Raw genomic sequence first — 49,434 nt, forward strand, 5'->3', positions numbered from 1 at the left:
ATATGGAGGAGTATTCCAATTCAAAAGAAGTTTTGGTGAGAACTTGTTTGGGAGTAAACCAGCAAAATGGATATTATCTAGAAGTTTATCCCAATCCAGCCACCAATCAAATTACTTTTGAGCTGCCCAACATCAATAAACAAAGCCAGCTCCAAATTAAAGATATCTATGGCAAGGTCATCGCTACACTAATAATAAAACCAAATCAAAGCAAGCTCATATGGGAATGTAGTGGTATTGCCAGCGGTGTTTATTTTTATGAGGGAGAGATTTCGGGGGAGGTCTATCGTGGGAAGTTTTTGGTAAAATAAAAAATTAACCTTGTCGGGGCGCGACTCCAAGTCGCACCCCGACTGGATAACCATTAGAAACGATGGAATACAATTCCATCTCAGCAGTTTGTACTTTAGTTATAAATTCTATCTCTATGCGGTCTCTGCGTGTTTTCCCTTAGCCGGCCTTTGCGTGAAATCTTAAAAGTTGAGAGCTTAAGAGCTTCAATGTTTGAGTAATAGCCAAGGCCAATAACCAACAGCTCATCTTTAAAGCAACCGATAAAAAGAAATCTCATTCTCGCTCAAAAGTACTTGCACAGGATAAACTTCTACTCCTTTTGCTTTGGCATTTTTGAGGAGTCTATCATATTCGGGATCTATCTTTTTTGCAGTTCCAAAGCTATCTACATCGCTTCTTTGTATCAGGTAGATCATGGCGGCTCGTTTCCCTGCCTCCACCAGTTGCATGAGTGTTTTGAGATGTTTTTGTCCACGAGTAGTGGCTGCGTCCGGAAATAATGCTCTGTTTCCTTCCCTCATGCTTACGTTTTTTACTTCCATCCACACTTCTTGCTCTCCATCTTTACCAAAAATATCAAATCGAGAATCCCCAAATTTCACTTCTCGTTTTAAATGGCTTAAGTTAGTAAGTCCAGGAATCAGCTGCTTAGAAACCAATTCGAAGGCAATAGTATTGGCATTATTGGTATTTATTCCCACCCAGTTGTTATTAATCCAAATCATTTCCCAAGTGAATGGCGTTTTGCGTTTGGGATTATCGGCAGGGGAGAGAAGCACAGGAGCTCCTTCTTCTATGCAACTCGTCATGCTTCCTGTATTGGTACAATGGGCTGTTATGATGGAACCATCCTCTAGTTCCACATCAGCTAAAAAGCGTTTGTATCGTTTAATGAGCTTCCCTTTTACTAAGTTATTGAATTGCATAGGTGTTTTGTTAAATAGGTATTGGCACTAAGGCACGATGTTTCTTAAAGTCAAAAGTAAAAAAAAACTGGCCTCCCGAAAACATCAGAAGACCAGTAATATTTAATTAGACCGAAGCCTCTTTATTATTTTCTAATCACAAATCGCTTGTTGATCACGCTTTGCTCTTGAGGAATCATGATGAAATAAACACCATCAGATAAATGACTCAAGTCGATATCAATTTGTTCATTAATATTAGAGGCAGCAATGGTATAAACCACTTCACCTATGCTATTATGAATAGTAATATCAGCAGATTTTGATAACTGACCGTTGATTTCTAATTTGAATAGTCCGTTATTAGGATTAGGCATTAAAGCAATATCATTAGCTGATAATTCACCTAAACCTGTACAATCTTGGAAATGAACCATCATTTCATCAGAACCTTCACAACCTGTAGGATTTGTTACCACCACGCTAACCGAAACATCACCAGAAGCATCTGCCATGGTTTCATCAATATCTATGGTTTGGTCTGTAGCTCCAGTGGACCAAGCGTAGGCACTTCCTTGATTTTGAGCATCAAGAGTAAGAATGATGTGATTACAAACTATAGTGTCTAATCCTAAATCAACACTTGGCGATTCCATAACCGTGATAGCAATAGAACCTTCACCATTTCCATGACATTCATTGGCATCAATAATAGAGATAAATCCTAATTCCATGCTTTCATCTGAAACAGTGAACTCAATCATATCAGTACTGTTTACCACTTCAAACTCTTGTTCATTTCCTTCTGCACCCACTTTTAAATTCCAAGGTGAAGCTCCAGTCAGTTCCACATTAACTTCTACTAAACCATTGGCACAAACCTCAGCAGCATCTCCAGAAAGAATAGCGTTAGGAAGTTCATTTACAGTGACCATTGCAGAACCTTCAGCAGTTCCCACACAAGAGTTAGCATCAGTAATATGCATCAAGGTATAGTTCATGCTAGCTTCAGGGCTAAGTGTTAGTTCATAAGGACTTTCTGTGGCTTCGAAGAATAGCTCTAAACCATCCTCATCGTTTACCTCTACATTCCAAGGACCATTACCTGTCAGGTCAATGCTAAGAGCTGTTTCAGAACCCGCACACATACTAGCATCAGCATTAAATGCTGCACTAGCTTGCTCGTTTACAGTGATGGCTAAAGCTTCCGAAGCAGGACCTTCGCCACAAACATTATACTCGCTGACAACTAGGTTTAATTCTCCAGCAAATCCTTCGTTGAATGAAAGGTAAGCGGTATTGCCAACAGCATTTATTATAGCAGCATCCTCAGGGCTAATAGTCCATGTGTATGTGCCCTCACCAGCTATGGTATAAACCATATCTTGTGCTTGATAACATACTATTGCTTCACCGGCAGGCATTTCAGCTTGCGCAGGTGTGCTAACTATTTCAAGACTCATGGTATTGCTTACAGAACCAGTACTGCTTGTAGCGGTTAAAGTAAGTTCTGCAGCACCATTATTAATATCGTCAGTACCTAAAGTATAGATAGGATCAACAATGTCATTTGCGGAGAAGGTACCATCACCAGAAGTGGTCCAAGCTAATGTTTCATAATCAGCAGCTCCACCTTCTAATTGATAAGTAGTTTCTGTATTACAAATTTGAGCATCATCACCAGCATTAGCAGCAGGAAGCATCATTGGAGGAAGAACAATAAAATCTACCCAAGCACAATCACTTCCGCCTGTAGCAGATCCATCTTTTACATATTTCCATTTTAAGGTATGAACTCCAGGGCTGATTGAATAAACGGCTTCAGTCCAAGCTACTTCACCATCCCAGCTGCCTTGCTCTGTATTATCAATATAGAATTTTAGTTTGTCATAACCACTTTCTGAGCTTACTTTATAATAGAAGCTGATGACATCTTCCATCATTACTTCGTATTCAAGAACCAGTTCGCTGGATTGGTTATGTCCAATAGGGGACGATTTTGCACTGTATTCACCTTCATAAGATTCGTCATCTACAATTTGCCAATCAGCATTACCTGCAAAAGACCAATCATATTGAGTGAAGTCTCCAGATTCCCAATCTTCAACGATGAGGCCAATAGAAATGCCAAACTCTTTGCTAGCGGAATAAGGACCAGCATTTACTTCTGTTGTTATCACAGCAACGCTACCTATTGATGCATCAACGGCAGATTCTATATCGAATTCTGCGATAATCATATCAGCACTATCGATGGTAGTAAAAGTAATGTCAGCAGTATTTACAGTTAAATAATCAGAAGCACTAATGAGGTTGGCAATTCCTTCTGGAGTAGCACAACGACCATTGTTAGCAATTTGAATACTTAGGGTAGCTTCTTCTCCTGGATCTAATCTGCCATTATCATTACCTGATGTTTCAGTTAATTCCATATTTAGAATCTCTAAAACTGGGGCGTATCCTTTAATGGAGAATGAACTTTCCCAAACATCTGTACCATTTGTGGCGCTGAACTCAAAAACAAAGCTATGGTTATCAGGAATTTCTTCAGCTACAGTAAAAGCGAAAGCAGCGTCATGGCTTAATTCTTCATCCACATTAATATCACCAAAAGACTCTTGGTTGTCAATGAGTGTGATTAAATCATCATCACAAGTTATGGTCACTTCAACACCAGAAGCCATTTCAGTACCTAGGTTTTTAACGCTAAAGTTAAGAGCGATTTCTTCGCCAAAATCAACTTTACCATTATTATTTCCTGCAGCATCATCCACTTCAAACCCTGTTTTAACCACATATGGTCCATCAGGAGCAATCACTTGGATATATCCTTCATGACGGTAATAGTTTTGCTTGGTCACCACCACTTTAATCATAGTTCCCGGAACTTGAGCTTCGATGGTTACAGGAGCAGAAACACCTGTAGCTTCATCAACACCTATTAATTCTCCATCTACTGAGAAAGCAATCATTGCACCTTCTTCAGCCTGGATATCGATAAAATCTGGACCACTTACTAATACTTCACTATAATTAATTTCCATTTCCATAGGGACCTCAGTATAAACAATATTGAAGGCATCTCCATGGTGATGGAATAAGCGATATGTGATTTGTTTACTATCGGTGTTATAAGGCCAATTTGTATAAGAGAGGAAGTATTTACCAGCAGCGTTACCAAAGGCAGGACGAAATTCTCTTTCTTCTACTTCTGTTCCACCATAATCGGGCATAAAGTCGGGCCACATATTGTCAAAAACCCCCCAAACATAAGCATCATTTACAAAAGAGTAGGATACTTGAGAAGCAGCTGTTAAGCTTAAAGCACCACCACTTGTATACCTATGGAATTTCTCTGCAAAACATTCACCAGCCATATCAAAACGACCAGTTAGGCAATTGATAGAGAAAATATGTCCAATTTCGTCAACATTATTTAATTGGTTGATATAGCTAGATGTGAATGCGGGTTCTCCCCAACCAGATTCCATACCATGGTCACGGTGTTGTAGGATAAAAGCACCATCATTGATAGCATTTACTACATCAGTAGCTGTTCCACCACTCCATCCACCCATTTCGCCTGGAGTTGCAGGTAAATAACCTAAACCATCAGGGCCAAAATATGAGGTAACTTGGTTGGTATTAGTAGCTGTAGACCAAGGGTCGTTATTAGGATTTCCACCATAAACGGCATTGATACGAACTGGATCTTTTCCTAGAACTTCTCTCATATAACCTCCAACAGTCTCCGAACAAATCTGAAACCACCTTTCGGTTTGCCATCCTAAAGCTGTAATTGGTTTATTATAAAAATCAGCATCAGTAGGAGGTGTTCTTTCATACTCTAAAAACTTAGTTACCATAGTTTCCATTTCAGCATAATCACGGCCTGTCATACGTGCGAAAACGAAATCAGGAAGATCGTTTCCAGTATAATCGGCAAAATAATTATCAGTAATAAAATTACCTGAATAAGGATGGGGATATGTTTTTGAAGTGATGGTATTGTCATCATTACCATAGTCGGCCATTAATAAAACACCAGAAGGAACCGGATCCCAAGTTTCGTATATGGTATTAAAATAATCTTTTAAACCTTCTAAGTTGTTTCCGCCCATTTCATCAAGGGTAACCACTTTAGTAGTGATGCCTTGTTCTGTACGGAAAAGTTTGATAGAATCGGCCCAAGGCAAAAACTCATCATTATTAGGCACCAAAATGAGGTATTCACATCCTTCTTCTTTAGTTGATTTATTCATTTTTGAATAATCTACTTTAGGAAGAGCTTCAGCATTATAAACGATATCATCTAAAATCTGATCCCAGTATTTGCTTCGGAAACGATCTTCACCATATTGGCCATTACCACCTATGATTTCCACTTCCACTTCTAGGTTTTTATAAACCACAAGTTCTTTAGTGATAGGGTTATATTGAAAAGGATTCACGCTTACTATGGCGAATGTCATACCGCGAATTTCAGTAGTTTCTGTTTGAGCTATCTGAGCTGGATAGAAAGCATTTTTCTGATAAGAGCTTCCTTTTACAGCTGGCTTGGCTTCCTCAGTATCAAAAGGAATGGCAGCGGCAGGAGCAATTTCTATGTTTTCATAAACTACTTTGTTTTGATAGGTCACATGAACTTTGGATTGTGCTCCATTTGGAATTAACAAATAGCGAGCAGCACTTCCTAAATCGGGCATACCTTCTTCTGCAGGAAACATGGAAAGACCATATTCCAGTTGTTTCATATTTTCGCCTTGAATTTCAACATCGAATAAATTAAAACTGTGAACGCTGTGACTTAGCTTGATAGCGCCTTTACTACTTGATTGGATTTGAAATCCATTAGTTTGTGCATTTTCATCAAAGACATAGGATTGGGCACTAGAAAGCATAGCAAACCCCAATAAGATGACCATGATAAAAGACATTTTTGGTAAGAGTGATCTCATGATTTTGTGATTGGTTAGAATTAATAAGGCGCTAATATACAAAAGTAACAGAGAATAATTATACGCTTGGATCTATTTAGGTGTATTTTGGAAGGATTATAGAGAAGTGTTATTAGGCAGAACCTCAGTGTCTTTTTAGTGATTGTGAAGGATGGTAATTTATACAGCCTCTATATGGTAAAAACCTTTTAAAATAGAAATATATTTTATCAAAGCTTGACTAGTTCTCAGCAGTGGTTATTTGGAATTTGAATAGTGAATTTCGTTCCTTTATCAACTTCTGACTCCAAACTCATTTCGCCATTTAATATAATTGCATATCCCTTTGAAATGGAAAGGCCAAGTCCAGAACCTTCGTAACCATTAGAATGAGAAAAATCGGCTTGCACAAATTGTTCAAATATAGAAGCTTGTTTTTTTTGTGGGATGCCAATTCCAGTATCTTGAATTATAAATTCAGCCATGGTATCAGTTATGGTATAGCTTATTTCTACAGAGCCTTTGTGAGTAAATTTAATAGCATTTTTAATAAGGTTTGTTAGGATGGAATTCAGTTTATATTCATCAGTAAAAAATGGACCGGTAAATGTTATTTGTTCATTGAGTATTAATTCTAATCCTTTTTTTTGGGCTTCTTGGCTGAAAAAGTTTTGAAGTTCATGCATGATGAGCATGATATTGACATCTTGATATTGCGGTGTTTCCACTCCTGATTCTAATTTTGAAACATCAATAATATTATTAATGGTATCTAACATTCTATATCCACTTTTTTGGATAATACCAATAAATCGTTCTTGCTCTTCATGTGTGTTTTCTTCAGATTTTAGAAGCTCAGCAAAACCAATAATTCCATTCATTGGAGTTCTGATTTCATGACTCATATTGGCCAAAAAGGCAGACTTAAACTTGTCGCTTTCTTCAGCTTTAATTTTTTCCTTCTCTAACTCACTCATTATTTTGGAATTCAACTCTAATTGTTCTCGGAGGTCTTGGGTTTTATTTCGAACTCTAATTTGCAATACCCTATTAATGACAATAAGGAATAAGATGAGTAGTATAATAAGTCCACTTGATATTAAAAGTGTTTTAAGGTATTTATGCCAATCATTTGGTCCTCTATTATACTTAGTAATCCATTTATCATGTATTTTTTGGTATTCTCCATTGGCTAATATTACTTCTAATCCATTATTTAATAATTCAGCTAACTCTGGAGAATCTTTGGATATTTTAAAACCCATATTTCGCTCTAGAATACGATGCTCAGTAGCTTCAACATATTCTTTGTTTAGTTTCTGAGCATAATACATACTTCCAACTCTTTGAGAAATGATACAAGTCACCTCTTTGCGATCTAGAGAAAGAATTAATTCTTGATAATTATCAATAAATAAAAATTTAGCAGATGGATTTATTGAAAGTACATAATGGATCAAAACATCGTTTTTCCACATGGCCACAAGAGGTTGGTTTTTTGTTCTTAGAAACTCCAGTGAAAAATGATTGATATTGTTGGTATTATATAAAAAACAATGTGAAGTATTTATTGCAGAACGAGTATAAATAAATTGACTTTCGGGACTCCCAGGGTAATGATCACCACCAATAGCTTGAATACTACCATTATTAAGTTTTGAATTAATGGTTACCCAATCTCCTCCTGTAGTAAAAATGTCCGATTCATAGAGATCATCAATAGCATTTAGGATATCTATATTAAAACCTACCAGTTGACCTTCCTCACTTAAATAATTATAGGGAGGATAATTATCACTAAACATGATATGGTATTGAGCAGATAAGTTGAAGGAAGTGGCTAGAAATGCTAATAAAATAAAATAACGCATTGAATATTTATTTTCCTAAAGTTCTACGATAAGTTTTATAATCTCGGTTATTGCAAATATATACTTTTAAAAAGGAATACCTATTATTTCTTAAATTATACTATTTCCAAATTTAGAATGTAGGGCCCTTTAACATGTTTTATTTAATCACTTTAAAAAGAGTTAATTGATCGATTCAACTTTAAATTTAAATTTTATGATTTTTTTAAGAAATGTGATTTCACCGAAAAGAACCCATAAATACCGGGTTTTCAAATTTTATTTAATAACACTTGCTATCCCTTTTCGATTAAATGTAACTTTAAGTAACCAATTCGCGTAAACGCAGTTATTAAAAATCAAAAAAGGCACAAAGATGAAGAACTCTATTGTGTATTTGCTTTTTTGTCTTTCCTCGATATTAACATACGGACAACCACCAACAACATTCAATTTAACAAATGTTAATGGTGAGAATTATGTCACCAGCGTAAAAAGCCAATTAGGTGGAACATGTTGGGCATTCGGAAGCATGGCTGCCATGGAAAGTAACCTTTTGATGACCGGAAACTGGGAGGCACAAGGTGAAGTTGGAGAGCCCGATTTAGCAGAGTATCATTTAGATTGGTGGAATGGTTATAATGAATATTTTAATCAAGATCTTGAAGAGGCCTATAATAATGGTCAAGGCTTAGAAACTCATATGGGTGGTGATTATAGAATGACCACTGCCTACATTTCTCGTCTAGAAGGAAGTGTTAGAGAGATAGATGCCGAAAGCTATGATGATCCTTCTGAAAGAAACCATCCCAATCATCATAAATATTATCCAAAAAGTGTAGAATGGTATAATGCAGGTGACGATTTATCCAATATAGAACTCATAAAGTATAAAATCATGGAACATGGGGTAATGGCTGTGTGCATGAGTTATTCCAACGATTTTATGAGTGGAATAAATCATTATCAGCCAACTTGGGATAACCGTGAACCAAACCATTCTGTTTCTATTATTGGATGGAATGATAATAGAGAAACTCAGGCTCCCGGTCCTGGTGCATGGTTGGTAAAAAATAGCTGGGGTAATGACTGGGGAATGGCAGGTTATTTCTGGATTTCATATTACGACAAACATGCTTGTAAAAACCCTGAAATGGGAGCTATATCATTTATTGATGTAGATATTTTAGATTATGATACGGCCTATTATCATGATTATCATGGTTGGAGAGATACATTGACAGAAGTATCAGAAGCTTTTAATGCTTTTATTGCTAATGAAGATGAGGATATTGTGGCTGTGAGTTTCTTCACTGCTGGAGAAAATGTTGAGTATCATGTAAAAATATACGGTCAGTTTACCGATGGTACCGATGGAGAGTTATTGGATGAGCGTATTAGCCATGTTGGAATGATTGAGCATTCGGGTTTCCATACTATTGATTTACCTGATTATGTAACATTTCTTACTGGCGAAAAGTTCTATGTTTATTTGGAGTTAAGTCATGGCGGTCATCCATATGATAGAACCTCTTTTGTACCTGTACTTTTAGGAGATGTCAAAGCTGCAACTAAGGGTATGGTGCCTAGTACAACAAAGGAAAAACAAAGTTTTTATAAAGAAAATGGATCTTGGCTCGATTTTTACCATTATGATGAACCGGGAGATTACCAAAGTACGGGGAGTTTTTGCATCAAAGCCTTAGCCCAACATAATCATATTATGGGACTTCAGGCTGTTGATCAGAAAACAGGAGGTTTCCTTAATTTTGCTCCAAATCCATTTACTTCTTCTGCTAGTATTTCTTACGAAATTCCAGAAGCATCTATTGTGGAGATTGAAGTGTACTCGATAAAAGGACAGATGGTTGAAGTTCTTAAATCAGAGAAGCATATGAGTGGTTCACATCAAATCTCATGGAATAATAATACTTTAACTACTGGAGTATATTTTCTAAACATGAAAATAGATGGTCAGTTCTATGACCAAATGAAAATTGTAAAAGTGGATTAGGGGTCGAATATTTTTCGTATATTTATTAGTTCAAAACCTACGGCTTATGTTTTTCAAAATATTAGATATTTCTAGAATCGTTTTAGTTAGCCTCGCTTTTTATTTCGGATATCAAATTGGCTTTGCCGAAGAAGTTTATAATGCCAAAGCTCAGTTACATTTTATGATTCCTATTATTATTGGTGCAGTAGCAGGAATATCAGGATTGGAAGGGATATTTCTAAGTAAGAAATCTGCAATTGAAAAAGGATTTGCAGTAGATAGTAACTATCAAAAACAATCAGCTATTGCATTGCTTTCCTATGCAACAATTGCTATTTGGGTTTATTTTGCACAATGGGGGATTATGGCTGAACTTACTATTTTATTTACTTTTCTATTCTTTCTCTTTTTTGCGGCTATCAACCATGCCTATGATGCCATTAGCAGGAAAAATTACAAATGGCAAAACATCAACCGACCATTTATTACCTTTTTCCTAATTCTAGGATTGATATACCCTATTTATAAGGTGCTTTCACACTAGTATTAAATTTCTTAAGATTATTATTCTAAATTTGCTGTTAATTATAAAACAAAACTCAAATTTTTAATATGTATAAAAAGCTATTCCTTGTTTTTATAGTCGGCTTGGTATCTTCCTATGCCTGTCATAGATATGCGAAAAATGACCTCAGTCTAAGTTCTCCATCCGAGAGAATTAAAATAGAATTCAGTCTAAATGATTTAGGAACACCATTTTATCAGGTTGTTTTTGATAATAAAGATATCATTAAGAAGTCTAGTATGGGATTCGATTTATTGGATGCACCCGCATTAGATAAAGGTTTTGAAATCATCGGTTCAGAAGAAATGATGATGAACGAAAACTGGGAAATGCCTTGGGGAGAGCAAAGAATGGTGAATAACCATTTTGAAGAACTCAAAGTGATGTTACAAGAAAAAACAGCACCCAAAAGATTAATGAATATCTATTTTAGAGCCTATGATGATGGTGTTGCTTTTAGATATGAATTCCCAGAGCAGAATGGTGTAGAGGAGTTAATGATTGTTGACGAGAAAACAGAGTTTCAGTTGACAGGTGATCATAAAACATGGTGGATTCCTGGTGATTGGGATATATACGAACACCTTTATAATACTACAAAAGTATCGGAAATAGATGCCTTAGAAAAAGCCAAACATGTGAATCTGGCTCAAACCTCTATCCCCTATAATGCTGTGAATACCCCAGTAACTATGCGTACAGAGGATGGTATTCATTTGAGTTTTCATGAAGCCAATTTAACGGATTATGCTGGCATGACTTTAAAGGTTGATACAGGTAGTTTGGTCTTAACGTCTGGACTCGTAGGCTCCAAAAACCATAAATACAAAGTTAAGCGAAGCCTTCCTTTTGTAACGCCATGGAGAACCATTCAAATAGCAGATGAAGCCAAAGATTTAATCTCCTCTAAACTTATTTTAAACCTAAATGAAGCCAATAAACTTGGTGATGTGTCTTGGTTTAAGCCTATGAAATATGTGGGTATTTGGTGGGAAATGCATTTGGGAATTGCTACTTGGGATTATGGAATGACTCAAAATATGAATACTTGGGAAGATACAGGTAAAGCACATGGTAAACACGGAGCTACCACAGAAAATGCCAAAAGATATATCGATTTTGCTGCAAAGAATGGAATGAGTGGTATTTTGGTGGAAGGCTGGAATACAGGCTGGGAACATTGGATTGGCTTTGAAGATCGGGAAGGTGTTTTCGATTTCGTCACTTGCTATCCTGATTATGATATTGAAGAAGTAGTTCGATATGGAAGAGAAAGAGGAGTGGAGTTGATCATGCATCACGAAACTTCTGCCGCGGTTACTACTTATGACCAACAAATGGATACCGCTTTTGCCTTAATGGAAAGCCTAGGAATTCATTCTGTAAAGACGGGGTATGTGGGAAAAATTATTCCTAAAGGCGAATTTCACCATGGGCAATGGATGGTGAATCACTATAGAAGAGTTTTGGAAACTGCCGCCAAATATAAAGTCGCTATTAATGCCCATGAACCTATTAAAGCTACCGGAATTCGTAGAACTTTACCAAATGCAATTGCTCGTGAAGGGCTTCGTGGACAAGAATTTAATGCTTGGGCCAATGATGGCGGAAATCCTCCTGAACATTTAACTATTGTTCCTTTTACAAGAATGCTAGCTGGTCCTATTGATTTTACACCAGGTGTGTTTGATATCAAATTAAGTAAAAAAACACCAAATCCAAACTGGGGAGCTGAATTGAAGAATCAAATCAACACTACTTTGGCCCATCAGCTGGCTTTGTATGTGGTTTTGTATAGCCCTATTCAAATGGCTTGCGATCTTCCTGAGCATTATGAAGGAAACCCAGCTTTGCAGTTTATTAGAGATGTGGGAGTAGACTGGGAACAAAGCATCGTCCTTGATGGTGAAGTAGGTGAGTTTGTAATAATAGCTCGCCAAGAAAGAGAAACCATGAACTGGTTTGTTGGTGCAGTTAGTGATGAAAACCCTAGAGATATTACCATCGATTTTAGCTTTTTAGAGGAGGGTAAAAACTATAAAGTCATTGTTTACAAAGATGGAGAGGAAGCCCATTGGAATGATAATCCTTTAAGTTTGGTTATTGAAGAAGTTTCGGTTAACAAGAACAGTAAAGAGACTTTTCATTTGGCTGCTGGTGGAGGTTTAGCAATTAGTTTGATTTTGGATTAGACTAATTAAATTAAATAAGAGAGCTGATATTAATGAATATCAGCTCTCCTTGATCTTAAGAATTATTATTTACACAGAATTCCTACTGGCATTGATATTGCCAAAGAGGGAGCGCATAACCATTTTTTCATATTCCTTTACAAAGGGGCTGTTGTTGCCCTCTTTAATCTTCTGAATTTGGATAAGAGCATATTGTTGAATGCTAAGTAGAGGCAATACTACCTTTTCTCTCAGCTGTATACTTTTTCTACTTCGGGCATTGTCTTCTAAAAGCTCATGCTGTCCAGAGATTTCAAGTACTAGCTTTTTGGTGAGTAGATATTCATTATAAATCATAGTCCAGAAAGAGCCAAACTTAGGATCGTCTTTCATATAGGCGGTGAGTGCAAAATTAGTCTTACTCATGCTTTGCATACTATTGCTGATAAGCGCTTTGAAGAAAATAGATTCTTGATACAGTTGCTTGCATGCTGTTAGTTGGTCTCTGTCATTCTCTTGTTCTAGAGCCGTTCCTAAACCATAAAAGCCAGGGACATTTTGCTTCAATTGACTCCATGCTCCTACAAATGGGATGGCTCGTAAGTCTTCAAATACTAAACCTTCACTTTTACCTCTTTTCGATGGGCGACTGCCTATGTTGGCCATGCCATAATATTTTAAGGTGCTGCGCTCCTCTAAGAATGGAATAAATAGAGGATCCTGTTTTAAAGCTTCATATTTTTCAAAGCTAGATTCCGATAATTTCTCCATTAAAGAACGTTGCTCTTGGTTGAGTTCTGCTGATGCTTTATTGAAAAGATTGTTTTCGATGCCTGCAGTTAGCAAATGGCTTAAATTATGCACTGCTGCTTCTTTAATTCCATAATGGGAGCTAATGGTTTGGCCTTGAACTGTCATTTGTATTTGTTGACTTTCTACTTGTTTCCCCATGGCGGAGTAGAACATATGTGCATTTCCTCCTCCACGAGCTGGTGGTCCTCCTCTGCCATCGAAGAATAAAACTTCCACTTGGTTTTTTCTTGAAACAGCAGTCATCTGTTCTTTAGCTTTTAGTATGGACCAGTTGGCGGTGAGGTAACCTCCATCTTTAGTACCATCAGAAAATCCCAGCATCACCGTTTGCTGCATTTTTCTTTGCTCCAGATGGATCTGATAATTTTTATTCTGATAAATTTCTTGCATGGATTCTCCAGCTCCACTTAAATCATCAACAGTCTCAAATAATGGCGCGATATCCACACTCAATTTTTGATTTCCCCAAGCACACCAATGTGCTAATGCTTTAACTTTAGCTACGTCTAAAGAGCCACGACAATTGCTGATAATATACCGATGGGCTCCAGCTTCTCCGTTTTTCTCTTGAATTTTCTGAATGACTCCAAAGGATTCTAAAGTGTCTTGAAGGACATCATCCTCCAGTGGTTTCCATTGAATGCTTTCTTTTGGACTGAGAAGGAAATCTAATTGTAATTCTGTTGAAAGTTGTTCCCAATTTGAAGGGAGTAGTTCAGGATTTTGTTCAACAAGAGCTAGGAAGGCCTTGCCAATCATCCTACTGTCTTGACGAATATCTATACTTGCAAAATAGAAGCCAAAGCTTTTTACTTTTCGTTTGAAATTTTGAAGTTTTCCTAAAAATAGGCTTTGATGATCCTTTATGAGGAGTCTTTCTATCTCATTGATTCTTTCAATAAGGTAATTGATATTTAGTTTTGAGCTATTGCTTTTTCCAGTTAATTCGTTAATAAAGTCGGTGTCGAGTTGTTCGAGTATGTCGCTTATCACCTTAAAACTAAGGCGACGTTTGAGCTCCTTAATGTCTTGAGAATAACAGGCGATAATATTGAAACGTAATTTCTCAGCTACTTTTAGAGTAGTATCCACTTTTACAAAAGGATTTCCATCGCGATCGCCACCCGGCCAGAAACCTAATTTCACCAATTGGTTTTCTTGGCCTTCTTCTTGAGGAAAATCTTGTTCAATTTTATCCATTAATTCACCAACCGCTGGATAAAATACATTAGAAAGATACCACATCAGGCTTAGGGCTTCGCTATATGCTGTTGGTTTTTGTTTTTTATAGAAGGCGGTTTTTCCCAATTGTTGCAATAAATCACGTGATAAAGCTACATCTCCATTTTCTATGGATGTCTTTAAATCGCTTGCAATGGCTAAAACAGCTCCAGGGTAGAACTGTGTGGGATGAGCAGTTAATACTACTCTGACTCCGAAACTCTTCATCACTTGTTCTGCTTGTTCTTCCATCCTACGACGTTTCACTTTATTACTGATTCTTGACCAGGAGTCTGAATCACTAATGCGGTGGATTTTATTGTAGGCAGCCTCCTCTAAGGCATCTATCAATACAATTTGTCTTTCTACATATTGTATGACTTTAAAAAGAAAAGTGATTTGTTCTTCCTCAGTAAAATGGCTTTTATGCTCCTGAAAGAAATCGGTGATAATTTGTTCGGGAGATTTCTCCTTTTCTAAACCAGAACTACAAGCTTCTTGTAGCAAAGGTAAAAGGAGTCCTGTTTGCTCAATGGCATCTAGAGGTAAGGTTAGAAAAAGGCTATTATATAATTGGAATTTCAGTTCAACTAATTCTTGATATGATTTTTGGATGTTTTCGCTCATAATAAATAGGGTTTCTGCAAAGCTAATTATAAAAAGTTTTTAAATGATGAATAGATTGTGAAGGAATGTTTAAAAATGAGAACTCTGTTTCGACTTTAGTGCCGATTCCTTTTATTTCTTATTTTTTGGTAAATTGCATTCCCGATAATGCAAAATTGAGTCAAAACTGCATTGTGGCGAATGCAAAATCAAGTAAATGAGAAAAGGAAACACAGTAGATGAGTATATTTTAGCAGATGAGAGATGGCAAGCTGAATTGCTTTTATTGAGAGAAATTATTCAGGATTCGGAATTGGAAGAAACCATAAAATGGGGAGGACCCGTTTATACCATCAATAATAAAAATGTATTGGGAATGGCGGCTTTTAAAAACTATGTGGGGATGTGGTTTTTTCAAGGTGTATTTCTAGAAGACAAGTTTAATAAGTTATTGAATGCCCAGGAAGGGAAAACCAATGCTATGCGGCAGTGGCGGTTTTCTAATTTGGAAGACATTGAGCAAGATGCAAAGTTCATTAAGATATATATAGAAGAGGCTATAGAAAACCAGAAGCAGGGTAAAGAACTCAAGCCCTCCAGGAAAAAGGAAGTTTTAATTCCTGTTGAGCTTAAAGAGGCATTGGAAATAAATCATGTTTTAAAAGAGCGATTTGAGTCTTTGAGTAAATATAAGCAGCGTGAGTATGCCCAGCATGTGGGTTCTGCAAAACAAGAAGCCACGAGATTAAGGAGATTAAAAAAGGTGATACCAATGATAGAAGCTGGAATAGGCTTTAATGATAAGTATCGAAATTGTTAGCTATTCTTTATCTATGTGATAAGGATGATATCTTCTAGGTTTTAGGGCATCAATTTTAATTACCCGCTGGTAATCCCCTTTGGGGTTTTGCTCCCTTTTTAATAAAAATTGATCATATGAAAAAGAAAGAAAAGAATAAACATTACGATATTATGCTCAAGGATCCTGATAATTGGAAAGCTTCTTTTTATGTTAATTCTAAAGACCCAAGAGTAATTGTCCCCAAAAAGAATCCTAAAATGGGATGGACTTTGAATTTTGGGAATGTCTATTCCTACTTACTTTTAATAGCAATTATAATTCTTTTGATAGCTTCTAAATATCTAGTTTAATTATTAGTACTCCAATTTATTTCACAATTTTTCTTATAATCTTATCGCCCTCCACATTCAATTCTAATAAATAGATTCCCTTTGGATAAACTTGAAAATCAATTTCATTCTTTAGTATATCGAGTTGTCCACAGTTTAAAACCTGTCCTTGTGTATTAATGACTTTATAGCTCATGCTTTTGGAAAGTTCTGTGTTTTTAATAATTAATCGATCCTGAACAGGATTCGGATAAGTATTAATATCATGAGCCATTTCTTCCATGCCAACATTGATATAATAGTGACAAGAGTCTTGTCCATTCGGTGAGTTGATATAATAGGTCTCTGTATCAGAATAGCATAAAGTCCATAATTCCCATTCAAACTCCGAAGTAAATGGGGACAAGAAGTCTTTTGTGCTTCCAATGCCTTCAATCCAAAATTCTTCTCCAAATAACAACTGTTGGTTGTGAATGGAATATGTTTTTCTATATGTATCACCCATTAGAATGGAATCTATTGAGCTAACTGTAATAGTAGTGGCTTCTTCATTAATTGGTAATTCCATGCCAACACTTAAATTATTGAAACTATACAGCAAGTGCTCTTCTGAATGATTTGGAAACTCATGTCCACTTGGGGTTGGGAGGAAATCTGCATCGGGGAAGAAGAAAATATTTTTGTTTTCATCCTCGCGCAAAGCACCAATATAGTATGGCGTTTCATCAAATTCTACATCTTCAAAATAAATCTTTTTATAGTCTATTGAATTGATAGTCGTGTCGCCGTCCATTATATAATGATAGTTTGAAATACTTGACCACATATCCGGAACATAGCCAAAGTGAAATCCATTCCATTGGGCATTTTCACTAGGAAATGGAATATAATCTTGTGCAGAAATATTTTGAAGAATAATGACGCTGATGATGAGCAGTAGGGCTTTTTTCATGATTTCTAGTATTTACGGTTTAAGTGTGTTCAAATATAAAAATATTTATTCAAATATTTTGTAGAATTATGGAAAACATTGATTAACTTTATGTTGAGAGATTCAGGAAAAGAACAATAAAGAGAAAATATAAATAATGGGCTGGTAAAAATCTTTTTTTACACCATTATAATCTAAAACCAAAATGATGAAAAAAGCACCTATCGATACTCTTATCGCTAATTGGGAGAATAATTGGAATCAGCATAATGCTCATGGACTAAAGAATATGTTTTTAGAGGATGTCATCTTAATAGAAAACGATATTATTTGTAAAAGCATTCAAGAGCTGGATGAGAAATGGATTCAGCCAAACCTGAATAATGTGAAGGATTTAAAAACCTTTAAAATGCAGGAATGGTCCACCGAAAGTAGAGCTGGCTATACAGGGACTTATGAAGTGGAAGTGACTATAGATTCTGTAAATAATAAACTAAAAGGAGTTTTTACCGTGACTTGGATGAAGACAGAACAAGAAGAATGGAAAATATCTTCGGCAATGATTCATGCATTCCTGACTTAAATTTGACAGAATTGTCTAAATTAGCCTCCTCAAAATAATAAGAGGATGAAAAATATTTGGTCAATTATAATGATTTCTGCATTAGTTATGTTGAGTTTTTCGTGTAATAAAGACGAGGAGTCTTGCGAAGCTACTATAGAAAATAGTGGGATAATAGTGAGTTCTGTTTCTATTAATTCCTGCGATGAGCCTTTCTATGATAAAGCCTTTCTGATTACTAATAATGAGGAATTGGATGCTGTTTTGGCCACCAATAATAATTGCGCTAAGCCTGAAATTGATTTTTCTGAAAATGATTTATTAGGAATGTATGCTTTCACCGCCAATACAGGTAGCTATTATCGCGAAGTAGTTAAGGATACCGCAAATACTCAATATATTTATACGGTAACAGTGACCAATTGCGGAAGTTGTAATTGTCTGAGCCAGAATATGAACTGGGTAACTGTTCCCAAGTTACCAGAAGAATGGACCGTTAAATTTGTTAGAGACCTCCCTTAGCCTGATTATTTCATGCCATCTGCTTCGGTGCTAACTCTTTGAAATGGGCGACTATGCCTGCTGAGTTAGTCGCCTCATATGTGACACAAACTAATCGCATGAATTATTCAGGTTAGAATAGTTTGTGTATTTTTTTCTTTTTTAATTCCGATTTTGTTTATCTTCCGAGTCGACCTTTTCTCCACTTTATCAAACAGATTGGTTCCCAGAAATAAAGAGGTTCTTTTAAACTTTGGGTTTCAAACTTGAAACTTCTTGCTTCTATCCTCTCGCATTCTGTTCTTCCGTATTTCCCTGAAAAGGTGATGCAATTCCTCCCTTTTTCTGTTAAAAAGCCTATTCTTTTTATAGATTGTTTACCTTTGGTTCCCGTTATCAAATGGGGAAATTGATGATGGTATCACCCCCTTTATAAGAGCTCCAAATATACTTGAGAATGAGAAAATTCGATCCTAAAAAGAACTATGAAGCCACTAAAAAAGCGATTGGCTACGTGGCTAGAAAATCTGCCAAACAAAAAGATTACGACCGTATTGGTTTTATGTCGGGTTTGGAAGTGCATCAGCAATTATTGACTAAAGAAAAACTCTTTTGTCGTTGTCCGGCGGGTCAGTTTAATGGACATGAAGATTTTGATGCAGAAATCATCCGTCATATGCGTCCCACATTAAGTGAGTTGGGAGAGTATGATGGAACCGCTTTGATGGAATTCAGAACCCGAAAGAATATCCATTATAGAATCAAGAACGAAACCACCTGTACTTACGAAATAGACGATACTCCACCGTTTCCGATCAATAGAGAAGCATTGGGAATAGGTTTAGAGATATCTCTTTTGTCTCGTTTTAATATTGTGGGTGAAGTTCATATCATTAGAAAGCAATATTTGGATGGTAGTATTCCTGCCGGATTCCAAAGAACAGCGATTCTAGGTGTTGATGGTGAAATACCTTTGAAGAATAAAAAAGTGGGATTGATTCAGTTAAGTATTGAGGAGGACAGTTGTAGAGAAATTTCTGATATTGGCCACGAACGTGTTTATAAAACAGATCGTCTCGGAATGCCATTGATAGAAACGGTAACTCAACCTGAATTATTCAATCCTGAGGAGGTTAAAGAAGCTTGTGATTACATCAGGTTTTTAAATAGAAGTACTGGAAAAGTAGCTACTGGAATTGGAGCGGGTAGACAAGATGTTAATGTGAGTTGTAAGGGTGGAACAAGAGTAGAAATAAAAGGGGTTTCCCATACCAAATGGATTCCCGAATTAACACATAATGAAGCCTATCGCCAATGGTCGCTGTTGCGTCTTCGCGATGAGTTAAAATCAAGAATAAATAAGGAAGATTGGAAAATGACTTCTGCGGAGCTCAATTATTATACTTTCAACTTCCCATCAACAGATATTAATGCGGCAAAAGAAGCTGGTTTTACCATTATGGCTGTAAACCTTCCTCATTTTCGTAAACTATTGTCGCATTTCACACAACCAGGGAAAATATTCGCCGATGAAATTACCGACAGATTAAAAGTAATAGCTTGTTTAGAACGTCCTAATATGACGCATAGTGAGTGCCTAGATCCTCAGGTGGCTGAGGATGATTTCGAAAAGATTCGCGAATCACTAGAAACCACAAAAGAGGATGCTCAAATCGTTTTCTGGGGACCCGCTGACGATATGAAAACAGCTTTAGAAACCATTGAAGAGCGTTGTTTAATGGCTTTTGACGGTGTTCCTGAAGAAACCCGTAAGTCTTTTGCAGATGGAACTACCATCTTCGAACGCGTATTGCCAGGTGCAGACCGTATGTATCCTGATACTGATTCGGCGCCCATTCCTTTGGCCGATGATTATATTGAAGGTTTGCGGAAACAATTACCTTCTGATGTGATTGACAGATATCATCAACTTAAAGATTGGAAAGTACCGACGGATACTTATACTTATCTATTTAAAAAGAATCTTTATCCTTTAATCGATAGAATTCAAAGTGAATTAGGTTATACACCACGGTTTATAGGTTCTTTCTTAGGGCATAAATTGAAATTTGTAGAAGGGCATTTTAAGTCGATTGATAATTTTAACTTCAATACCATTTTTGCATTATTCAAATATTTAAAGGATAATGATTTGCAAGAGGAGTTGGCGGTTTTAATGTTGCCACATATTTATATGCATCCTAAAATGCAATTCGATTCTGTATTGAATTCTATCAATTTCAGAAAAGTGGATGCTAAGACCATTTACGGTCAAATTCCATTCTTAAAAGAGAAGTTCCAACAAATTGCCTTTGTCAATTCTAAAGAAAATGAAAAGAGTTGGGTAATGGGGCAGTTGAGAAGAATGGCTATTGGAAATATTCCTTTGGCTGATTTGGGAAAAGAAGTAGAAAAACAATTGAAAGACCTCTAAACTATTAAAACGACCGAAAATGACAGACGATATATTTCAAGGATATAAAGGTATAGCATTAGAAATGCTAAAAAAATATCATGTTAGGGTTTGGGGGACAGCCGTTGTTGAGACTACCCGTGGATCTTTTGAAGGAACAGTATTACCAAGAGCAGAAAATGATGATGATTTTCATATTGTAATGAAAATTATTACTGGATATAATGTGGGAGTAGATGTAAATACTATCACCGCGATGAAAGAAACGGGCTATAAAAAAGCCAATTATAAAATTCCTGAAAAGGAGTTTCCATATACAGAAGGATTACCAAAAGTGAAGCTTTTTGGAACAGGAGGAACTATTGCCAGCCGTTTAGATTATAGAACTGGTGCGGTTATTCCTGCTTTTTCTCCAGGGGAGCTTTATGGAGCTGTTCCTGAATTGGCTGATATCTGTAATCTAGAAACAGAAAAGGTGTTTGCAGTTTTCTCAGAGAATATGGGGCCAAAGCAATACATAGCTTTAGCTAAAGCCATTGGTAGAGAAATTGAGAGAGGTGTGGATGGGATTGTTATTGGTCATGGTACCGATACTTTACACCATACTGGCGCAGCGCTTACTTTTATGGTTCAGAATTCTCCTGTACCTATTGTACTTGTGGGCTCACAACGCTCCTCTGACCGTCCCAGCTCCGATGCAGCTTTAAACTTAATGCATGCCATGTTTACTGCCGGACATAGTGATATTGCCGAGGTAATGGTTTGTATGTTTGGACCTACTTCCGATGATTATGGATTATTACATAAGGGAACCAGAGTAAGAAAAATGCATTCCTCTTATCGTTCTACTTTCCGCACTATTGGCGATACTCCATTGGCTCGTGTCAACAGAGAAAGCATCATGCCTATCAAAAAAGAATATAACCACCGTCGTAAAGATAAAAATGTAACTATACTTCCTTATTTTAGTGAAAAGGTAACTATGCTTTATTATTACCCAGCCATGCAGCCAGATGTTTTAGATGCTATGGTGGATGCAGGTTATAAGGGAATTGTATTTGTAGGAACTGGCTTGGGTCATGTGAATAAAGAATTATACCCTGCCATTGAGAGAGCCCATAAAAAAGGAGTTCATATGTATATGACACTTCAAACACTTTGGGGTTATGTTCATATGTTTGTATATGATACTGGTCGCGATATGATGGCCAGAGGTATTATCCCTGCAGGTAATATGTTACCAGAAACTGCCTTCGTGAAACTAGGTTGGGCACTAGGCCAAACAGACGACCAAGAGGAGGTTAAAAAACTAATGTTGACTCCTATTAACGATGAAATCACGCCACGAGAGCCATATAATGGTTATTTGGTTTATCAGGGTGGCGTTCCGGAAGTGGACGAGTTTGTGAAGATGGTAAGGAAATAAAGAAATAGACATTCAAAACAAAAGCGACATTTTTACTGTAAAAATGTCGCTTTTGTTTTATTCCATAATTTGCAACTGTTTACTAATTATCCCATCATCCGATATCAATCGATAATAGTAAACACCATCAGATAATTCATTTCTATGGAGTGAAATAGAATAATTGCCAGTTAGGTGAATTTTATTGACTAAGGTTTTAATCTCGTTTCCTAATATATCAAAGAGAACAATACTTATATTTTCTGATTTGGAAACGTAATATCCTATTTGAGTGGTTTCAGAAAAAGGGTTGGGGAAATTCTGATTCAGTTGAATACTTGAAAACTCATTATTTAGGTAGTCTGTTCCAAGAATAATTTCAGGCTCTTGCATTAATAATATCCAATCATTGGGATCTATTTCTAACTCATCTTCAATACCCATAGAAATACTTCCATATCCATTTTCCATTTCTACTGTATACTCTTCACCATTAATAGTAATTGGAATATTTAAATCTAAAGGAACATTCTGCTCAGTTAACCACTCAAAACTGGTTTGGTCATATTCTCTGTTTACTTTCAGTTGTGGATAGCTAGCTTCTCTAAAAAAACAGACCAAAATGGGGCTAAGTCTACACCGGTAACTAGCTCAGCTTGGATTTTTAAATCTTCCGTATCGACCAACCTGCACTGTCTTCCATCTTCATTTCCAAAATCATCAGGATCAAGATAGGCCCATCTTTTTAATACTTCAAAGAATTGTTCATCTCCTAAATGATATCTTAAAGCGTGCATTGTGCAGGCGCCTCTGTTGTATGGCTCGAGGAGGTCAAATGCATCTGAAGCAGTCATATCTTCATAAGGAGCTAATGGATTCATTTGAGGTCCAGGATAATGAAGTCTCATAAAATTGAAATAAGTCTCCATTCCGGATAAATACTCCACATATAAAGCTTCAGTGTAAGTTGCAATTCCTTCGTGTATCCAGATATCGGCCCAGTTCTTGGCGGTTAATAAGTTGCCCCACCATTCGTGGGCTAATTCATGCAAATGAATATAGTCATATCCCCAACTATTGGTGGTGAAATCATGGCCATAGGCAATAATAGATTGATGCTCCATTCCCAAGTAGGGAGCATGTGCCCAACCCTGTTTATCTGTTCCGAATGGCAATGGTCCGTAAATTTCTTCCAGAAAATCAAATTCTTGTTGGAAAACATCCATATAATTTACCGCCGTTTCATAATCTTCGGGTAAAACCCAAAATCTGAAAGGAATTTCGTTTCCAATGGTACTTTCATACTCATCCTCAATCAATAAAAAATCTGCAGCATAAAAGGTCACATTATAATTATTAATAGGAACAGATACAAACCAATTATAGCTTGATGTATTGTCTCCATTATCTACAAAACCTAAATATTGTCCATTGGAAACACATACCAAAGGATTTGGAACTCTTAAGCTAATATGCATAGAATCTGGTTCATCCGATGGATGATCTTTACAAGGCCACCAAATATCACCTCCCTGAAACTGACAAACCACAGCTAACCAGTGTTGACCATCTGATGTAGTGTCCCATACAAAACCAGCATCCCACGGCGGACCTTGGGAGATTCTAGGTGCACCATTATAGTATATTTTACAGCTAATCATGTCATCAGTATCCACATCTTCAGGAATATTTATTTCTAGGAGCTCATTTTCATGACTATAACTAGTCTGCTGAAAATCTGAATTATTAATGCTGATATCAACATTAGTTACCAAAAAAACATCATCAAGGTCTAATAAAAGAACATCGATGGGGTTGATAATGGTCACTTGACACAATAAGGAACCATTTATGGTTTGAGTTTCGGGATCAATACTCAAGTCTAAATAATAATAGGTCACATCGTAGGCTGCTTGTTCTGGTTTTAAAGGACCTCCAGAATCTGCAAAAGAAATATTTGAAAATGCAAAAAGAATGAATATAATAAGGGAAAACAGGAGGTGTATAGCTCTCATAGGAATATTGTTTTAAATATTTTACAAAAAGACATAAGACTCTTGTTAATTAAAGGGTAATCTTTGCCATTCAATCCTTATGCCGAAAACCGTATGCGTCTTATTTATAGGTATATATATTCTGTTTTTTGAATAGGAATCCTGCTTTAGTGTAAATATATTTTACATGAACTGTATAAATAATTTACATTCTACAAAGCGGGTGAACTGGGAAGCTAAATTTATTATTTGGGGTGAAGCATTTTTTGTAAAACTATTACTGAAGCTTTCCTTATACTGATCAGCATGATTTCCAGCGTATGAATTCCCTAGTCGGGATTGTAAACCCCTAGTAGTTGATAGCTTAATCAAATAGGCTTAATACTTTTAGCTTATAAATCATCATTTTTTTGTTATTTTGCAGCATGGAAAGCAAAGCAAATAAACAAGTCATTTTAGGTGCGGTGGTTATTGGAATTTCTGCAACGTTTTGGGGGTTCGATGGTATTGTTTTAACACCAAGGTTGTTTAACTTGCCAGTTCCATTTGTGGTTTTTATTCTGCATTTGGTGCCCTTCCTTTTGATGAATTTCTTTTTGTATAAGCGTTATTCTTTGTTGAGTACCTTAACTAGGACTGAGCTTTTTTCATTAATCATGGTGGCCACTTTTGGAGGGAGTATTGGAACCATGGCTATAGTGAAAGCCTTGTTTCTCGTTAACTTTCAATCCTTGTCCATCGTAGTACTTTTACAGAAACTACAACCGGTATTTGCTATTTCACTGGCCGCTTTATTTCTAAAAGAAAAGCTTCGTAGGAATTTCCTCCTCTGGGCTATTATAGCTCTAATTGCAGGTTATTTTTTAACCTTTGGCGCTTCATTACCCCATATTCAAGAGGATAAAAATACCATATACGCCTCCTTATTAGCGGTGTTGGCTGCTTTTAGTTTTGGTAGTTCTACTGTGTTTAGCAAGAAAGTGCTTGGGAAATTAGATTTTATTTCAGCTACTTTCTTCCGTTATGGATTTACAGCTACTATTATGTTTGTTGTGGTTACGAGTATGGGCTTTTTAGGTGAATTCAATCATGTGACTCCTCAGAATTGGATGGTGATTTTCATCATAGCCATGACCACAGGTAGTGGAGCCATCTTCCTTTATTATTTTGGATTGAAAAAGGTGAAGGCCATTATTGCCACCATTATGGAATTATTCTTTCCCATGTCGGCCATTCTATTTGATTATTTTATCAATGGTCATCTCTTGAGCTCAGTACAATGGGTGAGTGCCGCTGTTATGATATTTGCCATCATCAACCTAAATGCAGATAATTCTAAAGCATTGAAAAGGTTTAGGAAATCTTAGTTTCTGGGTCGAACCCAGTACCCAGCACCCAAACCAGCTAGCGCGGACAATGTGCCCAGTACCCAGTACCCAGTACCCAGTACCCAGTACCCAGAAACTCCATGCTTCGAACTTCCACCTTCTACCTTCTTGCTTCCCTCTTCAGACCTTATCATCTCTTAACAAAACATTTAAAACCAAAACAATATTCTTAATTTTAAAAACACTATTTTTGCATCCACAAAACGAAAATGAATAAATGAAGAACATACGTAATTTTTGCATTATTGCCCATATTGACCATGGTAAGAGTACTCTGGCAGACCGCCTATTACAGGCAACAGGAACTGTTTCTGATAGAGATTTGCAGGCACAAACCCTTGATGATATGGATTTGGAGCGTGAGCGTGGGATTACCATAAAGAGTCATGCTATCCAAATGGATTTTGAGCAAGATGGAGAACAATATGTTTTAAACTTGATAGATACTCCCGGTCACGTTGACTTTAGCTACGAGGTCAGTAGATCTATTGCAGCTTGTGAAGGAGCCCTTTTAATTGTGGATGCCACTCAGGGTATTCAGGCACAAACCATTTCTAATCTTTATCTTGCTATAGAAAATGATTTGGAAATTATTCCAGTTTTGAATAAAATGGATTTAGATAATGCCATGCCAGAGGATGTCTCCGATCAAATCATCGATCTTATTGGTTGTGATTTAGAAGATATTATTCCTGCAAGTGGTAAGACTGGTTTTGGAGTTGATAAGATCTTAGAGGCCATTATAGCAAAAGTTCCTGCTCCCAAAGGGGATCCTGAAGCACCATTTCAAGCATTAATTTTTGATTCTGTATTTAATTCTTTTAGAGGAATTATCGCTTATTTCCGCATTATGAATGGGGAGGTAAAAAAAGGTGATTTGGTGAAGTTTATGTCTACAGGCAAAGAATACCATGCCGATGAGATTGGTGTTTTAAGAATGAAGCAAGAACAGCGTAAGGTGATGAAAACTGGCGATGTAGGTTATATCATCTCAGGCATTAAAACCGCCAAAGAAGTAAAAGTGGGTGACACCGTAACGCATGTTGATCGTCCTTGTGAAGAGATTATTGATGGTTTTGAAGAAGTGAAGCCAATGGTGTTTGCAGGTATCTATCCTGTTGATGCTGATGATTACGAAGAATTAAGAGCTTCATTGGAAAAACTTCAATTGAATGATGCTTCATTAACCTGGGAACCAGAAAGCAGTATGGCTTTAGGTTTTGGTTTCCGTTGTGGATTTTTAGGACTTCTGCACATGGAGATTATTCAAGAGCGGTTAGATAGAGAGTTTGATATGAATGTGATCACCACTGTTCCTAACGTTTCTTATAAAGTGGTTTCTAATAAAGGTGTAATGACGGAAGTTCATAATCCTAGTGGATTACCAGAGCAAAAATATATCGATCACATTGAAGAGCCATATATCAAAGCACAAATCATTTCCAAAGGTGATTATGTGGGACAGGTGATGAAACTTTGTATTGATAAAAGGGGAGAGCTAAAAAATCAAGTTTATTTAGCTAGTGATAGAGTAGAACTTACCTTTGAATTGCCTTTGGGAGAAATAGTTTTCGATTTCTATGATAGGCTAAAGAGTATTTCTAAAGGTTATGCATCTTTCGATTATCACTTGTCGGATTATCGTCCTGCAAATTTGATCAAGTTAGATATTCTGTTAAATGGAGAACCTGTGGATGCCCTCTCTACATTGATTCACAGAGATAATGCCTATGACTTTGGACGCAGGATTTGTTCGAAATTGAAAGAGCTGATTCCACGACAGCAATTTGATATTGCCATTCAGGGAGCTATTGGATCAAAGGTTATTTCTCGTGAAACGGTAAAAGCAGTTCGTAAGGATGTAACAGCCAAATGTTATGGTGGTGATATTACACGTAAGCGTAAGCTACTCGAAAAGCAGAAAAAAGGTAAGAAGAGAATGCGTCAGGTGGGTAATGTGGAAGTGCCACAAACAGCCTTCTTAGCGGTTCTGAAGTTGGACTAAATTCTTTAATTATGGTAGATTATAATAGTGTATTTGAGCACAATAGAAAATGGTCAAAAGAAATGAAGGAAAAGAACCCTGAGTTCTTTGAAAATCATTTTAGCTCTCAGAATCCTGATTTCTTATATATTGGTTGTTCCGATAGTCGTGTGAGTGTAGAAAAACTTATGGGAGTAGATATTGGGGAGGTTTTTGTGCATAGAAATATTGCTAACATGGTTTCTGCCGATGATAACAATATTATGGCTGTAATCCAATTTGCAGTTGAGGTTTTAAAAGTGAAAAATATTGTTGTAGCTGGACATACTGGCTGTGGAGGAATCAAAGCTAGTATGTGTGAGAAGTCGCAAGGTGCTATGGACGTATGGTTGAATAAAATTAAATTAGTCTATAACCGTCACAAAGAATATCTAGTAACCATTCCTGAAGATGAAAAGATGTTGGATGAGTTTAGTCGACTGAATGTGATGGAGCAATGTAGAACCATTTCAGGTTTTTCATGTGTACAAGAAAGCCAGAAGAAAACGGGTTATCCTATCATTCATGCCTGGCTATATGAAATGAAAGATGGGCATTTGACTGACTTGGAATTCTAAAAACAATATCCGCTAATTCACACGAATTAACTGATTTTCGCGAATTAATGATTCATAAACTATTAGGATGGAAATATTTGATTAGGATTTTGTATGTATCCTATGAAGTACTAATTCAATCATTCACTCATTAATTCCTTATCCCAATCCATCCATCTAGTATTGATCCTTTACAGGTTAGCAGCCAATAAATCCACAATATGAATAGTCTTGATGGGAAGGTTATGTTTATCTATATATCCTTGGATATGCATGAGACAACTGGCGTCGGTACTTACGATATACTCAGCCTCGGTAGCTAAAGCATTTTCTACTTTTTGTTCGGCCATGGCCGTGCTAATTCCTTCAAACTTCACGGAGAAAGTTCCACCGAAACCACAACAAGTATCAGCGTCTTTCATTTCAATGAGCTCCAATCCCTTTACATTCTTCAATAAGGTTCTTACTTCATGGGTCAATCCATATTCTCTTTTGCTGACACAACTTTCATGATAAGTTACTTTATGAGGGAATTCAGCACCGACATCTTCTTTTTTCAATACATTCACTATAAAGTCTGAGATTTCATAGGTGTTTGATTTTAGTGTTTTGTATTCATTATGTAAAGCTGAATTATGAAAAAGCTTGGCATAATGCTTCTTCACCATCCCAGAACAGGAAGAAGAAGGGCTCACTACAGGTCTATTATTGGAGAAATCCTTAATATGTTTTGCCCCCATAGCTTTGGCTTCATCCCAGAATCCACTGTTGAAAGCCATTTGACCACAACAGCTTTGCTCAGGATTATAATGAACTTCCACCCCTAATTTCTTAAGTAATTTAATCATATTGAAGGCAGTATCAGGAAAAACCTGATCTATAAAACAAGGGATAAAAGCATCAACAATCATAGGTATGTATTTATTTACAAAAGTAGAAAAAAATTGTTGCTCATTATTTCCTGTTGAAAACAATTCTAAGAGATTTTCTGAACCGTAAAATTTAACTTGCTACCCATTGAAAATTAACTATTTTTGTGCTTTCCTGCTAAAATTCAGTAATTGAAATTAAATAATCATTAAAATAAACAATTATGTTAAAAGGACACCCTAAAGTTGATTTTTGACATGTCATTTCCAGTTACTTACAATATACTTTCAAAAATTTAGCATCTTATTTGCAAACAAAGAACGATTAAAACCACTCTGGTTTATAAAGGTTAAAGATACAAAATATCATTGAATCCATCAAAGTATCAGCATAGTATTTATAAGAATAATAAGATTAATTTCATCTATTAAAATAAGCTAGCATATACTTAGCCAAGACTATAAAGATTGATTTAGGTATCAGTATTTAGATATTAGATGGCCACCGTCAAAAGTGATGATTGTCGTAAGCGGTTTCACCTTCTCTCCTGCGGTGAAATTTTACTCAGTAAACAACCTCTTTTTAGCTAACTGGAATTCATCCTCAGACAATACACCTTTTTCTTTTAAGTTAACTAATTTATTTATGTCATTAATCAATATGTTATTCGAGCTTTCAGAATTGGCTTTTTCCTTCTTAGATAAAGATTCTTGTTGAGGCTGTATTATAGGGTCTTGCATAGGCGCATTTTTTTCTGGTGAATTAATTGCCCATATTAAAGCACCTATCCAACCTAATAAAGTCCAACCTAATAATAGATTGATAATAAGAATGCTTTTAGCATGAACCTTTTGTAAGCCAATGATTATAGGAATAAAATAGAAAACGATTAAGCCAACCCAAAGAATAATAGCATTTATATAAAATAATATCTTGCTACTGACTAGAATAGAACTATAAGTATCACTAAAGAGAAAAAGAAGAATCAAAATTGGAAAAATCATTCCTATTACTAATAAAGGTTTCTTTATTCTAGTAATCATATTTTTATATTTTTCCATGATAAAAATTGTAAATAGTTAGTATGATATGTTTAAAATATCCATTGCGGATTCAAAATTTTTCAATTCCTTTTCAGAATATTAATCAATTAGTTTTTTCTTCGCTTTTTGAAATTCTTCTTCATTCAATATACCTTCTTTCTTTAACTTTGCCAACCTTTCTAGTTGCTCCGTCATATTAGAAGCATCAGTTTTTTGATTCATCTTTCTTTGTTCTTCTATTGCTTCTCTTTGTAAATTAATTGATTCTTCTTGGATTTGCTTTTCATCTTCAGAGTCTTTCAAACTTTTTGATAGGATGACAATAACAAACCCTATTATAGAGTTTAAAATAAAAGAAATTAAAAACGCTTTACCTCCGCCGATTTTACGATAAGAACCAATAATTGAAACAATTATCGACCCTATTGTATTATAAAATAAATATTCCAAAACATCTCCACCTTCCATATTATTGTAATTTTATTTTTTTACTACTTTATCACATTTAGTACAATACCAAGCATAAATATCATTATAGTTTTCATCCATACCAACTATTGTTTTTTTCAAATTATGTGAACCATTATCTTTAGGACAAACATTGTTTTTTGAATTTCCACAGCTGACAAATAAGCAGCTAATAATTAAATATGCTAATATTTTTTTCATAGGTGAATACTTAAAGTTTACATATAGCGGTAAAGTTAATAATAATAAGAATATTCTTACTATTTATCTGAATCTATTTATCGTTTAACCTGACTTTGAGGATTAATGATAGGTTTAATTGATTAAGTGATTGATATTTTAACCTCAATTATGGATACAATATATCTGATATGAGTTTAAAGCCTTAATTCATCAATACGTATAGCTAAGAATTACAATTTATGGGTGTATAATTGAGTTTGCTTTCTCTCTCTCCTTGATTTAAAAAGAGGACGCCATATTTCAGACATCCTCTTTAAAGAAAAGTAGAGTTTTTGATTAACTATTTCCAGCTAAATCTGGAAGGTTTCTCCACAACTGGCTCAGTATACTCACTCATGCCTAGTATGGTTTTGATTTTAACCTTGTTTCCATATACATTTTCTAAGGTTAGTATTTTATCCAAATCCTTATCTTCATATACCTCGTCAATATCTAAGTCCTTATAAGACTGGAATAAGATTTTGGCAAGCTCCTTTTTGTCTTTATAGGTTGCATCAAAATCCAGCCTCTCTACAAAGTGTTTTCTTACCTTTTCAATATTGTCTTCCTTAAAGCTTTTACGAGCTTCTCGTAAAGTTTCAATTATTTCTTTAGTTATACTATCTGCCAAATTAGAGTTGAATATTATTTTTCCATACTCTCTACATCCAAATAATTCAAAGTGCTCAACCTTGTCAGAGGTGACAATCAACTTATCTATATTTACTGATAGTTGGTTTCTGGTTAGTACTTTGTTAGCTAGTTTGTAAAGTGACCTTAAAGTCGAAAACTCTTGGCGTAGTATTTCACTAGCCTGATTTATTTTTGTACTCTTTAATTCTTTAACCTTCTTCTTTACAAAATCTTCTCTATTCATTCTACTTGTTTAAAATTATTAATCGAATCAACTCTTGATAACTGATATTTGAACCACTCATTTTTATTAAATAATCTAATTTTGATTTTAGTTCCTTATTCAAAAAAATACTGATTAACTTCCCTTGCTGATACTTTCTATAAAAACTCTTTTCCATTTCATTATATTAATTTTCAATCTGTTATATGTTATTCAAAAAAGTTCCTCCCATCCTTAAATATATATCTATTTAAAGATAGGCGGTACTAATTTTTCAAGCTGCCATTTCTGAATATTTTTTCCAATAGGTTTTTAGGGTTTTAACTCCAAATTCATCCATATTATATTTTTTTAGTTCCTCTTTTCTTTCCTTATACACATCTTTGATTTGCCTAAGCCCAGTTTTAAAGATTTGGTCTTTGATAGTTTCTGACGATATAAATATCTTGGCTTCAATCATAGCATCAATAACTTCGTTTATTTTTTTACTATTCTCATATTTAACCAATATACCCTTGGCCTTATTAACTAAATTCCTATTCTCAAATCCAAATTTGCCAGTATAATAATCATGCTTTTCTTTCCAGTCGATAGACATATAATATTCTTTACTTGGGATAATACCTTCTAAGTTTTTTGTATCATCCAAAGCTTGGTCTATTAGTTGAGTATGAATTTTGTTAAAGTTGAAATTCAACAAACTGTTATTGTTAATCCTATTAATGGCCGAATCTAATACTATATATAAAGTATTAAAGTCTCTTTTAGTTGGATTAAGTTGAATAAACCTAACTAAATGACCACGGAGCAATCCTATTTTATTGTATGAATCAAATTTATCAACCCATAAATCAAGTGAAAGTTTGTAATATGGCTTATTTGGTTTATAGACGATTCCATATTCGGGTATATCTATCTTTTCTGTACAACCTTCTTTCAAATTAGGATTAATATTCACTTCAAAGTTAAACCCAAGACTACTAAACACATTCTTATCAACCAGCATCATAATTTCCTTTTTTATTACATACGCCAGGGTAACAAAACACATGTGTCTGATAATCTACACTTTAAAAAATAAGGTTCGCCATGTTTTGCTATTAGTAATAAAACATCATGTCAAAGAACTTTTCTAGAAATCATTTTCCCAAACATTTAAGGAGGTCTAGTTAAGTTTATAGAGGTATTACACATTAAATCTATGTTTGGGATATTTGTATAGCCACTTGTAAAAAGTTCCTAAAAGCACAATACATTACCTAAAAAAAGGCCATATAATTAGTTAATAGATGTATCCTAAGAAGTACAGAACTTTTAGTTTGTAATATTTTTTAACCCTTTATAGCATTGGGGCATTTTTTGTAAAAGTCAATTCTACACAATTTAGCTATGTTTGGGATATCAATATGTTTACAGGTAGAAAGTGCCTAAAAGCTTAATACATTACCCACTAAATACCAATTAAACCAGCTTCATCATACTATCTTTCATTTGCTGGTCTGTAAAGCTGCCTAAATAGTTTTGAGTAGTAGCAATATTTTGGTGGCCTAATGACTGACTTATAAATACTATGCTTGCTCCTTTATTCATTAAAATAGTGGCGAAGCTGTGACGGGCTGAATAAGTAGTGATTTTAGGAATTTGAAGTTCTTCACATGCTTGCTTTAAGGTGTAGTTTATTTTAATGGTGAGTGAATTCACTTTCTTGTAAACATGCTCCGCTTCTTCATTTTCCAATACAGGAAATATAAAATCATTGGCGCTTGTATATTTCTCAATGATTTCTTTTGCTTCTGGAAGTAAGTATATTTTAATTGGTTTATTGGTTTTGGCTCTGTGGTAAACCAAGTATTCACCTTGTAGATTCTTTTTCTTTAGTAAAACTATATCTTTAATATTGACACCTCCACTAAAATAACTAAAGCGGTATAAATCCATATAGAAATTAAATGCATCAATTTTAAACTTATAGGATAGAACTTTCTTTAGTCTTTTTTCTGTAAGAGCTCTCTTATTATTATTTGCCTGTGGAACTTTGTATTTATCAAAAGGATAAACCTTAAACAATTCCTTATTGGCATTAACAACTGCCTTAAAAGCTCTCATATAAATTGAAACAGTACTAATACTTTTACTCTCTGAAATAAGAAATGAATGAAAGTCTTCTAAAAGCTTACTATTAACCTGTGCTATTCTAATACCTTTTCTAAATCTTAATAGTGCTTTTTGGGTGTTAACATAGGTGATTGCAGTATTATATTTTTCCTTACTCTTAAATTCGTCTGCTCTTTCCTGAAATAAGTCATTTATAAACACTTTTTGGACTGCCTTTGGCTTAGTTCCAGAAAAATTCTCTTTGAACAATTCAAAATCAAAATCTTTCATTTCATCCAATATTAGATTGGCCTTGGCTTCATATTGAATTAATTTCTTCTTAATAGATGTAATGTTTTTGGGTAATCGTTTTAAGCTGGTATAATCTTTATATTCTTTTAAACTCATATAAAGCTTTAAGCTAATAAAACTAGTTTGTCTTAGGTTTGTAATTCTCAATTTAAAAGGATATCCATCTTTTGTTTTTCTCCTTTTGTCATAAAAAATAGAAGCTGTTGCTCTCATAAATATTATATTATGAGTGGTCGTCTGTAAATTTGCAAACAATTTGCATTTAAGAAAGCCTGTTTAGGTATCATTCAGTAATTTTCTGAACCGTAAAATTTAACTTGCTACCCATTGAAAATTAACTATTTTTGTGCTTTCCTGCTAAAATTCAGTAATTGAAATTAAATAATCATTAAAATAAACAATTATGTTAAAAGGACACCCTAAAGGGCTTATCCCCGCTTCGTTAGCTAATATGGGCGAACGATTTGGATTTTACACCATGATGGCTATTTTGGTGCTGTTTCTCCAAGCTAAGTTTGGTTTAACAGGTACCGATGCTGGTTACATCTATTCTGGATTTTATTTCTCTATTTACATCCTCGCATTGGTGGGTGGTATCATAGCCGATAAAATCCAAAACTTTAAAGGAACTATTATTGCTGGTTTATTTCTTATGAGTGCAGGATACCTCATTATGGCTATCCCAACTCCAACACCAGTGGCTAGTGTTCCATTTTATTTAACTATCTCCATTATTGGTTTATTTGTGATTGCTTTTGGTAATGGTTTATTCAAAGGTAACTTACAAGCTTTAGTTGGTCAAATGTATGATAATGAGAAATATGGTGCCATGAGAGACTCTGGTTTCTCTTTATTTTATGCTTTCATTAATGTAGGTGCCATTTTTGCTCCATTTACTGCCATTGGTGTTCGTAACTGGTGGTTGGGCAAATTCAACTTTACTTACGATGGTAGTTTACCTGAGTATTGTCATGCTTACCTCAATGGTTCTTTATCTGAAGATTCTATTGCTAATTTTAAAACTGCTGCTGAAACGGTTTCAGGAAAAGCCGTTAATGATTTAACAGCCTTCTCTAACGAGTATTTAAATGTATTTAACGAAGGATTCCATTATGCATTTGGTGTAGCGATTATTGCTATGGCTATTTCTACGGTTATTTTCTTTATGAATAAGAAGAATTTCCCAAATCCAAAAGTTAAAGCTGCTGCAGGTGAAATCACTGACGAAATTAAAATGGAAGCTAAAGAAGTAGCACAAAGAATGTATGCTTTATTAGCTGTATTTGGTGTAGTTATCTTCTTCTGGTTCTCTTTCCACCAAAATGGACTTACGCTAACTATGTTTGCGAGAGATTATACTGACTTAAGCTTATTGGTATTTACCATAGGTGGTATTACCTTTAAAGGTGCCGAAGTTTTCCAAGCTATGAATCCTATCTTTGTTGTTGCTTTAACACCAATTGTAGTTGGATTATTTGGTTGGCTTCGTGTACGAAATATGGAACCATCTACTCCTAAGAAAATTGCCATTGGTATGGGTATTGCCATGCTAGGTTTTGTATTGATGATGTTTGGTTCATTTGGTTTACCATTATTCAACGAGGTGAGCTCTGCAAACGGAGGAACTCCTTTAGATGATATTCATCGTGTTACACCATTCTTATTGGCTGGTACTTATTTCATCCTTACTGTTGCTGAGCTATTTATTAGCCCAATGGGAATTTCATTTGTTTCTAAAGTTGCTCCACCACAGTATCAAGGTTTGATGCAAGGTGGTTGGTTAGGTGCTACAGCTCTTGGTAATGGACTATTGTTCATAGGTGCTGTTCTTTATGAAACTATTCCAATTTGGATGACATGGGGAATTTTTGTTGTAGCTTGTGCTATTTCAATGTTTACGATTATCTTTATGGTGAAATGGCTTGAGCGTGTTGCCAAGTAATACCAATTGTAATTAAAAGTGAGATTTTTAGTCGCTTTTAGTTTTACAATGGTTTATGCCGATTTAAAATTTATAAACAATTAATTTGTATTGATTAATGTCTCTTATTTTTTAACATCGGTATAATTAAACCAGATATAATATACAAAGAGGTGTTCTGTTTCAGTTCACCTCTTTTTTTTGTTGATGGATATATAGGAATATGGGAAATGGTTGGTTCCTAACGTCAAAAAAATGATTCAAAAGAACGTGGATGACACGGATTAAATAGATCTGCACAGATTTGTTATGTTTGAATGCCTGAAACTACAAAATAGGCTAGCTGTCAAAAACTGAGCCTGAAACTTTCTCTAGCTCTCTAGTTCACCAACTCTCCATTTCCCCAAATCTCTCGTTCTCTTTTTCTCTACCTCCCTTTTTACATTTCCTTACCAAATAATATTCGCTTTGATGGATTAGTATTTTTACTTTTGCCGAATGACTGAAACATTAGCATCCTCATATCCTTGGGGACATAAACGACGATTTAATGCTTACGCCCAATACTTCGAACGTACTTTTGGCGAACGTGTGCAAAAAACTACTATTGATGCTGGATTTACCTGTCCGAATAGAGATGGGAAAGTAGCTAGAGGAGGCTGTACCTATTGTAATAATAATGCTTTTAATCCCAGTTATAATGATTCCAAGAAACCTGTTATTCAACAGATTCAGGAAGGTATTGAATTTCATGCCAATAGATATCGTAGGGCCGGAAAATTCTTAGCTTATTTTCAAGCTTATTCTAATACTTACGCTCCTCTAGAAGAACTCAAAAAACTCTATGGTCCGGCCTTAGAAATGGAAAACGTGGTGGGCTTGGTCATTGGAACCAGAAGCGATTGCATGGATGAGGAAAAGCTTAAATACTTCGCTGAAGTAAGTAAAACCCATTATGTGATTTTAGAATATGGGATTGAAAGCACCTTTGATAAAACCTTGGAGAGAATTAATCGTGGGCATGATTTTCAGAATGTAATTGATATGATGAAACTCACCCATGATTATGGGGTGAAGTGTGGAGGACATATGATTTTTGGACTACCCGGCGAAAGCAGACAAGAGATGATGGATCAGGTGCATGTGTTGAATAAATTACCCATGAATAATATCAAATTCCATCAATTACAAATTATCACTGGAACCCATATGGCCAAGGAGTTTAAAAAGTCACCTGAGAATTTTGAGCTGTTTGGAATGGAAGAGTATATCGATTTCATGGTGAGGTTTTTAGAGCAATTAAATCCTAATTTTGTAGTGGAAAGATTTGCGGGGGAGGTTCCTCCTCGATTTTTGGTGAGTCAAGCTTGGGGAAATCTTCGTAATGATCAGATATTACAGAAGATTGAGCGGGAATTGGAAGCACGAGATACCTGGCAAGGCAAACTTTATCTTCCAAAGAGCTAGTCCTAAAACATCAATTTTTTCCTTAGGTTTGTACTGAAAACAAACACTTACCTTTTAAGTTTTTGTTATTCCCTACAGTATAATTTGGCTCGTTCGGAAATGTTTTCCGTGTGCAGAAATTAAAGATTGATAGGTGTACTTGGATTTCAAATCAGAGCAAGCAGAGAGAAATAAGAATAATTGCTTAGGCGCAGATATAAAACACAACAAAATGAGAAAGAAAGAGAGATTCGAGAAAGTAATATCCTGGTTTGAGGAGAATATGCCCATAGCTGAAACAGAGCTCCATTATGGTAATCCTTATGAACTTTTGGTAGCGGTGATACTCTCTGCTCAATGTACTGATAAACGTGTGAACCAAATTACACCTGCTTTATTCGATAAATATCCTGATGAAATTGCAATGGCTCATGCTACTGTGGATGATATATTTCAGTTGATTCGCTCTTGTTCCTATCCTAATAATAAAGCCAAGCACCTTTTGGGGATGGCACAGATGCTGCACATGGACTTTAAAGGAGAAGTTCCCTCCGATATTAAAGAATTGCAGAAGATGCCAGGAGTAGGGCGGAAGACCGCAAATGTAATAGCCTCGGTGGTATTTAATAAGCCAGCTATGGCTGTGGATACTCATGTGTTTCGAGTTTCAGCACGTTTGGGACTCACCACAAACTCAAAAACACCTCTCGACACCGAGTTACAACTCGTCAAACATATTCCTGAAGAAAAAATTCCAACAGCACATCATTGGCTCATTCTCCATGGTCGATATGTTTGTTTAGCACGCTCCCCAAAATGTGAGAAATGTGGGATTACTGAGTATTGTAAGTATTATGCGAAGTTGAAGAAGTAAGGATTGTCTTGAACTACAGATTTGTCTTCTAAATATTTTTTTCATTAAGTGAAAATGATAGAAAATATCACAAAAAAATAGCTTGGGTTTTGCCCAAGCTATTTTTGTATTTACAGTTTTATAAGATATTGCATTTTAAGACAATAGAACAAAATAAAAAATAATTTCCTTTTTTATGCAGGAGGTGTACCTTCAGCATTAGAAACAACAGCATCAATTTGTACTAAAGCATCCATAGGGATAGCTGAAACACCAATAACTGTCCTTGCAGGAAGATCGCCTTTGAAGAATGTGGTATAAACTTCGTTTACCACATCAATATCTGCAATATCTTTTAATTGGATATTTACTTTAACGATATCGTCCATTACGTGGTCCACACTTTCGATAATTGCTTTGATGTTATTTAAACATTGTTCAGCTTGCTCTTTTACACCACCGGCTATAATTTCACTAGTTTTTGCATCTAAAGGTAATTGACCTGAAATATGATTGTAATGAGAAAAAGCTACTGTATGTGAGTAAGGAGCTTTTGGTGCATTTTCTGTATTGCTTGCTTCAATAATGAGTAGTTTGCTGTCTTCAATAAGTTGTGGAGGTGTACCATCACCATGTGATATAACGGTGTCAATTTGTACCAAAGCATCCATAGCTAAAGCTGAGGCATTAACTGTGGAACGAGCAGGAACATAGTTTGGGAAAAATTTGGCACAAACTTCGTTGACTGCTTCAATATCAGTATTGTTTTTAAGAAAAATAGTTGTTTTAACTACATCTTCCATCACATGGTCTATGCTTTCTAAAATGGCTTTAACATTGCTTAAACATTGTGCTGTTTGCTCTTTTATACCACCACTTACCAAATCTCCAGTTTCAGGATTGATAGGTAATTGAGAAGAAAGGTTATTATAATGAGAAAAAGCTACCGTTTGTTTAGCGATAGCACTTTTTGGGGCATTTTTCGTATTTCTAGAAACTTTGATAAGCGCGCAAGGAGCTTGAGGAGCTGTACCTTCACCGTTTGAAATCAAAGTATCTATTTGAACCAATGCATCACTCATAGGTAGAGCTGCAACAGCAACAACAGTACGTGTAGGGCGAGAACCGGGGAAGAATTTTGCATAAACTTCATCAATAGCATCCATATCTGAGATATTCTTAACGAATACATTGATTTTAACAACATCGTCCATTACGTGGTCGATACTTTCTACAATGGCTTTGATGTTTTTCAAACACTGCTCAGCTTGCTCTTTAACACCACCAGCTATAATTTTACCTGTCTTTGGATCGATAGCTAGTTGGGCAGAAAAATTATTATAATGAGAAAAAGCTACAGTCTGTGTAGATACAGAACACTTTGGTGCATTTTCTGTGTTTCGTGAAACTTTTATGATCTTGTCACTCATAATGATATATCTCTTTTTAGTTTTATATTATGCCATTTTTTAATGGTGAGCAAACCTAATCAAAAAAACTAATCTTGTTGTATAAGAATATTGAATTTCAAAGATTATTTTATCTGACTTATTCTCTGTTTTTTTTCTTCTCCATTCTTGAATTGAATTAATAACTGAAATGAAAAAATATGCATATAACTTATTGAAAAACAAGAATAAATATAAGGTGGATGCTAAACCTAATTCTTGTTATGTTTTCAAATTAGTGATTTCTTCAAGGAGAAAATTCATGAGGATTCAGAAGGTTAGACTAGCGGTTTTTACGCTTATAAAAGACTTAATGTTAGGGAGGTTTTAAGCTCAATCATTGCCTTCATTTAGTTAAAACCAAATGTTTTTTTTGAACTACTCATCAAACTACTTTACTTTACAGGCTAAATAAATATATGCCGATAGAAGAAGTATAAATACTAAATATTTATTCAAATGATATTTTCTGGCCTCCTCCATGAAAATTAAGCTTTTACAGGATTTTGCGGTAATAATTGTGCTACTTCATGCCCTAGACTGGCTTATCAATTGATTTGGGACTTGTTTTAATGGCAATAAATTATCCTGATTTGTCATGAATTGGGTGAATGACACTAATTTATTGATAAAAACAGAGAGAATCGGGGAGTCTTGATTTGGAACGGAGCGTTCTATTTGTCATGAAGTCTAAAAGATATAAAGCTCACATTAAATTAAAGCCAGCTTATTCAGAAACTTCTGCTGAACGAAGCTTCAGTATATAATAACCAATGGTTATTTCTTAAATCCTCAATCCCAACTTTATTGGAATAAAAAATGTTTGTTGCGTTATCATGAAACCAGATTGAAGATAAATATCAAATTCTTCACTAAACCTATAGTTTAATCCTCCGCCTAATTCTATTAGTGCACTCCCTGTTCCGTTTTTATACTGGTTACAAATATGATTATATCCAATTTTGAGATTTATTAAAGGGGTCAGTTTGGTTTTTAATGGTAGGTAATCAAAATCTGAAAAAATAGAAACTCCACTGATGCCTTCGAAGTTTACATACCCAAGGCCAATACCTGCGAATAATTTGTTTTTAAATTGGATTCCATTGATGAGATTAAGATCTATTCCATTTTGTTCTTTATTAAGATTGTATCCTTTCCAATTCGGACCCGCTTCCACTTGAACCATGGTATATTGAAATCCTAAATAGCCAGTTTCAATTTTCCCGGAATATTCTATTTGTGTTAAGCTTTTACTCCGAATATAGTCAGCAAGATTATAATTGGAATTATTCTTTTCATTTATATGTTTTGATTAGTATTGAGGGTTTCATTTTTTGGCCAACTATTATAATTTATTTCATTCAACCTCTTCAAATACTTGAGTGTTGAATGCTTATTTAGGACCATTTGAGGGTTTTTGCTCAATATTAATACCTTTTTATAATCAACCCCGTTGATATTTTTTGTTCGAGCATCTACTACAGCCACTTCATTAGGTATTTCATAGTTTTCAAATTCGATCAATTTGTTTTTGGATTCCTTGTTAATATTGAGTAATTCCCTCAAATACTCCTCAGTACCAAATGGATTCATCAAGAATTCAAATCCTTCTAATTCATAAGTTAATTTACATTCTCCTTCTTCAGTCAAATGAATTACAAATATTCCTCCTTCGTCATGAGAATCGCCTAAAACTATTCCTCCAGAAGCTCCATCAACTATTAAATCATTCTTAAGCAAAAATGATAAAACTTCAGGTTCAATAACGCTGTTATGACTTAGTTCTTTAAATATTAGATTTGTATTCATATTCCTTAATTTCTTTTGAAAGTGAGGATTTCGTAAATTAACCTAGATGTAAATTAAAAAAATCTTGTGAGCATCCTTTATTATTTACTATTATAAAATGATATTCATATACGAAATTCCATTTCTCGAATTCCATTTTTTTTATTATCTCATTTCATAAATCACGATATTGTTTGAGTCTGCTTATTTAATAAAAAAGCTATAACAAAGAGTCCTTTCCCTAAAGTAAATGTGCTAATTCTTTTCTTTTAATATATTCAGATTTTTAGATTTACAACTGAAACCCAAATTGTATATGTACTTATTTTAGCTCCTGTTCTGTATCCATCGATAAAATCCGACCGTATTTTTAATAATTGTTTGTACTCTTTCTGATTCACAGTTTTTATTATGTTTAGAGAAAGAGCTAATTACATCTTGTTCGCTTTTGATTAAATCATAATTTGTCCATTCAATAACATATTTATTTTCCTTAGTTCCATTTCTAAAAGGAACATCAAATTTTCGAATTAAAATATCATTATTAACATTACATAGTCGATTAGCTAAGCCTTTAGCCTCGGGTTCTTTCAAAAATTCAAAACATTCATGACTTACAATTGCCCCTGCCCAAGATTGTGTGTTTTCAATTTCGTAAGCTTTAGTTAAACCTTTTCCTAAAATTGTCGTTCCATATTCATTTTTTAAAACTGAAACTTCATCCACAGAAATCCCACCCCGTAAAGGAATTCCACCGCCTATTGAAGAACTCAATAAAATTCTACTTATAGCTAATAAATATAGAAAGCCTTTCATAGATGTGTCTTTTTGAATTATAATTACACTGTCAGAAATAATATATATTTCTAGAGTATCAATTTCTTTCGTACCTAATGTTGGCATGATTCCATAGATTAATTTCAACATTGGCAACACCGTTTCTATAGTGTCATACAATGCAAAATCATAAATTTCAAGTAAATCTTCATGTGAATTTCTACTCACTAAATCTTTAAAACCCAAAATGTCAAAAAACGCTACAAAAGATTTATTCATATTTAATAGTTTATTAATGGCTTACTATTAACTTTTTTATACATAAGTTTGGTAAAATTACCACAAATTAATATACGATAATAAGGAATAACTAAACTGTTGAAAAGTTCTAGTTTTAACATTTAACCAAAAAAAATCCCCCAGCCAAAAATGACCAGGGGAAATATATAAATTGATTTAGAGATTCAATTTTAAACAATTGCTATTATTCAAAAGCAGCTTTAAACTCATCAGCAAAACGCTTCATAATGTGATCTGCGCTATTGGTGAATGGGCTTTCATTACCTTCTTCATTAGTATAAACCAATTGGTGCTTCTCTTCAGATTTATTTGGAGGAAGGAACTTAATCATTTCCGCGTTTACATCTGTTAAATCAGCTAATCCATTATGACCCATTTTGGCTAAAAGTTCGATGAGCTGGACGGGATTGGTCTTCTCTACTTTTGGAGCAAAGGAGGCTTCGAAAGTTTGAATATACTTCTGAGTGTTGGTAAAGCTACCGCCAGTTTCCACAGGGAAAGAAGCCGGAAGAATAATATCAGCACGCTTGGCAGTTTCTGTCATGAAATAATCCTGAACTACTTTGAATTCCATCTTATCCATGCAAGAACCTTGGCTAATGTCGTGCTTGGTAGTTCCAACTGGATCTTCTCCAAAGATAAATCCATTCTTAATTTTACCACCTTTTATAAGTTCCTTAAGCGTATTTACTTCTTTTGGCATATCCACACCCCAAACTGCTTTGGCTTTGTCTTGTGCCTCTTGAGAAGCTGCACCAATGCCACCAGTTAATAAGCAAGGACGAGCACCCATATCGAAAATACCCTGAGAGTTGTTCTTCTCTTTTAGTGAAATAATTCCGTTGGCTGTCTTGCCTAATTTACCACTGATAAGTGCCAGATTATAAACTTCGCGGGCTGCTTCTGCTGTTAGATCCTCCTCAGAATAAACAATGATATTATTCATCTCGTGGAGGTATTCTTTTACAAAGGCTTCTAAATCGCCAACGCATTTAATACCAGACTTCTCGATTAACTGTTTATAATCTTCAGCCAATACCGCTTTCTTATAATCTTCGAAACCTTCGGTTCTGCCATCGATAAACATAGCATTTTCCAAACCATTACTCAATAGATAATGGTTAGCGGCTTTAAAGAAATAATAATAGCTGTCTACCTCGCCTAAGCTGGCATATTTATGAGCTAATTTCTCGCAACATTTAGGATTTAATACGGCAACATCTATTTCATTCTTATAGAAGGCATTCTGGATTTTATATCCAACCACAGGATTCTTCTCAAAGATTTCGTTACCGATTAAATATACTTTATTGCTGTCTTTAATTTGATTGAAAGGTACATTGTCATTTGCTGATTGACCATAGAATCCACCCCTGTTCAAATAACTGAAACTACCCACATTATTAGTTTTAGCAGCAGCACGAGCTATCTTTTGTACCAAGTAAATTTCCTCGTTACTCAAGCGGCTACCTGCCATAAATACATTCTCGTCGGCCTCAACGGATTCAATTCTACCTTTGATGATGTCATAAGCTTCTTCGAAACTAATTTCTTTGAAACTACCATCGGCTTGCTTCATTTGTGGTTTGGTGATTCTATTTACATCGTTCATATAGCGATATCCAAACTTTGCCAATTGACATAAATTACCATCCTCATTAATCTGTCCTTCGCCACCTGTTACCTTCATGGTGAACTCATTGTGATGGTTGATGTTTAAGGTACAACCCACAGAGCAAAGATTACAAATCACTTCTGCTTTTTCTTCTACCAATGGACCAGGCTTAAAGAAGAAGTTTTCGCTAATAGCAGCAGTAGGACAAGTAGAGATACAAAGGCCACAGCTTTCGCAATTGGTATCTGTTAAGCTTTCGCCCATGCTTGGAGCTACTATGGTATCGAAACCACGGTTCACTAAACCAAGAGCATTGGCACCCACTACTTCTTTACAAATCCTCACACAACGTGCACAAAGGATACACTTGTTATTGTCTATCTCGATAAATGGATGACGGAAATCAACTTGATATTCGTGATATTCGCCAGCATATTTTTCTTGTTCGGCATCGTATTCTGTAGCATACTTTTTCAAGTCACAATCGTAATATTCCACACAACCACACTCTAAACAGCGGTTGGCTTCGTGATTACAAACATCCTTGTCAGCATATCCCAATTCTACTTCTTTAAAGTTGAAACGGTCATCAGTTTCTAGAACAGGCATTTCTTCGCGAATCTGCTTGTCGTAACGACCCACATAATCTTCAGCTATTTGAGGCTTGAAATTATCGCGCTTGCTTAAGAATTCTTTTTCTGGAGCAGAAAACTCTTCTCCCATCATAAATTGATGAGCAGAACGAGAAGCGATTTGAGCTTGAGCTATGGCCTCAATAATAGTCGCAGGACCAGAAACGCCATCACCAGCTGCAAATACATTAGGGATACCAGTTTGTAAAGTTGCTCTAGCCGCATCTAAATCACCCCAACGATTGATCTTTAATTCGCCTTCGCCAGCATGCTTATTGATATCGTCGATAAAGTTAACTCTGGTCTTTTGACCAATAGCAGCTAAGATATAATCTACGTCTAATTCGTATTCGCTACCTTCAATTGGAACAGGTCTTCTACGGCCAGAAGCATCAGGCTCACCCAATTCCATTTTAATCACGTTCACTGATTTCAAAACGCCATTCTCATCTTTATTCACCTTTGTTGGGTTATTGAGGAATAAATACTCAATTCCCTCTAACTTAGATTCGTGAATTTCGATGGGGTTAGCTGGCATTTCTTTTTCTGTACGACGATAAATAACGTATACTTTCTCAGCACCACAACGCATAGCCGTTCTACAACAGTCCATGGCAGTATTACCACCACCAACAACCGCTACCGTTTTGCCTTTAAAATCCATTTTCTGGCCTGTTACTTCCATTTGTTTTAGGAAGTCGATTCCAGAGAATACATTTTGAGCATCGTCACCTTCACAACCAATTAAAGTTCCTTTTTGAGAACCAATGGTGAGGATAGTAGTATCATATTTCATTTTAAGCTCTTGATAGCTTAAATTTTCTCCTAAGTTCTGGTTATAGTGAATAGTTGTTCCAAGGTCAGTGATGTTTTTCACTTCAGCATCTAAGATATCATTGGGTAAACGATACTCAGGAATACCATAACGTAGCCATCCTCCAGATTTTGGAGCGGCTTCGTAAATATCAACTTGGTGTCCCTTAATTTGTAAGAAGTGAGCTGCTGACAAACCACCAGGGCCTGCACCAATAACCGCTACTCTTTTACCTGTAGAAGGGGCTATTTCAGGAATATATTTATCTTTTGATTGTAAGTCATAATCAGAAGCAAAACGCTTCATATAATCGATACCAACGGCATTTCCTTCGTCCAATAAATTACGACGACAAGCGACCTCACAAGGGCGAACACAAACACGACCACAGATAGCAGGAAGTGGATTGGTTTCTTTTATCAATGCTACTGCATCGCTATATCTTCCTTTTTCTATTAAGGAAATATATCCTTGTACATCAACACCTGCAGGACAAGTTTCGGTACATGGTGCTTTACAATCGGCATAGTGATTACTCAAAATAAGGTCTAAAGCAGTTTTACGAGCTACTTTAATTCCATTACTATCAGTTATAATTTTCATTCCTTCGGTAACTTTGGTAGAGCAGCTGGGCTGATGTCCTCTCATGCCTTCTACTTCCACCACGCAAACATAGCAAGAGCTGAATGGCTCTAAACGTGGGTCGTTACATAAAGTTGGGATTTCGAAACCTTCTCTTTTAGACAGCTGAAGGATGCTTTCTCCCGGATAGGCTTTAACGATTTTTCCGTTGAGTTCTATATTTAATGTCTTTTCCATTTTTTTCATTTTTTGCGGTGATTAAGAAAGCTTGATAGCCTCGAATTTACATCTAGAATAACATTCTCCACACTTGATACAATCGTCTTGGCGGATGAAATGTATTTCTTTTCTAGCTCCATCAATAGCATCAACAGGACACTTAATAGCACATACTGTACATCCAGTACACTTATCTGCAATCACTTCGTAAGTGAGCAATTGAACACAGCTCTTGGCCGGACATTTCTTATCGCGGATGTGAGCTTCATACTCATCGCGGAAATACTTGATGGTTGTTAAAACTGGGTTTGGAGCAGTTTGTCCTAAACCACAAAGAGAATTATTCTTGATTTGAACAGATAATTCTTCTAGTTTTTCAATATCACCCTCTTCTCCTTTACCTTCAGTAATACGAGTGAGGATTTCAAGCATACGCTTGGTTCCCATACGACAGAAAGTACATTTTCCGCAGCTTTCTTTTTGAGTAAAATCGAGGAAGAAACGCGCCAAGTCCACCATACAAGTGGTCTCGTCCATCACCACCATACCACCAGAACCCATAATGGCTCCAGTTGCATTTACAGAATCGTAATCTACCGGTGTGTGAATAAGGTGAGCTGGAATACATCCTCCAGAAGGTCCACCCAACTGAACCGCTTTAAACTGTTTGTCGTCTTGAATACCGCCACCCAATTTAAATATAATGTCTTCGATGGTCATTCCCATAGGAACTTCTACTAAACCACCTTTTTTAATCTTTCCTGTTAAAGCAAAAACCTTAGTTCCCTTGCTCTTATCAGTTCCATATTGATTATAAGCCTCAGGACCATTCAATAAAATATAAGGGACATTGGCAAAAGTTTCTACGTTATTGATATTGGTAGGCTTCTTCCATAATCCACTAACGGCAGGGAATGGAGGACGACGACGAGGCATTCCTCTTTCGCCTTCTACAGAAGCAATCAATGCCGTTTCTTCACCACAAACAAAAGCTCCAGCTCCTTCTTTTACATAAAGGTCGAAGTTGAATCCTTGAATACCGCAAGCATTCTCGCCGATATATCCTTTGGCGCGAGCTTGCTCAATGGCAATGTTTAATCTTACGATAGCTAGTGGATATTCCGCACGACAATAAATCACACCTTGGCTGGCACCAATGGCATAACCACCAATGGCCATACCTTCTAATACGGCATGAGGATCGCCTTCTAATAAGCTACGGTCCATGAATGCACCTGGGTCACCTTCATCGGCATTACAGATGATATATTTTTCGTTGCCTGGGCTGTTATAAGCAAATTTCCACTTCATTCCAGTTGGGAAACCTCCTCCACCACGACCACGAATACCAGAATCTAATACCGTCTGGATAACGGCTTCGCGAGTGATGCCTTCATCGGCTATTTTTTGTAAAGCTTTATAAGCGTCTTTAGCTTCAGCTTCTTCTATTTTTTCTGGGTCGATGAAACCACAATTTCTAAGGGCTATTTTTACTTGTCCTTGGAAATAGCTATCATCTGGAGTTGGGAACAAATCGCTCTTTACTATATAATCTTTTACAGGTTCATGATTCTGAACATGTCTTTCTACAATCTCTAAAGCTTTGGCTGCATCAATGCCACCATAAAGGAAGTATCCAGTATCGTCAATCACCTCTACTAGAGGCTCACGAAAACACATACCTACACAGGAGGTCTTTTTTAAATCGATATCCAATTTATCAATTTCCATGATATTTTGAATAGCATCGTAAGTTTTATTGGCACCTGCAGCAATACCACAGCTACCTAATCCTATTATAACTTGTGTCTTTTCCATATTATGAGGCGTTTTTCTCGTTCAACTTAATTTCTCTAATCACTTTAGAAGCCGCTTTCCCATCTAAATTACCATAGGTTTCGTCGCCTATCATCATTACAGGGGCTAAAGAGCAACATCCTAAACATGCTACCGATTCTAGGGTAAACATATTGTCTTCGGTGGTTTCGCCATCGTTAACTCCTAATGTGTCTTGTAAAGCAGAGGTTAAGGCTTTAGCATTTTGTACGTGGCAAGCAGTACCGTGACATACTTTTACAATATGCTTACCTACAGGTGCCAATCGGAATTGGGCATAGAAAGTAGCCACACCATACATGTCAGATAATTCTAATCCAGTTTCGGATGCAATTTTCAAAAATGCTTTTCTAGGTAGATAGCCAAACATTTCTTGGGCTCCTTGTAACAGAGGAATCATGGAACCTTTTTTGCCTTTATATTTTTTGATGAGCGGGTCGAGTCTGAAAAGCTCTTCGGCTTGTGCTAGACCATTTTCTTGTTCTGCTCTTATTCGTGATATTCTCATAGCGAAAAAAAGTATTTATATGTGTTGAAACTCAATTGATTTTTGATAAAGATATTAAAAGGGTTGTATGAACAAAAGACCAGAAAGGGGAATCGAGAATTTATAACTATTCTAAATAAAATCATGTCCTTAAATGCTAGAATAATAGTGTTTTATAGAGGTTTGTGTGAGTTCTGTTCTAAATAGAACTAGAAAATTAAACATGGGGGAATTGGACTTATGGTATAGGGATATCTCGGAAATTGTCAGGGAAATACTTAGGCTTGAAAGAGGGAGAAGTTAGTGTTTTAAAAATATGATGCCTTGAATGATAGATTTGACATACTGTTGGTCTATAAGATTGGTAGCTATTTGACAAGGAAATTATTTAAAGCATGACTAAAATAATATTACACAACAATACTGAATAGTATTTTACCTATATTTGAGCAGCATTAAAAACCCTAAAGCATACCAACATGAAAAAACTAATCATTATCTCCCTATTTCTCTTATTTTGCTTCCAAAGCCATGCCCAAAACTGGATTGAACCTACCTTTGTTACAAAAACAAGTGGTGGGTATTTAG

General features: G+C 35.5%; 37 protein-coding genes. 16 read left to right on the forward strand and 21 right to left on the reverse strand.

Translation table 11 applies throughout. The features are described from left to right. On the forward strand, positions 1-311 hold a 311-nt coding region (locus HNS38_RS11155; protein ID WP_172346473.1), incomplete at its 5' end, for a T9SS type A sorting domain-containing protein. A 231-nt stretch (positions 312-542) separates the two neighbouring features. On the opposite strand, the gene sfsA is transcribed toward HNS38_RS11155, so the two are convergent. From sfsA to HNS38_RS11170, 3 genes are all read right to left on the reverse strand, one after another. Then, the gene (gene sfsA, locus HNS38_RS11160) at positions 543-1,220 is read right to left on the reverse strand and encodes a DNA/RNA nuclease SfsA (protein WP_172346474.1); all 678 of its coding nucleotides are present in this window, start codon (positions 1,218-1,220) and stop codon (positions 543-545) included. A gap of 125 nt (positions 1,221-1,345) precedes the next feature. Next, positions 1,346-6,157 carry a C25 family cysteine peptidase gene (locus HNS38_RS11165; protein WP_172346475.1) on the reverse strand — a complete coding sequence of 1,604 codons (4,812 nt, stop codon included), beginning with the start codon at positions 6,155-6,157 and terminating at the stop codon, positions 1,346-1,348. A 227-nt stretch (positions 6,158-6,384) separates the two neighbouring features. Beyond that, positions 6,385-8,007, reverse strand: a complete 1,623-nt coding sequence (locus HNS38_RS11170) for an ATP-binding protein (protein ID WP_172284445.1) — start codon at positions 8,005-8,007, stop codon at positions 6,385-6,387. A 355-nt stretch (positions 8,008-8,362) separates the two neighbouring features. Here HNS38_RS11170 and HNS38_RS11175 point away from each other — a divergent pair, with 355 nt between their 5' ends. From HNS38_RS11175 to HNS38_RS11185, 3 genes are all read left to right on the forward strand, one after another. After that, positions 8,363-10,000: a lectin like domain-containing protein gene (locus HNS38_RS11175; protein WP_172284444.1), complete on the forward strand. Its 1,638-nt coding sequence runs from the start codon at positions 8,363-8,365 to the stop codon at positions 9,998-10,000. Positions 10,001-10,046: 46 nt separating this feature from the next. Then, positions 10,047-10,526, forward strand: coding sequence for a DUF6790 family protein (locus HNS38_RS11180; protein ID WP_172284443.1), 480 nt, complete (start codon positions 10,047-10,049; stop codon positions 10,524-10,526). A gap of 68 nt (positions 10,527-10,594) precedes the next feature. Next, on the forward strand, positions 10,595-12,739 hold the full coding sequence (locus HNS38_RS11185; RefSeq protein WP_172346476.1) for a glycoside hydrolase family 97 protein: 2,145 nt from the start codon (positions 10,595-10,597) through the stop codon (positions 12,737-12,739). A gap of 69 nt (positions 12,740-12,808) precedes the next feature. Here HNS38_RS11185 and HNS38_RS11190 read toward each other — a convergent pair whose 3' ends face one another. Further along, the gene (locus HNS38_RS11190; protein ID WP_172346477.1) at positions 12,809-15,379 is read right to left on the reverse strand and encodes a phosphoenolpyruvate carboxylase; all 2,571 of its coding nucleotides are present in this window, start codon (positions 15,377-15,379) and stop codon (positions 12,809-12,811) included. A gap of 196 nt (positions 15,380-15,575) precedes the next feature. Here HNS38_RS11190 and HNS38_RS11195 point away from each other — a divergent pair, with 196 nt between their 5' ends. Then, positions 15,576-16,178: a YdeI family protein gene (locus tag HNS38_RS11195; protein WP_172283182.1), complete on the forward strand. Its 603-nt coding sequence runs from the start codon at positions 15,576-15,578 to the stop codon at positions 16,176-16,178. Positions 16,179-16,294: 116 nt separating this feature from the next. Next, entirely contained in the window at positions 16,295-16,510 is a 216-nt protein-coding gene (locus HNS38_RS11200) for a DUF5808 domain-containing protein (RefSeq protein WP_216663699.1), read from the forward strand. 16 nt (positions 16,511-16,526) lie between these two features. Here HNS38_RS11200 and HNS38_RS11205 read toward each other — a convergent pair whose 3' ends face one another. Then, entirely contained in the window at positions 16,527-17,441 is a 915-nt protein-coding gene (locus HNS38_RS11205; RefSeq protein ID WP_172283180.1) for a T9SS type A sorting domain-containing protein, read from the reverse strand. A gap of 187 nt (positions 17,442-17,628) precedes the next feature. Between HNS38_RS11205 and HNS38_RS11210 the strand changes: the two genes are divergently transcribed. From HNS38_RS11210 to gatD, 4 genes are all read left to right on the forward strand, one after another. Next, entirely contained in the window at positions 17,629-18,003 is a 375-nt protein-coding gene (locus tag HNS38_RS11210; RefSeq protein ID WP_172283177.1) for a hypothetical protein, read from the forward strand. A 45-nt stretch (positions 18,004-18,048) separates the two neighbouring features. Then, positions 18,049-18,504, forward strand: coding sequence for a hypothetical protein (locus HNS38_RS11215; RefSeq protein ID WP_172283175.1), 456 nt, complete (start codon positions 18,049-18,051; stop codon positions 18,502-18,504). A 436-nt stretch (positions 18,505-18,940) separates the two neighbouring features. Then, complete coding sequence (gene gatE / locus HNS38_RS11220) at positions 18,941-20,917, forward strand: Glu-tRNA(Gln) amidotransferase subunit GatE (RefSeq protein ID WP_172283172.1); 1,977 nt, start codon at positions 18,941-18,943, stop codon at positions 20,915-20,917. 19 nt (positions 20,918-20,936) lie between these two features. Next, a complete protein-coding gene (gene gatD, locus HNS38_RS11225) occupies positions 20,937-22,322 on the forward strand; it encodes a Glu-tRNA(Gln) amidotransferase subunit GatD (protein WP_172346478.1) in 1,386 nt (461 codons plus the stop codon). A gap of 57 nt (positions 22,323-22,379) precedes the next feature. On the opposite strand, the gene HNS38_RS11230 is transcribed toward gatD, so the two are convergent. Continuing rightward, entirely contained in the window at positions 22,380-22,922 is a 543-nt protein-coding gene (locus tag HNS38_RS11230; RefSeq protein ID WP_172346479.1) for a T9SS type A sorting domain-containing protein, read from the reverse strand. Then, positions 22,883-24,316 (reverse strand): M1 family metallopeptidase, encoded by a 1,434-nt coding sequence (locus HNS38_RS11235; protein ID WP_172346480.1) that lies wholly within the window; start codon positions 24,314-24,316, stop codon positions 22,883-22,885. Before HNS38_RS11235 ends, HNS38_RS11230 begins: the two co-directional genes overlap by 40 nt. Before the next feature lie 404 nt (positions 24,317-24,720). Here HNS38_RS11235 and HNS38_RS11240 point away from each other — a divergent pair, with 404 nt between their 5' ends. The 3 genes from HNS38_RS11240 to HNS38_RS11250 all read left to right on the forward strand — a co-directional run bounded on the left by HNS38_RS11240 (position 24,721) and on the right by HNS38_RS11250 (position 28,284). Then, the gene (locus HNS38_RS11240; RefSeq protein ID WP_172283164.1) at positions 24,721-25,662 is read left to right on the forward strand and encodes a DMT family transporter; all 942 of its coding nucleotides are present in this window, start codon (positions 24,721-24,723) and stop codon (positions 25,660-25,662) included. 238 nt (positions 25,663-25,900) lie between these two features. Beyond that, entirely contained in the window at positions 25,901-27,688 is a 1,788-nt protein-coding gene (gene lepA / locus HNS38_RS11245; protein ID WP_172283162.1) for a translation elongation factor 4, read from the forward strand. Between the two features lie 11 nt (positions 27,689-27,699). Beyond that, complete coding sequence (locus HNS38_RS11250) at positions 27,700-28,284, forward strand: carbonic anhydrase (protein ID WP_172283159.1); 585 nt, start codon at positions 27,700-27,702, stop codon at positions 28,282-28,284. A gap of 170 nt (positions 28,285-28,454) precedes the next feature. Here the strand turns inward: HNS38_RS11250 and HNS38_RS11255 are convergent, their stop codons facing one another. The 7 genes from HNS38_RS11255 to HNS38_RS11285 all read right to left on the reverse strand — a co-directional run bounded on the left by HNS38_RS11255 (position 28,455) and on the right by HNS38_RS11285 (position 34,341). Further along, entirely contained in the window at positions 28,455-29,237 is a 783-nt protein-coding gene (locus tag HNS38_RS11255; protein WP_216663700.1) for a (Fe-S)-binding protein, read from the reverse strand. 456 nt (positions 29,238-29,693) lie between these two features. Continuing rightward, positions 29,694-30,194 carry a superinfection immunity protein gene (locus HNS38_RS11260; protein ID WP_216663701.1) on the reverse strand — a complete coding sequence of 167 codons (501 nt, stop codon included), beginning with the start codon at positions 30,192-30,194 and terminating at the stop codon, positions 29,694-29,696. Between the two features lie 81 nt (positions 30,195-30,275). After that, positions 30,276-30,644 (reverse strand): SHOCT domain-containing protein, encoded by a 369-nt coding sequence (locus HNS38_RS11265; protein WP_172346481.1) that lies wholly within the window; start codon positions 30,642-30,644, stop codon positions 30,276-30,278. A 12-nt stretch (positions 30,645-30,656) separates the two neighbouring features. Further along, a complete protein-coding gene (locus HNS38_RS11270; protein WP_172346482.1) occupies positions 30,657-30,845 on the reverse strand; it encodes a hypothetical protein in 189 nt (62 codons plus the stop codon). Positions 30,846-31,167: 322 nt separating this feature from the next. Next, positions 31,168-31,743, reverse strand: coding sequence for a hypothetical protein (locus HNS38_RS11275; protein ID WP_172346483.1), 576 nt, complete (start codon positions 31,741-31,743; stop codon positions 31,168-31,170). A 253-nt stretch (positions 31,744-31,996) separates the two neighbouring features. Further along, positions 31,997-32,731, reverse strand: coding sequence for a hypothetical protein (locus HNS38_RS11280; protein WP_172346484.1), 735 nt, complete (start codon positions 32,729-32,731; stop codon positions 31,997-31,999). Between the two features lie 452 nt (positions 32,732-33,183). After that, a complete protein-coding gene (locus tag HNS38_RS11285) occupies positions 33,184-34,341 on the reverse strand; it encodes a tyrosine-type recombinase/integrase (RefSeq protein WP_172346485.1) in 1,158 nt (385 codons plus the stop codon). Positions 34,342-34,531: 190 nt separating this feature from the next. On the opposite strand from HNS38_RS11285, the gene HNS38_RS11290 reads away from it, so the two are divergent. The 3 genes from HNS38_RS11290 to nth all read left to right on the forward strand — a co-directional run bounded on the left by HNS38_RS11290 (position 34,532) and on the right by nth (position 38,369). Further along, positions 34,532-36,070, forward strand: coding sequence for a peptide MFS transporter (locus HNS38_RS11290; RefSeq protein ID WP_172283156.1), 1,539 nt, complete (start codon positions 34,532-34,534; stop codon positions 36,068-36,070). Positions 36,071-36,547: 477 nt separating this feature from the next. Further along, the gene (locus HNS38_RS11295; RefSeq protein WP_172283153.1) at positions 36,548-37,516 is read left to right on the forward strand and encodes a TIGR01212 family radical SAM protein; all 969 of its coding nucleotides are present in this window, start codon (positions 36,548-36,550) and stop codon (positions 37,514-37,516) included. 211 nt (positions 37,517-37,727) lie between these two features. Beyond that, positions 37,728-38,369: an endonuclease III gene (gene nth, locus HNS38_RS11300; RefSeq protein ID WP_172283151.1), complete on the forward strand. Its 642-nt coding sequence runs from the start codon at positions 37,728-37,730 to the stop codon at positions 38,367-38,369. A gap of 173 nt (positions 38,370-38,542) precedes the next feature. Here the strand turns inward: nth and HNS38_RS11305 are convergent, their stop codons facing one another. The 7 genes from HNS38_RS11305 to nuoE form a co-directional block, all read right to left on the reverse strand. Beyond that, positions 38,543-39,778 carry a RidA family protein gene (locus tag HNS38_RS11305; protein WP_172283148.1) on the reverse strand — a complete coding sequence of 412 codons (1,236 nt, stop codon included), beginning with the start codon at positions 39,776-39,778 and terminating at the stop codon, positions 38,543-38,545. An 802-nt stretch (positions 39,779-40,580) separates the two neighbouring features. Next, positions 40,581-40,982 (reverse strand): hypothetical protein, encoded by a 402-nt coding sequence (locus HNS38_RS11310; RefSeq protein WP_172283146.1) that lies wholly within the window; start codon positions 40,980-40,982, stop codon positions 40,581-40,583. 113 nt (positions 40,983-41,095) lie between these two features. Further along, entirely contained in the window at positions 41,096-41,605 is a 510-nt protein-coding gene (locus HNS38_RS11315; protein ID WP_172283144.1) for a hypothetical protein, read from the reverse strand. 306 nt (positions 41,606-41,911) lie between these two features. Next, entirely contained in the window at positions 41,912-42,640 is a 729-nt protein-coding gene (locus HNS38_RS11320) for a hypothetical protein (RefSeq protein WP_172346486.1), read from the reverse strand. Between the two features lie 205 nt (positions 42,641-42,845). Then, positions 42,846-46,541 carry an FAD-dependent oxidoreductase gene (locus HNS38_RS11325; protein WP_172346487.1) on the reverse strand — a complete coding sequence of 1,232 codons (3,696 nt, stop codon included), beginning with the start codon at positions 46,539-46,541 and terminating at the stop codon, positions 42,846-42,848. A gap of 21 nt (positions 46,542-46,562) precedes the next feature. Then, the gene (locus tag HNS38_RS11330; RefSeq protein ID WP_172346488.1) at positions 46,563-48,341 is read right to left on the reverse strand and encodes an NADH-quinone oxidoreductase subunit NuoF; all 1,779 of its coding nucleotides are present in this window, start codon (positions 48,339-48,341) and stop codon (positions 46,563-46,565) included. A 1-nt stretch (position 48,342) separates the two neighbouring features. Beyond that, on the reverse strand, positions 48,343-48,867 hold the full coding sequence (nuoE, locus tag HNS38_RS11335) for an NADH-quinone oxidoreductase subunit NuoE (RefSeq protein ID WP_172283135.1): 525 nt from the start codon (positions 48,865-48,867) through the stop codon (positions 48,343-48,345). Between the last annotated feature and the right edge of the window lie 567 nt (positions 48,868-49,434).

Source organism: Lentimicrobium sp. L6 (assembly GCF_013166655.1).
GTDB lineage: Bacteria > Bacteroidota > Bacteroidia > Bacteroidales > UBA12170 > UBA12170.

Coding starts and splice junctions, on each gene's coding strand:
- HNS38_RS11250 (WP_172283159.1), top strand. CDS start 27,700: ATGGTAGATTATAATAGTGTATTTGAGCACAATAGAAAATGGTCAAAA.
- HNS38_RS11165 (WP_172346475.1), bottom strand. CDS start 6,157: ATGAGATCACTCTTACCAAAAATGTCTTTTATCATGGTCATCTTATTG.
- HNS38_RS11200 (WP_216663699.1), top strand. CDS start 16,295: ATGAAAAAGAAAGAAAAGAATAAACATTACGATATTATGCTCAAGGAT.
- HNS38_RS11175 (WP_172284444.1), top strand. CDS start 8,363: ATGAAGAACTCTATTGTGTATTTGCTTTTTTGTCTTTCCTCGATATTA.
- HNS38_RS11235 (WP_172346480.1), bottom strand. CDS start 24,316: ATGAGAGCTATACACCTCCTGTTTTCCCTTATTATATTCATTCTTTTT.
- HNS38_RS11240 (WP_172283164.1), top strand. CDS start 24,721: ATGGAAAGCAAAGCAAATAAACAAGTCATTTTAGGTGCGGTGGTTATT.
- HNS38_RS11325 (WP_172346487.1), bottom strand. CDS start 46,541: ATGGAAAAGACATTAAATATAGAACTCAACGGAAAAATCGTTAAAGCC.
- HNS38_RS11265 (WP_172346481.1), bottom strand. CDS start 30,644: ATGGAAGGTGGAGATGTTTTGGAATATTTATTTTATAATACAATAGGG.
- HNS38_RS11330 (WP_172346488.1), bottom strand. CDS start 48,341: ATGGAAAAGACACAAGTTATAATAGGATTAGGTAGCTGTGGTATTGCT.
- HNS38_RS11215 (WP_172283175.1), top strand. CDS start 18,049: ATGAAAAATATTTGGTCAATTATAATGATTTCTGCATTAGTTATGTTG.
- HNS38_RS11320 (WP_172346486.1), bottom strand. CDS start 42,640: ATGAATAAATCTTTTGTAGCGTTTTTTGACATTTTGGGTTTTAAAGAT.
- nth (WP_172283151.1), top strand. CDS start 37,728: ATGAGAAAGAAAGAGAGATTCGAGAAAGTAATATCCTGGTTTGAGGAG.
- HNS38_RS11195 (WP_172283182.1), top strand. CDS start 15,576: ATGAGAAAAGGAAACACAGTAGATGAGTATATTTTAGCAGATGAGAGA.
- HNS38_RS11285 (WP_172346485.1), bottom strand. CDS start 34,341: ATGAGAGCAACAGCTTCTATTTTTTATGACAAAAGGAGAAAAACAAAA.
- HNS38_RS11205 (WP_172283180.1), bottom strand. CDS start 17,441: ATGAAAAAAGCCCTACTGCTCATCATCAGCGTCATTATTCTTCAAAAT.
- HNS38_RS11290 (WP_172283156.1), top strand. CDS start 34,532: ATGTTAAAAGGACACCCTAAAGGGCTTATCCCCGCTTCGTTAGCTAAT.
- HNS38_RS11315 (WP_172283144.1), bottom strand. CDS start 41,605: ATGAATACAAATCTAATATTTAAAGAACTAAGTCATAACAGCGTTATT.
- HNS38_RS11260 (WP_216663701.1), bottom strand. CDS start 30,194: ATGGAAAAATATAAAAATATGATTACTAGAATAAAGAAACCTTTATTA.
- nuoE (WP_172283135.1), bottom strand. CDS start 48,867: ATGAGAATATCACGAATAAGAGCAGAACAAGAAAATGGTCTAGCACAA.
- HNS38_RS11185 (WP_172346476.1), top strand. CDS start 10,595: ATGTATAAAAAGCTATTCCTTGTTTTTATAGTCGGCTTGGTATCTTCC.
- HNS38_RS11310 (WP_172283146.1), bottom strand. CDS start 40,982: ATGGTTCAAGTGGAAGCGGGTCCGAATTGGAAAGGATACAATCTTAAT.
- HNS38_RS11280 (WP_172346484.1), bottom strand. CDS start 32,731: ATGATGCTGGTTGATAAGAATGTGTTTAGTAGTCTTGGGTTTAACTTT.
- HNS38_RS11180 (WP_172284443.1), top strand. CDS start 10,047: ATGTTTTTCAAAATATTAGATATTTCTAGAATCGTTTTAGTTAGCCTC.
- HNS38_RS11210 (WP_172283177.1), top strand. CDS start 17,629: ATGAAAAAAGCACCTATCGATACTCTTATCGCTAATTGGGAGAATAAT.
- lepA (WP_172283162.1), top strand. CDS start 25,901: ATGAAGAACATACGTAATTTTTGCATTATTGCCCATATTGACCATGGT.
- HNS38_RS11270 (WP_172346482.1), bottom strand. CDS start 30,845: ATGAAAAAAATATTAGCATATTTAATTATTAGCTGCTTATTTGTCAGC.
- HNS38_RS11275 (WP_172346483.1), bottom strand. CDS start 31,743: ATGAATAGAGAAGATTTTGTAAAGAAGAAGGTTAAAGAATTAAAGAGT.
- gatE (WP_172283172.1), top strand. CDS start 18,941: ATGAGAAAATTCGATCCTAAAAAGAACTATGAAGCCACTAAAAAAGCG.
- HNS38_RS11170 (WP_172284445.1), bottom strand. CDS start 8,007: ATGCGTTATTTTATTTTATTAGCATTTCTAGCCACTTCCTTCAACTTA.
- gatD (WP_172346478.1), top strand. CDS start 20,937: ATGACAGACGATATATTTCAAGGATATAAAGGTATAGCATTAGAAATG.
- sfsA (WP_172346474.1), bottom strand. CDS start 1,220: ATGCAATTCAATAACTTAGTAAAAGGGAAGCTCATTAAACGATACAAA.
- HNS38_RS11305 (WP_172283148.1), bottom strand. CDS start 39,778: ATGAGTGACAAGATCATAAAAGTTTCACGAAACACAGAAAATGCACCA.
- HNS38_RS11190 (WP_172346477.1), bottom strand. CDS start 15,379: ATGAGCGAAAACATCCAAAAATCATATCAAGAATTAGTTGAACTGAAA.
- HNS38_RS11295 (WP_172283153.1), top strand. CDS start 36,548: ATGACTGAAACATTAGCATCCTCATATCCTTGGGGACATAAACGACGA.